Source organism: Cyclobacterium lianum (genome assembly GCF_900143075.1).
GTDB lineage: Bacteria > Bacteroidota > Bacteroidia > Cytophagales > Cyclobacteriaceae > Cyclobacterium > Cyclobacterium lianum.
Genome location: NZ_FRCY01000024.1, coordinates 1 through 44248, shown reverse-complemented (window position 1 = coordinate 44248; position 44248 = coordinate 1). Strand labels below are relative to the sequence as shown.

Annotated in this window: 37 protein-coding genes and 1 tRNA gene; 12 read left to right on the top strand and 26 right to left on the bottom strand. The window is 46.5% G+C overall.

Annotated elements, in window-relative coordinates:
- On the top strand, nt 1-697 hold a 697-nt coding region (locus BUB19_RS23320; protein WP_143156150.1), incomplete at its 5' end, for an IS1595 family transposase.
- Between the two features lie 164 nt (nt 698-861).
- Nucleotides 862-1092, top strand: coding sequence for a hypothetical protein (locus BUB19_RS23315; protein WP_073098252.1), 231 nt, complete (start codon nt 862-864; stop codon nt 1090-1092).
- 45 nt (nt 1093-1137) lie between these two features.
- On the opposite strand, the gene BUB19_RS23310 is transcribed toward BUB19_RS23315, so the two are convergent.
- The 8 genes from BUB19_RS23310 to BUB19_RS23275 all read right to left on the bottom strand — a co-directional run bounded on the left by BUB19_RS23310 (nt 1138) and on the right by BUB19_RS23275 (nt 9689).
- Entirely contained in the window at nt 1138-1377 is a 240-nt protein-coding gene (locus BUB19_RS23310) for a hypothetical protein (RefSeq protein ID WP_073098250.1), read from the bottom strand.
- A 169-nt stretch (nt 1378-1546) separates the two neighbouring features.
- The gene (locus tag BUB19_RS23305; protein WP_073098248.1) at nt 1547-3817 is read right to left on the bottom strand and encodes a xanthine dehydrogenase family protein molybdopterin-binding subunit; all 2271 of its coding nucleotides are present in this window, start codon (nt 3815-3817) and stop codon (nt 1547-1549) included.
- 11 nt (nt 3818-3828) lie between these two features.
- On the bottom strand, nt 3829-4287 hold the full coding sequence (locus tag BUB19_RS23300) for a (2Fe-2S)-binding protein (protein ID WP_073098245.1): 459 nt from the start codon (nt 4285-4287) through the stop codon (nt 3829-3831).
- Between the two features lie 115 nt (nt 4288-4402).
- On the bottom strand, nt 4403-6643 hold the full coding sequence (locus tag BUB19_RS23295; RefSeq protein WP_073098243.1) for a xanthine dehydrogenase family protein molybdopterin-binding subunit: 2241 nt from the start codon (nt 6641-6643) through the stop codon (nt 4403-4405).
- A 388-nt stretch (nt 6644-7031) separates the two neighbouring features.
- Nucleotides 7032-7640 (bottom strand): flavodoxin family protein, encoded by a 609-nt coding sequence (locus BUB19_RS23290; RefSeq protein ID WP_073098241.1) that lies wholly within the window; start codon nt 7638-7640, stop codon nt 7032-7034.
- 13 nt (nt 7641-7653) lie between these two features.
- Nucleotides 7654-8100, bottom strand: coding sequence for a nuclear transport factor 2 family protein (locus BUB19_RS23285; protein ID WP_073098258.1), 447 nt, complete (start codon nt 8098-8100; stop codon nt 7654-7656).
- Nucleotides 8101-8118: 18 nt separating this feature from the next.
- Complete coding sequence (locus tag BUB19_RS23280; protein WP_073098239.1) at nt 8119-8568, bottom strand: nuclear transport factor 2 family protein; 450 nt, start codon at nt 8566-8568, stop codon at nt 8119-8121.
- A 35-nt stretch (nt 8569-8603) separates the two neighbouring features.
- On the bottom strand, nt 8604-9689 hold the full coding sequence (locus BUB19_RS23275) for an alpha/beta hydrolase (protein ID WP_073098237.1): 1086 nt from the start codon (nt 9687-9689) through the stop codon (nt 8604-8606).
- Nucleotides 9690-10003: 314 nt separating this feature from the next.
- On the opposite strand from BUB19_RS23275, the gene BUB19_RS23270 reads away from it, so the two are divergent.
- Together BUB19_RS23270 and BUB19_RS23265 are read left to right on the top strand one after the other, a co-directional pair.
- Nucleotides 10004-11002 (top strand): sensor histidine kinase, encoded by a 999-nt coding sequence (locus BUB19_RS23270; protein WP_073098235.1) that lies wholly within the window; start codon nt 10004-10006, stop codon nt 11000-11002.
- Complete coding sequence (locus BUB19_RS23265) at nt 10999-11706, top strand: LytR/AlgR family response regulator transcription factor (RefSeq protein ID WP_073098233.1); 708 nt, start codon at nt 10999-11001, stop codon at nt 11704-11706. The genes BUB19_RS23270 and BUB19_RS23265 overlap by 4 nt, the downstream gene beginning before the upstream one ends.
- A 98-nt stretch (nt 11707-11804) precedes the next feature.
- Here the strand turns inward: BUB19_RS23265 and BUB19_RS23260 are convergent, their stop codons facing one another.
- The 4 genes from BUB19_RS23260 to BUB19_RS23240 form a co-directional block, all read right to left on the bottom strand.
- Nucleotides 11805-12065, bottom strand: a complete 261-nt coding sequence (locus BUB19_RS23260) for a hypothetical protein (protein WP_073098231.1) — start codon at nt 12063-12065, stop codon at nt 11805-11807.
- A 389-nt stretch (nt 12066-12454) separates the two neighbouring features.
- A complete protein-coding gene (locus BUB19_RS23255) occupies nt 12455-12925 on the bottom strand; it encodes a hypothetical protein (RefSeq protein WP_143156149.1) in 471 nt (156 codons plus the stop codon).
- A 165-nt stretch (nt 12926-13090) separates the two neighbouring features.
- Nucleotides 13091-14278 (bottom strand): DUF4221 family protein, encoded by a 1188-nt coding sequence (locus BUB19_RS23250; RefSeq protein ID WP_084097606.1) that lies wholly within the window; start codon nt 14276-14278, stop codon nt 13091-13093.
- 758 nt (nt 14279-15036) lie between these two features.
- Nucleotides 15037-15110 (bottom strand) — tRNA-Ile (locus BUB19_RS23240).
- 143 nt (nt 15111-15253) lie between these two features.
- Here BUB19_RS23240 and BUB19_RS23235 point away from each other — a divergent pair.
- Nucleotides 15254-15883, top strand: coding sequence for an HAD-IA family hydrolase (locus BUB19_RS23235; protein WP_073098225.1), 630 nt, complete (start codon nt 15254-15256; stop codon nt 15881-15883).
- On the top strand, nt 15876-16985 hold the full coding sequence (locus BUB19_RS23230; protein WP_073098223.1) for a site-2 protease family protein: 1110 nt from the start codon (nt 15876-15878) through the stop codon (nt 16983-16985). The genes BUB19_RS23235 and BUB19_RS23230 overlap by 8 nt, the downstream gene beginning before the upstream one ends.
- Before the next feature lie 148 nt (nt 16986-17133).
- Here the strand turns inward: BUB19_RS23230 and BUB19_RS23225 are convergent, their stop codons facing one another.
- The 6 genes from BUB19_RS23225 to BUB19_RS23200 form a co-directional block, all read right to left on the bottom strand.
- On the bottom strand, nt 17134-17439 hold the full coding sequence (locus tag BUB19_RS23225; protein ID WP_073098221.1) for a rhodanese-like domain-containing protein: 306 nt from the start codon (nt 17437-17439) through the stop codon (nt 17134-17136).
- A 2-nt stretch (nt 17440-17441) separates the two neighbouring features.
- Nucleotides 17442-19280, bottom strand: coding sequence for a T9SS type A sorting domain-containing protein (locus BUB19_RS23220; protein ID WP_073098219.1), 1839 nt, complete (start codon nt 19278-19280; stop codon nt 17442-17444).
- Nucleotides 19280-20053 carry a PASTA domain-containing protein gene (locus tag BUB19_RS23215; RefSeq protein ID WP_073098217.1) on the bottom strand — a complete coding sequence of 258 codons (774 nt, stop codon included), beginning with the start codon at nt 20051-20053 and terminating at the stop codon, nt 19280-19282. Before BUB19_RS23215 ends, BUB19_RS23220 begins: the two co-directional genes overlap by 1 nt.
- A 146-nt stretch (nt 20054-20199) precedes the next feature.
- Nucleotides 20200-23250 (bottom strand): T9SS-dependent choice-of-anchor J family protein, encoded by a 3051-nt coding sequence (locus BUB19_RS23210; protein WP_073098215.1) that lies wholly within the window; start codon nt 23248-23250, stop codon nt 20200-20202.
- Between the two features lie 18 nt (nt 23251-23268).
- Nucleotides 23269-23517 carry a NifU family protein gene (locus BUB19_RS23205; RefSeq protein ID WP_073098214.1) on the bottom strand — a complete coding sequence of 83 codons (249 nt, stop codon included), beginning with the start codon at nt 23515-23517 and terminating at the stop codon, nt 23269-23271.
- 2 nt (nt 23518-23519) lie between these two features.
- Nucleotides 23520-24617, bottom strand: a complete 1098-nt coding sequence (locus tag BUB19_RS23200; RefSeq protein ID WP_073098212.1) for an Mrp/NBP35 family ATP-binding protein — start codon at nt 24615-24617, stop codon at nt 23520-23522.
- Nucleotides 24618-24801: 184 nt separating this feature from the next.
- Here BUB19_RS23200 and dnaG point away from each other — a divergent pair, with 184 nt between their 5' ends.
- From dnaG to surE, 4 genes are all read left to right on the top strand, one after another.
- Nucleotides 24802-26727, top strand: coding sequence for a DNA primase (gene dnaG / locus BUB19_RS23195; RefSeq protein WP_073098210.1), 1926 nt, complete (start codon nt 24802-24804; stop codon nt 26725-26727).
- Nucleotides 26728-26805: 78 nt separating this feature from the next.
- The gene (locus BUB19_RS23190) at nt 26806-28023 is read left to right on the top strand and encodes a bifunctional 3,4-dihydroxy-2-butanone-4-phosphate synthase/GTP cyclohydrolase II (RefSeq protein ID WP_073098208.1); all 1218 of its coding nucleotides are present in this window, start codon (nt 26806-26808) and stop codon (nt 28021-28023) included.
- Between the two features lie 85 nt (nt 28024-28108).
- Complete coding sequence (locus tag BUB19_RS23185) at nt 28109-28762, top strand: hypothetical protein (RefSeq protein ID WP_073098206.1); 654 nt, start codon at nt 28109-28111, stop codon at nt 28760-28762.
- Nucleotides 28762-29553: a 5'/3'-nucleotidase SurE gene (gene surE / locus BUB19_RS23180; RefSeq protein ID WP_073098204.1), complete on the top strand. Its 792-nt coding sequence runs from the start codon at nt 28762-28764 to the stop codon at nt 29551-29553. Before BUB19_RS23185 ends, surE begins: the two co-directional genes overlap by 1 nt.
- 156 nt (nt 29554-29709) lie before the next feature.
- Here surE and BUB19_RS23175 read toward each other — a convergent pair whose 3' ends face one another.
- Entirely contained in the window at nt 29710-31662 is a 1953-nt protein-coding gene (locus tag BUB19_RS23175; protein ID WP_073098202.1) for a heparinase II/III domain-containing protein, read from the bottom strand.
- A gap of 239 nt (nt 31663-31901) precedes the next feature.
- Between BUB19_RS23175 and BUB19_RS23165 the strand changes: the two genes are divergently transcribed.
- Both BUB19_RS23165 and BUB19_RS23160 read left to right on the top strand, forming a co-directional pair.
- Nucleotides 31902-32966 carry a c-type cytochrome gene (locus tag BUB19_RS23165; protein WP_073098199.1) on the top strand — a complete coding sequence of 355 codons (1065 nt, stop codon included), beginning with the start codon at nt 31902-31904 and terminating at the stop codon, nt 32964-32966.
- A complete protein-coding gene (locus tag BUB19_RS23160; RefSeq protein ID WP_073098197.1) occupies nt 32963-34339 on the top strand; it encodes an OprD family outer membrane porin in 1377 nt (458 codons plus the stop codon). Before BUB19_RS23165 ends, BUB19_RS23160 begins: the two co-directional genes overlap by 4 nt.
- A 154-nt stretch (nt 34340-34493) precedes the next feature.
- Here BUB19_RS23160 and BUB19_RS23155 read toward each other — a convergent pair whose 3' ends face one another.
- From BUB19_RS23155 to BUB19_RS24815, 7 genes are all read right to left on the bottom strand, one after another.
- The gene (locus BUB19_RS23155) at nt 34494-35930 is read right to left on the bottom strand and encodes a BNR repeat-containing protein (protein WP_245802938.1); all 1437 of its coding nucleotides are present in this window, start codon (nt 35928-35930) and stop codon (nt 34494-34496) included.
- Nucleotides 35921-37801 (bottom strand): heparinase II/III domain-containing protein, encoded by a 1881-nt coding sequence (locus tag BUB19_RS23150; RefSeq protein WP_073098195.1) that lies wholly within the window; start codon nt 37799-37801, stop codon nt 35921-35923. Before BUB19_RS23150 ends, BUB19_RS23155 begins: the two co-directional genes overlap by 10 nt.
- A 337-nt stretch (nt 37802-38138) precedes the next feature.
- Nucleotides 38139-40037: a heparinase II/III domain-containing protein gene (locus BUB19_RS23145; RefSeq protein WP_073098193.1), complete on the bottom strand. Its 1899-nt coding sequence runs from the start codon at nt 40035-40037 to the stop codon at nt 38139-38141.
- A 19-nt stretch (nt 40038-40056) separates the two neighbouring features.
- The gene (locus BUB19_RS24050) at nt 40057-40368 is read right to left on the bottom strand and encodes a hypothetical protein (RefSeq protein ID WP_143156148.1); all 312 of its coding nucleotides are present in this window, start codon (nt 40366-40368) and stop codon (nt 40057-40059) included.
- Between the two features lie 180 nt (nt 40369-40548).
- On the bottom strand, nt 40549-42342 hold the full coding sequence (locus tag BUB19_RS23135; RefSeq protein WP_073098189.1) for a RagB/SusD family nutrient uptake outer membrane protein: 1794 nt from the start codon (nt 42340-42342) through the stop codon (nt 40549-40551).
- Nucleotides 42343-42362: 20 nt separating this feature from the next.
- Nucleotides 42363-43970 carry a SusC/RagA family TonB-linked outer membrane protein gene (locus BUB19_RS23130; RefSeq protein WP_262485850.1) on the bottom strand — a complete coding sequence of 536 codons (1608 nt, stop codon included), beginning with the start codon at nt 43968-43970 and terminating at the stop codon, nt 42363-42365.
- Nucleotide 43971: 1 nt separating this feature from the next.
- The coding region (locus BUB19_RS24815; RefSeq protein ID WP_394333894.1) for a transposase at nt 43972-44248 on the bottom strand (277 nt) is incomplete at its 5' end.

Genomic DNA, 44248 nt, shown 5'->3' with positions numbered 1-44248 from the left:
CGGGACCCTGTTCCACCGGTGCAAGTTCCCCCTTTTGAAGGCGTTTTACATCGTCTACTACGTGTCTACCAGCAAAAGTGGGATCAGCAGCCCTGAACTTAGCAGGAAGCTGGAACTTAGGCAGAAGACCTGCTGGCTGTTCAAGCAGAAGGTGATGAGGGCGATGTCAAGCAGTGGAAACCACCCAATGGATGGTAAAGTGGACGTAGACGAGACCTATGTGGGTGGCCAGGACGAAAAGGCTGTGGGACGCAATGAAGGTAAGAAACAGATCATGGTGGTGGCCGTGGAGCGCAAAGGAAAGGGAGTTTCCCGCATCTATGGACGTGTAGTCGATACAGCTGCCCGTAAGCATTTAAAGCGTTTTATGATGGACCATATAGCTCCCGGTGCAGCGGTGAGAACTGACCGTTGGAGCGGCTATAGAGGTCTTGAAAGTGAATTTCCCAAGCTAGTCAGGGAGAAATCAGAAAAGAAGGGAAAGAACTTCCCACAGCTACACAGAACTGTGATGCTATTCAAAGCCTGGCTGAGGGGTATCCACCATTCTGTAATCCATCTTCAGCCCTATATTGATGAATATACCTATCGCTTCAACAGGCATAAGATGAAGGAGGGAATCTTTGAAAACCTCATGAAAAGAATGGTCGAAAAACCACCATACCCTTACAAAGAATTTTATTTACCATACGCCTAGTTCAATAAATTTAAATTACTAACTAAACACCACCTGGCACTTTTTGGGTAACACAACTTAAAAACTTGATAATAAGTTGATTATTATAAATATTTTCAACTAAAATACTTTTATTTCAGCCAAAATTTGGTTAAATTAAGGTATTGTCTTTAACTGTTGAAGCCATGAAATTTCTTGTCAAACTAATCCTCGTTTCCTTTATTGGCATGGTTGCCATGTTTGGTGCCTTCGGCAGCGAGAACGAATGGCCTGGTCTGATTGTGGCCGTTACGGTGTGGGTTTGGTTTATCTATTCCCTTTCCAAACCAAAAGTGCGGAACCCTGATCAAACGATTAGGGAGCTGGAGCGCAGAAACGAGGAACTTCTGAGGGAACTAGAACGAAGAGGTCACTGATCATATATAATTTTGCCTTCAAAACTCCAAAAAGCGGCAATACCATCAGAGGTCCAGTTTTAAGCCTTCCATTTCCAATTCCTTGATATGCATGCCGGCCAGAATCAAGTCATCTCCTTTAATGGCTTGCAGGGTCTTTTTTATCAGTTCAATCAGCTTTTTACCTTTTTCCAACCTTTCAAATGGAAAGGGATCCAGGTTTTGGTCTATCAATTGGTTGATTTTTCGATCGATCTGGATTTGCCTGTTTTTTAATTGCATTACGATCAAAGAGATATCTTTCATTGATTATTATGCAAACTTTTTAAAGTTAATAATTTAAACATTTAAATTTAGTTTTCCCTTTTTTCGCCAGCTAGCGCTCCATGATATCAACCGCAGTCTAAACATTACCTCGTACAAAAAATACATTTACCTGCAGCCGGATTCCTTGAAATACAGTTAAAAACACCCGCTACATTCCCAGATTTTCTATTTGCAGGATCTGAGGCTGAAAAGGTTGCTCATAGAGACGTTTGCCTGTAGCCTTGTAAAGTGAATTGCCCAATGCGGCAAAAACCGGGGGGAATAATGGTTCGCCCAATCCAGTTGGATCCTCCTTACTTTCTACGAAATGCACCTCAATTTTCTTTGGTGCCTCGCCGTGCCGGATCATGCGGTATTTGTCAAAATTGGTCTTCGTAGGCACGCCGTTTTCGAACGCCATCTCTCCGTAAAATGCGTTCCCTATGCCGTCCACAATGGCTCCCTCGCCCATGTTTGCGGCAGCGTCGGGATTGACTACTATTCCACAATCGACTGCAGCATAGACGCTTTCAACAACCGGTTTTCTGTCCTTGATACTGACATCTACCACCTCCGCAACATAGGAATTATGGCAGAAGTAAGCAGAAACACCCCTTGAAATACCATCGGGTACATTTGACCAGTCGGATTTATCTCTTACCAGTTCCAGTACTCCGGCATATCTCTTCGGATCATAATCGTTGTTTTCCCCCACGGGGTTGGTTTCGGCCCTCTTGAGTAATCCCAATCGGAATGCGATGGGATCTTTTCCCATTTCCTCTGCCAATTCATCCAGGAAGCTTTGCTCGGCCCCGGCGATAAAATTGGATCTGGGTGCCCGGAAAGCACCAATGGTAATGTTTGATTCTATCTGCCAAGTTTCGGCCAGGTAATTGTCTATGGCACCCGCAGGGAATCGGTTTGCGTGCAGCGGAGATTCCGGGATACCCCCGGCCTTCACATGCAATGCCAGCAAGTTATTGTTTTCGTCTAGAGCAGCCCTGTAGGTGGCTGAGTAAGTGGGTCGATAAACCCCAGCCGACATGTCATCCTCCCGGGTATAGACCATTTTTACAGGTGCCTGGATTTTTTGAGAAATCAATGCTGCTTCTACCATATGGTGACTGTAGGCCCGCCGACCAAAGCCTCCCCCCATCCGGGCAAGGTTGATCTGGATATTTTCTTTCGGAAGTTCCAGGCTGCTGGAAAGCGCGTTCATAATAAAATCCGGCGCCTGGGTTGGACCGTAAATGATGGCCCTATCCCCTTTCACATCAGCGAAACAATTCATCGGCTCCATGGTGTTGTGTGCCAAAAAGGGAGCTGTATACGTTCGTTCAATTACTCTGGCTGCTTTTCTGAAAGCAGCTTCCGGATCTCCGTCTTTTCGCTGAACATTTCCGGGTTTGCGCTGGAATTCCGCCATCTTTTCCTTGTGCGTGCTGGAATTCTCCAATCCTCCGGGCACGCTAATATCTCTGGTTTGACCTCCTCTACCCGCCATGGGAAAAGTGCTTTCCGGAGCTTCTTCCCATTCAGCTTGGAGGCTTTTTTTGGCTTGCAAAACCTCCCAGGTAGAATTACCCACAATGGCGATGATCTCCGGGAATGTAGTGGTATCAAAGAAGTTTCTACCATAATCGTCCTTAAAAATTTTGACTTTAAAGGCATCCTGAATACCCGGCAGGGATGTCACAGAGCTTTTGTCAAAGGATTTGAGCTTCATGCCGAAGGCCGGCGGATGAACAATGGCGGCATATTTCATTGCCTCCACCTTATGGTCCAGCGAAAACATAGGCTTTCCAGTTACAATTTTTTGCAAATCCACATTCTTTTTGGACTGGCCAATGATTTTGAAATCTGCATTATCCTTGAGTTTGATGGTTTCCGGATCCGGTGCATCCAGCGTCCCTGCCAGGGAAGCCATCTCACCATAGCCAGCCTTTTTACCACTGGCTTGATGTTCCACAGTACCCATATTGGTGGTGATTTCAGCCACAGGAACATTCCAGGATTGTGCAGCTGCATTTACTATCAATTGTCGGGCAGTGGCTCCGGCGGTGCGCAGGGGTGTCCAGGCTGCACGCACACTTTGCGAACCTCCCGTAAATTGTCTGTCAAAACGCTCTGGATAAAAATCCGCCTGCTCTACAAACACGTTTTTCCAGTCCACATCCAATTCCTCAGCCAGAATCATGGGGAGCGACGTTTTTACATTTTGACCGAATTCAGGATTAGGATTGAAAAGCGTCACTGCACCATTTTCGCCTATTTTTATGTAACTGTTGATTTCAAACCACTCATCTGGCATGGTCAATACTTCTTCCGGTGTCGGTTTGCAACCGGCCAGCCAACTAAAGCTCAACATCATTCCACCTCCTGCAAGGCCTGACACCTTTAAAAAGGATCTCCTATCTAATTTTTTATTTAGCAATGTCATATTTCAGTGGGTTAAAGTGTTTGGGAAGCCGTTTTAATGGCTGCTTTTATCCGGGTATAGGTACCACAGCGACAGATGTTTCCATTCATTGCCGAAGTTATCTCTTCGTCTGTTGGCTTGGGGTTCCTGGCCAAAAGGGAAGCTGCAGACATGATTTGCCCGGATTGACAATACCCGCATTGCGGCACATCATGTTCTACCCAGGCTTTCTGTACCGGATGATCTCCCTTTTCCGATAGGCCTTCGATGGTCACCACTTTTTTGTCCTCCACGATACTGATCGGATATGAGCAGGACCTTACCGCCTCTCCATCTACATGTACAGTGCAAGCGCCACATTGTGCTATGCCGCAGCCGAATTTGGTACCCACCAGGTCCAAGTGGTCTCTTAGTACCCATAACAGGGGGGTGTTGGGATCTACATCTACCTGAACGGATTTGCCATTGATATTTAAACTAAACTGTGCCATATGATTTGTATTTAATTCTAAGTTAACAATTTACACTTTAACCTGCTTACAAAATTCAAACAATGCGCATTTATATATTGAATTCATTATTGATTTAAAGGTCTTTTCTGCTCAGCTAGCTGTTCGATTGCCTGGAAAAAGGCTGATCGTAAAACCTGTTTCCTGTAGCTTTATAAAGCGCATTTGCCAATGCTGCGAAAACCGGCGGGTAGGCTGGTTCGCCAAGACCCGAGGGATCCTCTCCGTTTTCTACAAAATAGGTTTCGATCGATTTTGGGGCCTCTTTCATCCGGATTTGCCTGTATTGGTCGAAGTTGGATTTGCTGATTACCCCATTTTCAAAGGTCAGTTCTCCATACATGGCCGTACCGATCCCATCTATTACCGCTCCTTCGCAGAGGTTTTTGGCCGCATCAGGGTTTACTACAAGCCCGCAATCAATGGCATTAGTGACTTTATCGATTTGAACCTGCCCATCGACTATTTTCATGTCCAAGACCTGAGCAGCGTAGCTGTTATGGCAGAAATAGGCCGATACTCCTCTGGAAACTCCAGGTGTTGGATTTGCCCAGTTTGCTTTTTCCCTGACCAATTCTAAAACTTTTGCATACCGGTCCGGATCGTAATCGTTGCCTTCACCTACCGGATTTGCTTTTGCTTTTGCCAGCAGTTCTAATCGGAAATCAATGGGGTCTTTGCCAGCTGCCTCCGCAACTTCATCCAGAAACGATTGCTCTACGCAGGCCATGAAATTGGATCTCGGTGCACGGAAGGAGCCTGTAGTGATATTGGAGGGCACTTCCCAGCCCTCGGCCAAATAATTGTCCACAGCTCCTGCCGGAAACCTGTTTGCGTACAATGGGTTTTCAGGAAGACCCCCCGCATTGACATGAAATGCAATCAATTGATTATCTTCATTCAGTGCTGCCCGGTAAGTGGCTTGATAGCGAGAGCGGTATACGCCTCCGGTCATGTCGTCTTCCCTGGTGTAAACCAGCTTGACAGGAGCATTCATTTTTTGGGAAATGACTGCTGCTTCTATCAGCCAATGTGCATAGGACCTACGGCCATAACCTCCACCCAGCCTGGTCATTTCTATCTCAATATTTTCTACCGGAATGCCTAATCGGCTTGAAAGGGCATGCTCAGTCAATTCAGGTTTTTGCAATGGCCCGGCACAAGTCACTGTATCCCCTTCCAAATGGGCGAAAAAATTCATAGGTTCCATGCAGTTGTGCGCCAAAAAAGGACCCGTATAGGTTCTCTCAATCACTTTAGCAGCAGTAGAGAATACCGCTTCCGGATTCCCATCTTTCCGTTGGGTTTGGGATTTTTGAGCGGCTTGTTTCATAGCCATTTCCTGGGCAACCGTATTTTCCAGGCCTTTTGGCACTACTCTGACAGCTTCCCGGCCAAACATGTCACGCTGTTCCTCATAGCCTTCCTGAATTTCCCAGTCCGCTTTTATGGCTTTCTTTGCCTGCAGTACCTGCCAGGTGCTGTCTCCGACGATGGCGATTAAATCGGTGAACTGCACGGTGTCGAAGAAGGTCCTTTTGTAATCGTCCCGTAAGGATTTGAACTGAAAAATATCCCTAATGCCGGGCATGGACCGGGCCTGCGAATCGTCAAATGATTTGAGTCTATTACCAAAAGCCGGAGGATGAATAATCATCGCATACAGCATTCCCTCCTTTTTATAATCCATTCCGAAAAGGGGTTTTCCGGTGACGATTTTATTCAGGTCAACATTCTTTTTGGAGGTGCCGATGATCTTAAAATCCTGGCTTGCTTTTAAATCAACCTCTTCGGGAACCGGCAATGTAGCCGCCAGGCTGGCCATTTCTCCAAAATGTGCCTTTTTGTTACTTGATTGATGAAGGATAAATCCCGGTTCCGTGGTGATTTCTGAAACCGGAACGTTCCAGGTTTGCGCCGCAGCACGCATCAGCATTTGCCGGGCTGTAGCTCCTGCTGTGCGCAAGGGGGTCCAACCGGTTCGGATAGCCTGACTTCCTCCGATAAATTGCCTGGTGAAATTATCTGTATCCAAAGGGGCCTGTTCCACGATGACCTTGGTCCAATCGGCGTCCAACTCCTCAGCCAGAATCATCGGCATGGAAGTTTTGACATTTTGACCGCCTTCCGGATTAGGGGACATCAGGGTGACCAATCCATTATCACCTATACGGATATAGCCATTCATTCTAAACCAGTCCTCTGGCATTCCCAATGCCTCCTCGGTGTTCGGTTTACATCCTGCCAGCCAATTAAAGCTCAGCATCATCCCTCCCCCGGCAAGTGCTGAGTCTTTTAAAAATGACCTTCGATCGAGTTTGGTTGATTGGTTACTCATGGAAAATTAGATTTTATGCTAAATGAATGGTAAATATTCAGATACTCAATTTAATATTTATTTTTAGCGAGTCTTATTCAAATCAAATCGCCTAGCCGGTAAAGCGCACTGACAGGAAATCCATCACTTTTGTTCTTATCTCTTCTACTTTAAATATGGGACCGAAATAAGGAGCCTCTTTGAAGATAATCCATTCACTTTAATATACTGATTTGTAGCAATCTATTTATAAGTTTCATTGATTACATATCCTCAAAACTATTTACCTTATATAAGCATTTGCATAGCACCAATTCAATCACCTCCGGACCTCAGTTAATTTCCATTCCATTTAATTTCACCTGTACAGGTACGTATCCCATCTATACAGGGCAATTATCCTGATTCTTTAAATGCCAAGACCGTTCAACCAATCATCGACCGCTCTTCTTACTTCCTCTTCTTTTTCTCCCTCCATCACAAACAAAACTCCGTCTCGCTCGATCCCGCCTCTGGTGGAGTAACCTTCCAGAATAGTACTTTCAGGACAGAGCTCTTCAACCTTGTCAAAGCTACTTCCGATTCCATACCCCGCATTTGTATTGAAGGGAATTACCATTTTGCCACTGAGGTCATTTTCACTTAGAAATGTCTTCATCGGCGGCGGTAGTTGCATGCCCCAGGTAGGAAATCCGACAAACACTGTCCGATACTGAGATACGTCCACCTCGGTTTCTAACGGAGGAAGAATACCGGTCTCATTTTCTTTGGCTACCTGGGCAACGATGGCATCATAGTCTTCGGGGTAAGGGGTTTCCAGCTCCAGGCTTACAAGCGCTCCTCCCACTTTTTCCTGAATCATCTCTGCCACCGCTTTGGTGTTTTTGGTGCGTGAGAGATAGACAATGAGGATCTCCTCCGAAGCTGTTTCACCCGGAATATCTAAGGCTTCCGATTGGGTTTGGCCGGAGCAGCTTAAAGCAGTGGTCAGGTAAATGAAAAGGAGAAATAATCTCATGGCTGTATCGTTTTTACCGGTCTGCGGGTCCCATTAATTTGGTGAAGGACAGGGAGCCCAACTTCCAGCCCTCCGCTTTTTTAATATATACTTCCGTGACTTCAAATGGATTGGTTACTTCATTGCCGCCCACTTCAGCGATCAAGGTGATGCGGTTCAGCAAAATGGCCGTGTTGTCGATGATTTCCACAGAAACTTCGTGAATGTCTGCGTCTTTATACCAAATGCCACCGCTACGGATGATGTCTACTTCACGCTCCTTTCCCCAGGAACCACCCATATGGACAAAAACCGCTTTGTCGTCAAAGAGATCCGCAAGCTTATCAACGTCTTTCTCAGCCATCCACTGCCATTTGGTTTTAGAAAGTTCAATGATTTCCTGTTGGGCGTTATTCTCCTGGGCAAAGAGAAATGGTGTAATCAGGAAGAGGAGAAGAAATCCAAGAAATGCTTTTTTCATGGTCATACTATTTTAGAGTTAATGTTCGATTTCGTGGGTATCTCTTACGCTGCTAAAAGTGAAAACCAGCATTTTCCAGTCTTCGCCCTGCTTTTGGTAGACCTCAGTTACCGTAAATTCATTTTCCACATCACTGCCTCTGACGTGGGCTGTCAAGGTGATTCGATTCCAGACTACCGCGGTATTTCCAGAAATTTCAACGGCTGTATCATGTACCTCCGCATTTTTGTACCAGATACTTCCCGTTTCGATGATTTCCAGTTCACGGTCTGTTTTCCAGCTGCCACTCATGTGGACAAATTTCGCTTTGTCGTCGAAGAGTTCTTCCAGTTTCGATACGTCCTTATCAGCCATCCATTGCCATTTGTCCATGGAGAGCTTTTTGATTTCCTGCTCCGTAGACGTTTGTGAAAAAGAGTAAGAAGCACTTAGTAGAATAAATGTTAAAAGGAAAAGATGCTTTTTCATGGTTCGTTATTATTAGTTGAGTTTTTACTTAATCTTTATTTATCAAGGCCTTTTTGCTTGAGCCATTCAGACATCAAGTCGGCTATTTGTTTATTGTTTAGATCTGAGAACGGAAAGTGGGTATTTCCTTTTATCCCTATTTCCGGAAGATGTACCAAGGTGACATCGCCTCCATTTTTATTTACAGTCTCAGTCCAGCGTTTCGCCATTTGCAAGGCAGCTCTCCATTGTTCCTGACCCGGGTTTTCTACGGGTTCGGTAGGAATATAATCTCCATAATACATCACAATGGGGATTTGTGTCAGTTTTTTGAATTCATCAATCGGCACCCCTTTTGCTTCCAAGGTTCCACCTACATAATGGATTGGTTCCGGAACATTCCCTTCCGGAAAGACGAAATTGCTTCCCGGCTCATAGGAGATAATTCCTTTGATATGATCTGTTTTTAAAGCAGTAAGCCAACCTTGACCGCCACTATGGGAATGGGTAACCAAAATTCCATCTCCAACTTCGTCAAAAAGGGCAGAAACAGCATCGGTATTTGCATTTAAATCAATAGGGCCTGTATCAGGCGTAATCTGACGGAAAAATTGGTCCAAAGTCTCAGGTTTTTTGTCAAATTGAACTCCCGGATAAAATTCTGTTCCTATACCCAGTCGAAAAATCCCAAACCAAAGTTGATCATCCGGAGCTGCAGAAATGCTACCCGAAACCGTACTTCGTCCAGCTCTTCCCCGTCTTGGTTGGTCGATGAGGTAAATTGAATATTTTTTTCGAAGAAAAATATTTTGAAAACCCTCTCTACCATCGGGGGTTGTTTCCCAGGTTTTGGAAAATTGTCCATAGCCATGCCAAAAGATCAAAGGAAGTTTTTTCGCGTTCACTGGAATTTGGTAAAAGACGTAAGCATGGTCCCCATGAAGCGTTTGACCTGAAGCACTTTGATTGCCAGGATTGAATGCTCCATGGGCAATAGGGTCAAATGTACCCGGAGCTGTGATTACTTTACCTCCCACGGCAAAGCTCCCCTGATCTTCAAGGACGATATGATCTTTCTGACATAGTGCAGTTAAGGACGTGCTAAGAAAAAAGGCGATATATAAAATTTTGATTTTCAGCATCGATAGCGTCCTGTTTGGATTTTTCTAAGCATTTTAAAATTTAGTATATGGTTGATGATTTAAATTTTCCATATGCTAAGAACCTTCTTATACATTACAAATAGACGAAATATTATCCTAAGATTTTATGCAAATCTATAGACAGCAGGGATCTCTCACCCGAACGACAATTTTGATCAACGAATGAAATCAGTCAGTCTCATTTAGCAATTAGCATTTACCACTTATTGGTTAAAAATTGCCTTCTGTAGATCACAACTGTCTGTTGGATGATCCCTTTATTTTCGTGTTGTTTAAAAGGCTAAATTTCCGCCATGAAAAATAATTTTATTTCTCGCCCGGTATTTTATGCATTGCATGTCCTTTTCTGGCTGTGTTACGGGGCGATACTGTATGCTTCCTTAAGCAATTGGATCAATTCCTCCGGTGAAATCTGGGGTGCGGTGATTTCTGATGTCCTGACATCTTCTTCCATTGCCTATTTGAATTATTACCTACTATTACCGAAACTGTATAAAAAAGGAAAGTATACCGGATATATTTTAGCTTCTATCGCTGTGGTAGTTACCATAGTACTTTTGCGGGTTAACCTCCTCGGTATGACGCACCGTTCTGTTACCTATACCTATTTCATCAGATCGGTTCCCGCTTTTGGCTTTTACCTAATCACTACTGTTATCTGGTTTTTTGCCAACATGATTTCGGCGCAACGAAAGGAAATTGAACTTCGAAACAGTCAATTGGCCTCTGAGCTGAAATTTCTGAAGCTTCAACTAAGCCCTCATTTCATGTTCAATACGTTAAATAATATCTATTCGATGGCCTATTTCAAGGAGGACAACACCGCTCCTGCGATCATGAAGCTCTCTGAAATGATGCGCCACATGCTCTATGAGGATCAGGGGCGTTTTGTTTCCCTTGCCAAAGAAATTAAGTTTATGGAAAATTTCATTGAACTCTGGAGGTTAAAGTTGGATGAAAAACCAACCATTGAATTCAGCCATGAGGGCGTAAAAGACAGGCATCGTATCGCTCATCTTATATTTTTGGTTTTCCTTGAGAATGCCTTTAAACATGGCAATACCATGGACGGACGGATTGCGATTAAACTAACCATCGATAAAGAAGATGTGCTATACTTTTACATCAGGAATGATGTACTAAAAGCACGTAAAACAGCTGAAGAAGAAAGTGGTGTCGGCCTTTCGAATGTAAAAAAGAGACTCAACCTGATTTATCCGGGAAAACACGAGCTGGTACTGGATCAAACTACCGGCTCCTTTGAGGTGAACTTAAAAATAGACCTGAAATGAACTACCAAATCCTTATCGTAGACGACGAGCCCCCGGCCAGGAAATTGCTATCGGACTACGTTTCCAAGGTTGGCCATTTAGAATTGGCTGGTGTTTGTAGCAATGGGGAAGAAGCGATGGATTTTCTAAAGATAAATCCTGTAGATATTCTTTTGCTGGACATCCGCATGCCACTGATGACGGGAATAGATTTGCTCAATGAACTCCCGGATAAGCCCCTTACGATTTTTGTGACCGCCTATGAAGAATATGCGGTCAAAGGATATGAGCTGGATGTGATCGATTACCTGATGAAGCCGGTTTCTTTTGAGCGCTTCAGGAAAGCCATCGAAAAGGCCGTGGAATACCTTTCTGTACAAGTGTCTGCTGAAGACACAACTGAGAAACCCGATTACTTTTTTATCAAAACGGATACACGGATCGTCAAATTTTTTTATTCGGAAGTGCAGGCCATAGAGGCACAGAGAGAATATATCAAGATCATCACCCCGACCAGAAAGATCTTGTCGCTACTGTCCCTTACCAGTATAGCCAATGCCTTACCGGGTGAGTTTGTTCGGATTCACAGGTCATTCATTATCAACATGCGGCATATTGACGAAGTCCAATCCAATGAAGTGTTGATTGGAGAAGATCTTTATCCCATCAGCCGAAATTACAGGGATGATTTTTTTAAAAAGCTGGGCGACAGAAAATTGCTATAGGGAATGCTAAATCAAGAAAAAACAAATTCATCTATTTATAAATATACCGTACGATCAAATCAACTTCAAGAACAAAAAAAGCCCCGCAGGGCTTCTTTCTAAGCTTTAGATTTCTTGTTGGCCTTCCCGCCTTTCGGAGCAGCGACCTTTTTGCTGATATAGGCGGTATGAGTTTTACCAAATTGGTCCGGCTCTTTCAGGGAGGCGACTTCAAACACCAGGTATTCTTTGCTGTCGTAATCGACCATATGGTCTTTTAGGATTTCCTCCAGTGTTTCTTTGGAGATGGATATCCGGATGATGTTGAGGTCCTTTACCTGGGTTCCTTTCCCGATGTAGATTTTTTCAAATTGTGACATGACTTTTATTGTTTAAGGTTTGAAATTTGATTATGCCCAAGAGAACGGGGGCTGCCAGGGACACCCAAGCCAAGGGCCGGGCAAAAAAATGGTGGAAGGCTTCCTTTGGAAAACCCTATTTTTTTGAGCTGGCGAAGCGTACCCCTGGCGGGTGGACTGCTGCCCCATCTTTGCATGGAACATAATTCACAACCGGGAACAGGATAGGTTCATGAAACTGGAAAGGCTACGGAGTAATGGGATCAGGTAATGGTCCTTAGCAATGAAAGGGTTTATCCAGCTATTGAAAAAATCCCGAAAACGGAATTGGCCGTACAGAAGGAAATAAACTGCGGTAATGGAATCCAGAAAAGAACCCATACTTGTATTTTAAAATACTACATAAACGCTTAGGCAGACGCACCATTGCCTGAAAATTCCTTCCAGGTAACGATCAATGGCAAGACTATGATCACAAAACTCGGTATGTTTATCAGATAGATATTGTAATACGCGCCATAATAGAGGGATAAACCTGAATCCAATGCAAACCAGGTAACCATCGCCAAAGCGATGGCATTTCTTGCCCATATTTGCTTTTTCCGGAATGCAAAATGTACGATAAATACCATTAAAAGATGAAATCCTGAGATCGTCGCACCTATGATGCCGAATAGCCAATTTTTGAAAGTCAATATTTCAAGAGGAATATTTCTGCCTCCGAAAAATAAATTTCCAGTCCCCTTATTGTGGTATTCAAAAAGGAAACTATTTCCGAAAAAAGCGATCAGCATCCCGATAAAGACGGTAATTGAGTTGACTATCAATAGCCAATTTGTCCAGAAATGAAATTGCTTGTTTGCCACTTGCTCTTTTACCATGAACCCACTTTGCCGTATTGAGTCTTGATTCAGCGTATCGCCCTGAATTTGTGATCAACTGACTGATTTTACCCGCCATTGCAATAGACTACCTGAATATTACTAAGCGTCTGGCAACATATCAGGACTAATGAACGAAATAGAAAAACCAACGCTCTAACAACCTTACAGATCATAAACCAAAAACCCAAGTTCATCTGAAAAATTTTGACAAATCCAGAGCTTCCCGTCCTTTGCAAAATACCTGTAGTTTACTATAAACGGTTCCTTGAGTTCAACCTCGCCTACAAGGTTAAATCCGGCATCAAACACCGACAAAAACACCCTGGCCCTGCGGGCTTCGGCTTCATCAGAACCATCGCCATAGATCCATTGTTCGGACAATCGAAAATAACGCTCATTCAATTTATCCCAAACCGGGGCTCCAAAACTGACTTGTTCTCCCAACTTTCGTCGTTCATTTCTGATTTGCTCACGGGTTCCATTTAAAATTTCGGGCAGTTTTGCCCTTTTGGGTGTCAGTTTGGGCTCATAGTCAACAATTTTTATCAACTCCCCTTTTGAATTAAACAGAATGATTTCATTGGAATATGCGTGGGTGACATATAAATGGTTTTCGTCAGCATTAAGATATACCCATGGGGGACGAAAGTTTGTTCCTGCTTTCATGAAATACCCTGAAAAGGAATTCCTGGTATCTATATCGATATTCTTAACCCGGTTATTCTGGACTGATAAAACTCCCAAAAAAGCCGTCTCTTTCATAAAATCGAGGTTGGTTCCCACTACCCGCCAATCCCCGGTGTCCACGACTAACTCTCTTCTCGGCGGCACCTTACCGAATGGCTCGCCTAAAGAATCCTTTGCTGAAAGCCAATTGACTTTTTGCACCACACGGCCGTTTTTATCAACCACCGAGGAGAAGGGTATGGATTTTAGAAACAACCGCTTATTTTTCAAAGACTGAACGTCAAAAATATACTGGCCTACCCCATTGGGTCCTTCAACCTCCAGGGGAAAGGACCTTACAAAGGCTTTCTGCTCGAGGTCGATTTCGTCAATGGAATGATCATGGCGATTGTACAGGTAGAAGGTCTTGCCATCGGCATTCAAATCAGTACGCTGCAAATACCCGGACAAATCCAGGATTCGGTCTTTGGAGTCTATAATAACCGTATCTAAAGAGTATCCTGTGATTTGATTGCGCTCTTCGGTTCCCGTCTGCTGGCAGGAGCAGGTCATGTAAACAAATACTGTAAATAGTAAAAATCTCCATACCAGAAATTCACAAATTATGGTTAATCGGTATTTATAATTTGAGGGTTGCAAACCCATTGGATTCCGCCTTTTCATCTCGCGTCTATTTAGGTGATTGTTATGGAAAATGCGCTCAGCGTAAATTCGTGGCAATTGAAAGGAATTTTCTTTACATCCTCAGACTGATCCATTTACAAGTCCATCTTTTTCAACCTAAAATATACGGAATCATATTGAAACTAAAAATATTGACTATAAGTATCCTGATCGAACCTTAGTAGAAATCGAAAAGAAATCAACAAATTGTCTGCCTGGATATTCCGGTGATGCTGATCCCTTGATTTGAATAATCCGGAGCATGCTGACCCCCCATGTCGACAATCCAGTTGATCCGGCAAATGATTTTCCATCTCAAATGCAAAGGTAACAGCTCGCCAGAACCCCTCACAGGTCTATTAACGTCCTGCCGCAGGCGCAACACAGGCCGCCCTTGACCGAACCTGTCCAACATGTTGAAGGGCATTTAAGAGCTGATAGACCAAAAACAATGTTTAACTACTGGCTAACCGCAACCCTTGCGGTTATTTCCCTTAAGGCCTGATAAGGAAGCCCCGCTAAATATGGGGAAATTAGCGAAACCTTCAACTAGAATTCTCATTTTCATTGGCAGAACGTTGCCAGGCGTTAGGAAAATTCGAGATGATTCTTTACATTCCCTTTTAACTTTGGGAACGAGCATAAAAAAAGTCCTGCCAACATCAACCGACAGGACAAATTTCCTTTACAATTCCTTTGGTGAATCTGCACCAAATCTGCACCAAATTTTTGTAAATAGCTAATAATCAGCACTATTGTGGGCCCACCTGGGCTCGAACCAGGGACTTTCTGATTATGAGTCAGATACTCTAACCAACTGAGTTATAGGCCCAATTTTAACAATTTACTCCACCAAAATGACAATAGCTCCACCTGTCTGTCAAAACGCATTTAACCGCCATTTTTGCAGGTTTTACCTTGCTTTTCGGACTGCAATGTTACATATTTGATTTTAATTTCACAACATTAATGTTCATGAAAAACCATCCGGAAATCCAATTTTTGATCTTCGATCTGGGAAATGTAATCTATGATATTGACTACCAACGTACTTTTAACAAATTGTATGCCCAACTGCCGGAAGAAAAACACCCCCTGGTCAGGGATTTTATGGTTTCTCCCGTCCATTTTGACCTGGAAACAGGCAAAATAGATGCACCCACCTTTAGAGATGGCGTCAGGGATTACTTCTCGGTCGATTGGGAAGATAACTGGATCGATGAAGCCTGGAATAGCCTTCTGGTCGACATCCCCCAGGAAAGACTGGACCTCTTGCTGAAACTAAAAGAAAAATATCCACTCTACATGCTCAGCAATACCAATTCCATTCATTTTAAGATCGTCGAACAAATTTTTGCCCAAAAGCTGCCTGAGGCTGCCTGGCCAACACTTTTTGACCACCTGTTTCTGAGCCATAAAATGGGATTGCGAAAACCCGGAGAAGATATCTATCGCCAGGTAGTCAATACCATCGGCGCCAAACCAGAAACCTGCCTGTTTTTTGATGACCTGAAAGAAAACCTTTTGGGCGCTGAAAAAGTTGGTATCAAAACCTGTCACATCGACCACCCTAAAGCGCTGATCAACTTTTTCGGGAATGTATAATTCAAAAGACTACCTCAAGCATGGCATATTATTCCTACTAACACTGGTAGCCACCACCCTGGCGGGAGGAGAATGGCTTTATGGGAGAAGTGTGCTTTCCGAAGAAAGACCACTGACCTGGGATTATTTCCTGCGTTCCCTGCAATTTTCCATACCCTTTATCGGCATTTTGCTCGTACACGAACTCGGTCACCTGTTTACCTCCCTCTACCACAAAGTAAAATCTTCGCTTCCTTTTTTTATTCCGGCCTGGCTGGGGTTTATCGGTGCCCCTTCTATCGGAACCTTCGGTGCGGTAATACAAATGAAAAGCCTGGTCAGCAGCCGTAAAAAATTCTTCGATATTGGCATAGCCGGACCCCTGGCAGGTTTTGTGCTGGCACTCGCTGTCCTTGCTTATGGTTTTACCAACCTGCCCGATGCCTCCTACATTTACGAAGTACATCCGGAGTATGCCGATCCTGCCTATGACCAGGATGCAGATGACAATGTCATGGACCTGCAGTTGGGCTACAACCTGTTATTCTGGCTGATGGAAAAAACCCTGGCAGATCCGGAAAAAATGCCGGATATGGCCGAGGTCATCCACTATCCCTACCTGTTTGCCGGCTACCTGGCCCTATTTTTTACCGCATTGAATCTGTTACCTATTGGTCAGTTGGATGGAGGGCATGTGGTGTTTGGCATTTTTCCCAGGCACCACGAAAAATTATCCCTCATCGCATATTCCCTGTTTTTGTTCTTCGCTGGCCTGGGTGTAGTCAATCCGTTTGAAGACCTGAATTACCTGATTTTTGCGCTCCCACTTTACGTCGGCTTTTTGTATATCTGCTACAGAAAATCCGCTCTCTCCAATGTCAACAAATGGATATTTGCGTTGGGGATCGCTGCGGTACAGTATAGCCTGTCTGGCCTCTTTCCCGGGATAGAGGGCTACTCGGGCTGGCTTTTGTTTGCATTCCTGGTCGGAAGGGTTTTGGGCATCAGACACCCCGAGGTACTGGATGGCAGCCCTCTGGATGATAAACGAAAAATTCTCGGCTGGATCGCCATTCTGATTTTCATCCTCTGCTTTATCCCCAAGCCCTTTATAATCGAGTAATTCATGTACATTTAAAATCCTCGAAAAAATCCCTCCCGACAGAGTCGGGACAGGCTCTTACCCCCTTTGGAAAGGGGGATTTGCTGAAATGGGAATTTTCAGCTGAATTTAGCCCATGCAATCTGGCTGGAAATGGAAAGGCTTTTGATTAATCCTCCTCCAGCTCCCTATATGCCAGAATGCCACCCAAAACGTTCCTCACCTTGGGATAGCCTTTGGTTTCCAAAAATTGTTTGGCATTGCCGCTCCTCGCACCTGATCGGCAATGTATGATGATCTCCTCATCCTTGTGAGGCTCGAGCTCGGAGAGCTTGTGGGGCAGTTGGGCAAGTGGGATGTTCCAGGCACCCAGATTATCTTCTTCGTATTCGTAAACTTCCCTCACGTCAATGAAAACAAACTTTTCATTCTTTTCCAATCGCTCTTTTAGCTCGTCTACTTCAATATCTTTCATCGCTATTTGACTATTATTCGCTTGATGACCGGATGCCCTTTATGTATCATTTTGATCAGGTACATCCCTTTTTGACTTCCCGTAAAATTAAGGATTTTGTTGCTTTTTTCTCCCTCTACGGGTATTTTTATCTGCCTGCCCTGAAAATCGTACACCTCGATTTCGCTGACCTCCGCCCTCAGATAAAGCCTGTCCACTACAGGATTGGGATAAAGCAGCATTCCGGTATCTGAATCTACCGGTATCTCTACGGGTGGGTTGGGACTCAAATGCGGCCTGATCATCAGGTTACCAGATACTTCTTCATTTTGCTCCCAGGATCCCAAAACATTAAAAAATATCTTTTCTCCGCTGTTACCACTCTTTTCCAGCCCGACATGAATATAATCATTGGAAAATTGAGTAAAGCCTACATAGAAGGTGTCTTCCACCCTGATGTTGGTATCGAGCGCAAAATAGCTGAAAGAGGTAAGGGCGGTATCCGGTGGAATAACCACCTCTTTCTGATACATGGCCTCATTGCCCAGCGAATCCCAGACCATCAATTCTATGGCATTTCCTCTTTGGGAAGCATTGGTAAAATTGATACTCAATCCGGTAATGTAGGCCGGGCTCAGCGCCTCATATTCCAGGGCGAGCATGCCTCCGCGCTGATTGATTCCTGCCGCATAATCTGCCGTTCCATTGTCATAGGCATAAAAATCCCGGAAAGGGATCAATATACTGCTGCTGTCGTTGAGCCTGAAATCTACATTTTCGTTGTACACCGTGTCTTGTCCGGAAATCGATTCCACCAAAAAATTATCGCCGGCACTCAACGTAGTCGTGACCTCCAGATCAAAGGGCTGATCAGCCATAATGTCCAGGTCTTCCGGCATATTACTGGAAAAGGATCTCCGTTCCTGCGCCTGGGGTACCGGGTTAAACGGCGTACGTTGGTTAGGTACATCAATAAGCCTCCCTGTTGCTGCATCCCTGAGCAGGATGCTGTATTCCATGGCCCGGAAGCGGTTGGCCAGGTTTTTAAATTCTCCGTCTACTGTCCCGCTTACTTGGCTCGGATCGTATTCAAAATGCGGAATGGCCTGGTAGGGGGAAAATGGACTTCCCGGCAGGCGGGTAAGTGCCCGATCTTCGGTGAAGGTATCGGTAGCACTTCTGCCGGTGTTTAAGAAAACATAATCCAGTATCCAGGTATCGAAGGGGCCTGAAAGGCGGCCGCTATGAGCGAATTTGAAACGGAAATTTTCATGCTGAAAGCTCAGGGGTACAGCTAGCAGGACCTGCTCAAAGCTTTGTGAGCTAAACTCCTCTCCTCCCTGCTGTCTCCAGATTTCCTGCCAGCTGTCGTCGCTATCCAGAAAATAAAGGGCGAGGGCATCATTTTCATCAGGCATCTCTCCTTTTCCTCCGGCCTGCCAGTAAAAACTCATATAGAGGGAAGCGGCTTCTGCCGGATCCAAACCAGACAGATCAACAGGTAGCGAGACCAATTCATCTCCTTCACCATTTTCCAGGCGGTTTTGTGCATAGGCACTGCCATTTTCATCCACCCCATCTAAAAACACCACCCCCAATGTAGGGGCTGCGAGGCCTATGGTATTAGAGACAACTGCCCCCCTGGATTCCCACCTGTCTGGCGCAAGCAATCCGGAGGAAAAATCATCCCAAAATGGCAATTGCATAGGGTCCTGCGTAACCCTCATATTGGCAATTGACTCCTTATTTAATGGTATGGCCCGGGATACCGGAAGCTGACGAAATTGCCCATGGCCTTTCTGAGAAAAACAGAAAAACGATAAAAGCAAAAAACTCCATACCGATAGATCCCGCGTAGACATTAAAAATTAATTTCTTCGGACAGCTCAGATACCCATACATCTACCCGCTCCCCGGTCTTCATATCCAGTCCGGCAGGGGGCAATTGCTTGACCACTGTGCCTTTTGGTACCGTGTCTGTTTCCACATAGGTAATGTTGCCCATGCTCAGCCCGGAGCCAAGAATTAAAAATTCGGCTTCCACATCATCCATGCCGATTACGTTTGGCATTTCCAGGATCTGATTGCCCATGCCATCACCTACCACCAGGTCTATCTGCGAGCCTTTCGGGATCTCAAATCCCTCTTTGATATCGCGGCCTCTGTATTTCTGCTCCAGCACCACATTATGGCCGATATCCGGAACATATACGATGTCACCCCGTACCAGACCAAAATTTTGAAGTATTTCCTGGGCATTTTTGAGGGGAGTGTTTACCAGATTGGGCATACGGATCAGGGGTGCATTCCGGGCATTCAGCGTTACATAGATCTTCCTGTCCTCTTTTACCTTGGCTCCGGGTTTTGGATTCTGCTTCAAAACTACCAGCGGATCGGCCTCAGCTACAAATCCGCTGTCAGGTGAGATTTCCAAAGCGAGACCCCTGTCGTTCAGATAGGAACGAACTTCTTCATAGTCAAATCCCTCCAGATCCGGTACCGTCACTGACTCGCCGTGATGGGTATATCCCGGCAAATATATCTTGAAAAAAACCAGCAAGAGACCAAATAAAATACCCAGTATAACCAGGAGATGAATCCCGATTTTTTTTAATCCCGTCTTTAAATCACTCATATTTTTACAAAAGCAAAGCTTACAGACAGCAGGTAAGTCCACCCTGACCTGCACTAAATTTTACAGCAAATTACGGCTATATTTTCAGAAGGCGAATGATATAAAATCATTTTTTCATTAAAACGCACCTACCCCATGATTTGGTATCACTCAATAACCAGTTTTTTGGTTGCCAAAGTACGGCTCCCCGCTATTTCCACAATAAACAAGCCAGAACCCAGAAGTTCTTTGCTAAACGAATAGGTCTGGTTCAATGTATTTGGGAAGTTGACATCATACACCAATTGACCGGTTGTCGTGTAAAACCGGATATCAACATCATCGTAGTCCTCCAGATTAAAGGCAATATTGAAGATATCCGCCGATGGGTTGGGGTAGAGCAATAATTCGTCCGCACCCGGTTCTACGGGATCAGGATTGTCAGAGAGAAACAATTCAATGTCATCCAGATACACAACCGCTTCCGGATCTGTTACATCCGAAACCTGGAAATAGACCCGAACCTCTTCGCTACCGGCAAATTCGTTTAGGTCGATATAGGTCCTTTCAAACTCCTCTTTGTTTTCCGGGAAGATGCCTGGCAGCCCGCTCAACTTTTCAAGTTCGGGTCCATTACTTTCCCAGATTTTCTCTCCGCTATTGCCCCCATCTACGCTCACCCAAACTGAAAACCTTGCCTCACTATCAGGGTTAAAGCCTACTCCTGCCCAGTTAAAAAACAAACTGGCCCGTGAAGTTCCTTCCAGCGAAAATCCCGGCGAGGCTAGCCAATAGGAGTTATCAGGTTGCACCCTTCTCAACCTCAACAGGTTACTTTCCCCATTGAGTTCGCCTATGAATTCCCAGGCAGGTGAATTCGACTCGGGATTGATCCCGGTCCAGAATTCGAGCGGATCGTTATTGTCAAAATCAGCTCGCCACGGACTTCTTACTGTCGTACTATCCAGATAAAAATAGTAATCGAGTTCATCGGCCTGAGGCTGATTCTGATCGAAATTCGGGTCTCTTAAAACATAGTTGATCCGGTTCAGCCCATACCGAAAAACAGTGTCACTCGGTAGCGTGACGTCAGCAGACTCCCCCGCATACAGATTATCGACGATATTCAGCGTATCAACATGGAGCAAATTGCTGGTTCTGAATATTCTAAACCGCTGTATATCCAGGTTGCCCTCATTGATTATACTTAGCCTTTCTCTTTGCGGAGGCCTGCTAACCACCGGAAGAGGTCTTTCAATATTGCTCAGAGAAAATTCGTATTTGAAAATTTCCTCGTCCTCAATCGCTATATTTTTGATAAAAATATTGTTCCCAAATCCATTGATGGAAACAAAGGCGATGCGTACATCAGCATTGCCGGCGTAGGGAGACAGGTTGATGATTTCCTTGCGGAACTGATTCTGGGCCGTTGGGAAAAACTCGCTCAAAGTAACGGGCTGGGTAGCCAGGCTCTCTTCTGATTTGTTATAGGGTGCAGCTAAGAGATCAAAGGTGTTGCCGCAATCAGTAGAAATGGCTACCAGAAGATTTTCCTGATAAACGGGATTATTGTATGGTGCATAGGCCATCTCAAAGGAGAGCTGTGGCGCTGGGATAGCAGTCAGGTCAAATCTTGGACTGATCAGATAATCCAATTCCCCACTTCCATTGTAGTTGAAACTGTTGATGTAAAACAGGTCTTCCTGTTGTCCTTCGACCAGTCGGGTAATGGGTTGCCAGGTTACGGCATTATCGTCATTGACGATATCCCATGCCATATCACTACCATGTCCGGGATAGGTGTAGGGCAGATTATCTTCCTGTACAAAGTCAGGAGAAGCCGAAAGACTGTTGTTAAACGGATTCATATCGGCTGACCCGTTTACGTCCAGAATTTCAATCTCCAAAAAGTTGCTCCCGTTATCAAACATCACGGGATCCAGGGTCAGGTCAGTGGATTGTCCGGTCTCCAGCTCCAAGGCAAAGGGCTGGCTAAACTGAAGGTCTCCATTCAATCTTACCGCCAGGCGCACCTCATCTATGTCCGACATGCCGGTATTGATAAGACGCACCTGGGTGTGGACCTCTGGATCACAGTTAAAGCCTACAGGAGAAAGGATCTGGTCCAACCGCATATCCAGCTCCGGCATCTCAGGCTCTTCCAGGGCCCTGCTGGTCAGCAGGGAATTTCTACGCGGGCTGAAGGCCAGAACCACATTCAACCGCTCTACCTGACCTGCACTGAAGAGACTCATACAAGCGTCCGGAGTATAATCCATGAAGTTCTCTACCATATCTCTGGATCCGCAGGTTTCCCGGGGAAATTCAGCAATACAGGTAGCATTAAATCCATCCTGCAATGGTGTATCTTCCACAAAATCGTCCACTTCACAGCCCCCATCACCCCAAATGTGCCGTAAACCAAAAAAGTGCCCCAGTTCATGGGTTGCGGTCCTTCCGCGGGAGCTTTCTACTACATTTCCGACACTTCCAAAATGAAAGGTATCGATCCCTACACCATCCAGATCCCGGAAAGTAGGAGGATTGCTTAAACCTTCCAGTTCATCGGATATCGGAAAGCTGGCATAACCCAATTGAGGGCTCACCAATGGTAATACCCATATATTGAGGTATTCTTCGGGTGGCCAGGATACCAGATCCGCCACCAGTGCTGCATCGCGTGCACTGTACATGCTTTTGGGACCCTGCACCCGGTTGATCCCATTAGTAGGCAGGCCTTCAGGCCGCTGTTTGGCCAATACAAATTCTATGTTTGCGCTGGCAGCCACTCCCAAAAACTCATTTGGCGTAATCGAAAAGTTTTCATTTCTCTGCTGGAAGTCCTCATTGATGATCCGCATTTGATCCAGCACCTGGGCTTCAGAGATATTCGATCCGGTGCCAACGGGCTCCCCCTGATGAATGATGTGGACGACGACCGGGATCTGCCGGATACCTTCGTTCAATATCCTCCCCCGGGATTGGTCCTCCCTCATTTGTGCTTTTTTTCCTTCAACCCAGCCTTCAAAATACGTTTTGGTACCGAAGTACCCAAACTGATGGGCTTGCTTTTCCTCCAGAAATACCGCACCACACCTCTCGGTGTGGACATGCTGACCGGAATGCCGGACCTGACTGTATAAAGAGATAGGTATAGCTGTAAAAAAGAACAGCACCGGAACAAAAAATTGTACCAGTGCCCGTTTAAATTTTACCATATGAATAAAAAGGATGGTTCAGGCAACTTCAACATTCACCGCTTCTACCTTACTGATCTCAGGAATTGCCTTCTTGATCGCTTCTTCCACTCCTGCTTTCAGGGTCATTGTGGACATGGGACATGAACTGCAGGTCCCTGTCAACTCCAATTGCAATACCATTTCCTCGGTAAGACCGATTACTTTGACATTTCCCCCATCTGCTTCCAGATATGGCCTGATGGTATCGAGGGCCATTTCGATTTGCTCTTTATATTGATCCAACATGTTTATACTTTTACCTGTACGATTTCTGTTTTGCTCATCTCGGCGTTCCTGATCGCCACCTGCCTGGCTACATTTTCAGCAAACAAGGCAAAGGCCCTGGAGATTATACCCTCTTTCATTACGGCGGGGTAGCCACTGTCTCCGCTTTCACGGATACCCTGTACCAGGGGAATTTCTCCCAAAAACGGAACCTTATATTTTTCCGACAGCTTCTTTCCTCCTCCCTGGCCAAATATATAGTACTTATTCTCCGGAAGTTCCTCTGGCGTGAAAAAAGCCATGTTTTCTACCACACCCAGCACGGGCACGTTGATCTGCGCCTGCTTGAACATGGTCAGTGCCTTGGTTGCATCGGCGAGGGCAACTTTTTGGGGCGTCGTCACGATCACCGCTCCCGTCACCGGAAGGGTCTGCACCATGGTCAGATGTATATCAGATGTCCCCGGTGGCAGGTCAATCAACAGATAATCCAGTTCGCCCCATTCCACATCTCCGATAAATTGTTTCAAGGCAGAACTCGCCATTGGACCTCTCCATACCACTGCACTTTCAGCCGGCGTCAGAAATCCTATGGACATGAGTTTGACCCCATACTGTTCTATAGGCTGTATAATGTTCTTTCCATTATCCTGCTTCACCGCCGGCTGTTCTCCTTCCACATTGAACATGGTGGGTACCGAAGGACCAAATATATCGGCATCGATGAGGCCTACTTTGGCTCCTGACCTTGCCAGTGAGACTGCCAGATTCGAGGCGCAGGTACTCTTGCCCACACCGCCTTTTCCGGAAGCCACGGCGATGATATTTTTCACTTCAGGCAACACCGGCGAATCATTCCGAATCGTGGTGACATTGGAGGTCATGTCAATATCCAGTTGAACGTCCGGTCCAAACGCTTTCTTCAAGGCCTCTTCGCAATTCATGCGGATCAACTCCTTTAAGGGACAGGCCGGGGTGGTGAGCACCACCTTAAATTTTATCGTGTCGTCTTCCAGTACATGCAGATCCTGAACCATTCCGAGACTTACCAGATCTTTCTTCAAGTCCGGATCTTCAACTGTGGCAAGTGCCTTCAAAATCTTCTCTTTCGAAATATCCATTCCAACGCTTTAAATTCCCCCGCAATTTAGCCTTAATATGGCATTTATTAAAATTTAATCCTCCTTAAAAGCAGTCTTCAACACAGTGAAACTGTTCAGGAAGCAAATGGTTTACCCAATACAACGCAACAGGCTTTACCATGTTTCAGCGAATACACTTATCTTTGTCTGATCTAGCAATGTTATGGGCTTATCCAATCAGACAACAGAAAAAGTTAAAGATCGGGTCGACATCGAAGAAGTCGTCAACGATTATGTATCCCTGAAGAAAAAAGGACAAAACCTCTGGGCCTGTTGCCCTTTTCATCAGGAAAAAACGCCCTCTTTTTCCGTCTCTCCTTCAAAGCAAATCTACAAATGTTTTGGCTGCGGCAAAGCCGGAGACCCCATACAGTTCATTATGGACATAGAAGGGATTGGTTTTACCGAAGCCATCCGCCATTTGGCCAAAAAATACGGGATCGAAATCGAAGAGGAGCAAAGCCAGGACCCTGCAGATATTCAGGCATACAATGAAAGGGAAAGCCTCTTCATAGCAGTAAACTTTGCCAGGGAATTTTTTCAGCAAAACCTCAAAACCGATGAAGGGCAGTCTATAGGACTTAGTTATTTTAAGGAAAGGGGCTTCGATCTGGCAACCATAGAAAAATTTGACCTGGGCTATGCTTTGAACAGCTGGGATCAGCTACTCCTGGAGGCCAGGAAATCGGGCTTTGAAGTGGATAATCTGCTGAAGGCCGGATTGATACTGGAGCGGGAAAACAGCCCGGGCCATTATTACGATCGCTTTAGGGGCAGGGTCATTTTTCCGGTACATAACCTGAGTGGAAAAGCCATTGCATTTGGGGCGAGGATCCTCACACAGGATAAAAAGCAGCCCAAGTATATCAACTCCCCTGAAACCGCTATCTACCATAAAAGCGATGTGCTATATGGCATCTACCAGGCCAAGCAAGCCATCAGACAGGAAGGGAACTGTTACCTGGTAGAGGGGTATACCGACGTTCTTTCCATGCACATGGCGGGCATAGAAAACGTGGTAGCCTCTTCGGGCACTTCTCTGACCGAATCCCAGATCAAATTGATCAAGCGATTTTCAGATCAGGTCACCGTACTTTATGATGGAGATGAGGCCGGAATTAAAGCCTCGCTGAGAGGTATTGACATGCTGCTGGAAGGCGGGCTCAACGTAAAAGCGGTCGTTTTTCCCAGTGGGGAAGACCCCGACAGCTTTGCCAGAAAGTCAGGAAAACGGGAATTTCAGGATTTCCTTAAGGCAGGACAAAAAGACTTCATCCATTTTAAAATTGACCTTTTTGCCGGTGAAGCGGCCGGAGATCCGATCAAAAAGGCCGAGGCGATCAGACAGGTGGTACTTAGCATAGCAAAAATACCTGATCCTATTGTTCGGTCAGTCTATGCCAAAGAATCTGCCAGACTACTGGCCATGGAAGAGGAAATCCTCCTCACCGAACTCAACCGGCAATTGCTGAAACAGCAATCAAAACCTGCTGCCAGGACAGAAGAAGTGCTGCCTCTGGAAGAAACCCTCCCCACCAGCCCGGAAGAGGAAAAAGACAAACTCCAGCCCAAAACGATCAGGGAGGAGCGGGAGTTGATACGCATTTTGATCAACTATGGCTTTGAAAAGGTATCTGATGAGATGCACGTGTGCGAATACCTGCTCGAAGAGATCAAGGAGCTACAGTTCGACACCCCTGTATTCCAAAAACTGTTGCTGCACTATAAAAAAGCTTTGCTACAGGGAATATTGCCCAAATACGATTACTTTCTTAACACACAAGATGCCGGGGTGAAAAAGGAAGTTATTGACATGATCGCACAGAATCGGGAAATATCCCTCAACTGGGAGATCAAACACCAGATATTTACCAGGAAAGAGTCAGATGATCTTTCGGAAACTTCCTACCGCATATCGTTGAAACTCAAAAGTGCATACCTTAAAAAAATGCGCCTGGAAGTCCAGGAGAAAATTAAGGATGCCACGGAAACAGAGCTGAATGAGCTCTTGCCGGTGTACATGGAAATCACCCAATTAAAAACAAAAATTGACCGGGAATTGGGTAATGTAATCCCTTCCAGGAATTAAACTAATATTTCGAAAAAACAGTTAGACTAATAAATAATCGTAATTTTGCGACTTTATTTAAAGAGATAAGGAAATATAATGGAAGATACTTTTCACCTCAATACCATCGAAGAAGCCATAGAAGCCACCAGAAATGGGGAAATCATCATTGTGGTGGACGATGAAGATCGTGAAAATGAAGGGGATTTTGTTTGTGCAGCAGAGAAAGTAACTCCCGAAATCATCAATTTCATGGCCACTCACGGCCGGGGACTCATATGCGCCCCGCTTATCGAGGACAGGTGCGAAGAGCTGGGCCTGGACTTGATGGTAGGTACCAATACTGCGGCCTTTGAAACACCATTTACGGTATCTGTAGACCTGATTGGCCATGGTTGCACCACAGGCATTTCGGCTAGTGACAGGTCCAAGACGATCAAAGCACTTATTGATCCGGAAATACGTCCGGAAGAGCTGGGAAAACCGGGACACATTTTCCCCTTAAAAGCAAAGAGAGGAGGGGTTTTGAGGCGAACAGGCCATACTGAAGCTGCCATAGATCTGGCCCGCCTGGCAGGTTTACAGCCTGCAGGCGTTCTGGTGGAGATCATGAACGAGGACGGCACCATGGCCCGCTTACCGGATTTGGTGCAGGTGGCCGAAAGGTTTGACCTCAAGCTGATTTCCATCAAAGACCTGATTGCTTACCGCCTCAGAAACGAAAGCCTGATCAAAAGAGAAATCGGTGTGGAAATGCCCACAGAATGGGGCGACTTTGACCTGATTGCTTACAGGCAGACCAATACCGACGAAATCCATATGGCCCTGATCAAGGGTAAATGGGAGGAAGGGGACACCGTGATGGTGCGCGTACATTCTTCCTGCATTACAGGCGATATCTTTGGATCTTGTCGATGCGACTGTGGCCCTCAGCTCCATGAGGCTATGCGAATGGTGGAAGCACATGGCAAGGGCCTGGTGCTCTACATGAACCAGGAAGGCCGGGGCATAGGACTGATCAATAAGCTGAAGGCCTATAAACTACAGGAAGAAGGTATGGATACCGTACAAGCCAACCTTGCACTTGGATTCCCTATGGATAAAAGGGATTATGGGGTAGGCGCGCAGATTCTCCGTGACCTGAACGTGACGAAGATTAACCTGATCACGAACAATCCTACCAAAAGGATCGGGCTGTCGGGCTATGGCCTGGAGATAGTCGGCACGGTGCCCCTGGAAATCAATTCTAACCCCCACAACGAGCGGTACCTGCAGACCAAGAGAGATAAAATGGGACATCAAATCATGCGCAAATAACCTGCTAACGGTTTTTACTCCGGCCTGCTTCAACATAAGCCAATTATTTTACGTATCAGGTGTAGAAGCAAAAAGTAAACATGTCATGAAGAAGTATTTGTTCATATTATCCTCTTTATTCCTATTTGCCACCATTGCAGCAGCCCAGGAGTTTCCTTCTCAGGTTTGGCACGATGGAAAAGTATTCCTCAGCTCTGGTGAAATGCGTGAAGGTAAGGTTAAATATGACCTGGAAGCTAACATTGTGCAGGTGCAATCAAACACCGTTGAAACCTTCAGTTCAGCTTCTATCAGTCATTTCGAAATCTTTGATGAAATATACGGGGGTATCCGTATATTTTATAGCCTGCCGTATGCACTCAACTCCGACTACAAGACGCCCATATTTTTTGAATTGCTAACAGAAGGCCAGGAAATCACCCTGCTGTGCAGGGAGTACATTACCGTTGACAACAGAAATTTCAACACCATGGGTATGCGGGGCATGTACATGAACCCCATGTGGGGAATGCCCATGATGGGAAGAGGCTTTAACCGGCTTGATTTTGACTTTTATTTTCTACAGGATCAAAAAATTTATAAATACAGCCAGAAAAAAAGGGAACTCCTCAACGATTTCATGGACGATAAATCATCGGAAATGAAGCTTTACATGAGAAAAAACAGGCTTTCTCACGATAAGAGAGGAGACCTGCTGCGGATTACCGCTTATTACAACCAGATAAAAAGAAACTCTTAATGTCCAAACCTTTAATTTTAGTATCCAATGATGACGGGATCACTTCCCGGGGTATCCGTGTCCTTGTAGATGTAATGAAAAAATTGGGAGATGTCGTAGTGGTTGCGCCAGACAGTCCCCAATCGGGAATGGGACACGCCATCACCATTGGAAATACACTCCGGCTCTATGAGGAGGAAATTTTTAAAGATGTAAAAGCCTACAAATCCAGCGGAACACCTGCTGATTGCGTAAAACTGGCCAAACATTATGTATTGAAAGACAAAAGGCCTGACCTGATCGTGAGTGGCATCAATCACGGAAGCAACACCTCTATCAGTGTGTTGTATTCAGGCACCATGTCGGCCGCCATCGAAGGGGCCATTGAAGGCTATCCTTCAATAGGTTTCAGCCTTTGCGATTACAGTTCAGATGCCGAATTCTCCCATGTAGAGCCCCACGTGTATCAAATTGCCAAACAAGTGCTGGATTATGGGATTCCGAAAGGGGTAGCGCTCAATGTAAATTTTCCTCCCAAGCGAAATGAGGCCCTGAAAGGTATCAAGATCTGCCGGCAGGCCCGAGCCAAATGGCAGGAAGATTTCGAAGAAAGATATGACCCCAACGGAAGAAAATATTTCTGGATGGCAGGTAATTTTGTCAATTTCGATAAGGGAGAGGACAATGACGAATGGGCCATTGCCAATAACTATGCGGCCGTGGTGCCTTGCCAATTTGACATGACGGCTCACCATGCTATCCCGCAGATCAACAACGATTGGGATTGGGAAAGCATCAAATCAAACTTCTGACAATCCGGGGGAATAAATGCCAGCCTCTCTGAGGGTTAAAATCCGACTGGCAACTACACCGTCATCAGGCTCAATTGGTCTGTTACATCCCGACTCTCCTGATGCCGCTTTTTGATAAGAACTGAGGATATTGGCTGATTTTAACACAGTCCATTCCTATTGTTTTTGAAGGACGAATGAACTTTTACCTTTGTCGGGGATGTGCTGGTAAGTAAAATTGATCCTGTAAATGGTATCTCCCCATTTCTGTTCTATCCCCCTGTCCTCAGGCTCTGTTAAAGGTACCTTTTCTACCGTAGCTACCATTTTCCTCTGATCATAGGTCAATTCAAAAGGAATCTCATTTCCTTCCCCATCGGCAAAAGGGATGATCAATTTTCCCGGTGCCGAGACCCTGGCGGGATATATGGTCATCAGGTGCTGCACCAGACCATCAGATTGCCTCAGATCAAAAACATCATCCACAGTCACCCGTTTGCCCCTCTGCAAGGTAAGGGTCCGGTCCCAGGAGGTGATACTGGCATCCTCAGGATAGGCACCGGAGATATCCAAACGCATCGAACTGGAATTATTCCGGGCATTGTGGCTGACTGTTTTGGCCCTATACTGACTCCCTGGCAATTGTACCGATCCATTTACGGTGGGCAGGTTGTGGTAATCTGAACGATTGTACCAAATGCTGTATCGGTCTTCACTAAAGGTTTTTCTGGTATAGGTCCCCCGGCCAACATCGATCAGCAGTGGATGACCGTTGTAATAGACCACAAAATTTCCGATATCGTTGTGGTTATGGCTTTCATCGTTGTGTCCGCCTTTCCCGGCAAGGAAAAAGCCCGCTGTGCTACCTTCCGCATCTCGGGCCACCATTACCTGTATGTCAGGAAGCCAGACATCTTTGGGAAGCGGAAGGCCCTTTTCGGCATCTTTAAACTCCTCGTGCATGAATACTTCAAAAAAGTTTCTGAAAAAATGGAATCGGGGCAGCGTAAAATCATTTTCACTGCGATAAAAGGCACCAAATTTCATCATTTCCGGGTCCTGAATGGCCTTGCCGTACCGGTAGATCATAGAAGCTGCCATATTAGGCTGTGGATCTGCATCTGCAAAATTCAGGAAATAATCTTCGCTGATCTGCGCCCGGTAGATAAACTTGCCCATATTTTTTACCTTCTCATCTGCATACACGTACTGGAAGGCATTGCCTGTGGCCAGGTCAAGCAGAGAAATGTTGTCGTATAGCGAAGCTGCAGCAGCACCCCAATAGCTGGGACCTTCGTCACAGCCCCCGTCTTCCGGATAGGGATTCAAAAATTCATCCAAAACTTCCATGGCCCGATATACCAGGGCTGCCCTTTTGCTCTGATCCTGCTCCAGTAGAAGTGCACTATTGATCCAGTTGGAGCAAATCCAGGGGTTCCAGTTATTGGGAGGCCTGCCATTTGCGTTGGCAGACATCCAGCCATGGTGCTGGTTCATCAGGGGTTCAAATATGCGCTTTTGCGTCTCATGACGTATTCTCTTGCGGATTTGAGGGGAAATTTCATCAAATTTCTCCCCAAAAAAATAGTCTGCCCAGGCCAGGTAAGTGGCTGTTTCTGCGGCAAACAAATCCACAAAAGGCCGGGTCACATCCATCAATCCGGAGTATTCGTCTGTTTTGGGGAGGTGTGCCGGAACTCCCCAGAAAGACTCTTCACAAATGCTCCAGACGCCATTGATGATAGGGTCGATAAATCTCCCTTCATTTTCATATAGCTCAGCCAAAATCATGCTGCCCAGCATGCGGCGCTTCTCAAACGTGATGGCCTGGTATTCATCCCTATCGCCTGTCCTGTCTATCAATAAGGATTTGGTGGCCGGAATGTAAGGCCAATCATAATCAATATGATCGTTGGCATATTGCAGGTAGGCCTCCATGGCCTTCGGGTCCGCACTTTCCCAGGCAGCCCTGTTTTCCAGAGCAGGAAATGGCTTCCATTCATTCAGGGGAATCAACAATTCAGAAAGCTCCTGCCCTGAATACTTCCCGCTGATAAGGTCCTGCGCAACTGCTACATGTAGAAGGGTAAAATGTATCAGCAGCAACACTATGCTCTTCTGTAGGTTCATAGTCATTTGGGTTTTTGTTTAAAAATGAAACTGCATCGCCCAATGCAGTAAGTTTACATCAGGGATCGCCAACTTTTCTTCTGATCATACCGGTTTCCGGTCCTATACCGGAGCATCCTATGTTCAACCAACCCACAAATTACAAAATTTTTTATTCCGCAGAAGCATTCTGTGTGATAGTAATCACTTCTCCTTTGGCAAAGTAGCCGTAATATTGTTTCAAAAAAACTGGTATAGTAATGAAAGAATCTGACCCATCACCACTATTGCTGGTCAAAGGAATTTTGGGTTTACTGCTGAGCATTCTGGTTCTGAGCCTATTTGGATTAAGCCTGCTCATCATCACGCATTCCAACCTGGAAAATTCCACACCAGCAGCCCCTCAGAGCGAAGTATCAGATCCTCAAAAAAAGGCTGCCGTACAGGTTCAGCCGTTAATATCTCTGAATGATCTCTGGAAGGCACCCGACTGGAATACCGTTTCGGCCGAACCCAATGCAAGGCAAATTGAATACGGAAGGGAGCTGATCGAACATACATCCGAATACCTGGGACCAAAAGGTAAAGTCATGCAAATATCCAACGGCTTAAACTGCCAGAATTGCCATATGCAAGCCGGTACCCTCCCATTGGGCAATAACTTTGGGGCTGTAGCTTCCAGCTATCCCAAAGTGAGGTCCAGATCGGGCCAAATGGAAGATATCCCTAAAAGGATCAATGATTGTTTTGAGAGGAGCCTCAATGGGCAGCCGCTGGAGCGGGAAAGCGAGGAAATGCGGGCCATGGTAGCCTACATGCGCTGGCTGGGGAAGGACGTTCCCAAAGGTATCGTCCCATCAGGAACCGGCATCTATGCGGTACCTTTGATGGATAGGGCAGCAGATCCGCTGCTGGGAAAAACCACCTATGAGCAAAAGTGTGCAAGCTGCCACGGCGCCGAAGGGCAGGGCCTACAACATGCCTCCGGCCTGGCCTATTTCTATCCTCCCCTGTGGGGACCGAATAGCTACAATGATGGAGCCGGACTTTTCAGGATCTCCCGCTTTGCAGGTTTCGTAAAGGCCAATATGCCTCTCGGAGCAAGCCATGAAAGGCCCATGCTCAGCGATGAAGAGGCCTGGGATCTGGCTGCTTACGTCAACTCGATGGACAGGCCTTCGAAAGACAAATCTGCTGACTGGCCGGATATCTCCCGTAAGCCTATGGACCATCCCTTCGGTCCCTATGCAGACTCCTTTTCAGAAACGCAGCACAAATTTGGACCATTTCAACCCATATTGGCTGCAAAAGCCGGGACCCCATGAGAACACTACAACTGATCATATACCTGTCTTTTTTGTGGTTTCCCCTGAATGCCCGGCAGGACAGTACACTCTGGAAAACAAATGTGGAGCTTGGGCTACGCTCCTACCTGATGGGTACAAGCTACCCAGGTGGAGATTTTAAAAATGACCACGCCTGGGGTCAGATGGCCAGGGTTTCCCTGAGCAGCAATCTTCCCCATGGGTTTAAAGTTAATGCTGAATATCTGGGGTTTTTGCGCCTATTAAGTTCTGATCTGACGGCGCTTGACCGGCGGGTACCTAACCTCAACCGCTATGAGGTAGGGCTCTTTGACGTCAATCACCTGGACCGGCGGATTTTTGGGAAAACAGGTAACCTGAACCTTGCCTTCGAAATGGAAAAATTTCAGGCAAAGTTGGGGAGAATGGAAATCAATACCCCGTTCATCAACCCCCAGGATGGCCGGCTGAGTCCGACCTATGTAGAAGGTCTGCAACTGCACTTCCAGCTTCATCCGCAAATTGAGATGCAAAGCAACTTGTTTTGGGCTGTTTCTCCCCGGTCTACCGGCGGCTGGTTTGGTTTGGGCGAAAGTATAGGCATGTACCCTGTCGCCAGAGATGTTGCAGGTAGTCCATCTGCTTACTTTAACAATACCCACGTTGATTTTGCCCATGTCCTGAACGCCAATTTCGCGCTTAAGGATCATGGGAAGCTACAGCTCAACCACACTTTGGTAGACAACATTTACAGCGCCTTTCTGGCCCAATGGGATCAGCACTGGAATATCCCGGAGACAGACCTGAAAGGTATCACCGGGCTGCAGGCAACCTTCCAGCATGGTCTGGGAAATGGAGGGAATGAAGAAATCGACCTACGCTACCGAAATCCGGAGGATTACCACTTAATCCTTAGTGGAAGAATAGGGCTTCAATCCAAACGAAACCTTTGGTACCTCAACTACACAAACATGCAGGGAAAGGGACGCTACCTGAGTCCAAGGGAATGGGGAAGGGATCCCTTTTATACCTTTATCCCAAGGGAAAGAAATGAAGGCCTCGGACAGGTAGATGCACTTAGCACCTACTTTCAGCACAGCTTTATCCCTCACCCGATACAGGCATATAGCTTTGTGGGCATTTACTTCCTTCCGGATGCAGCCGATGCCCGCCGAAACAAGTATGCCGTCCCCAGCTATGCTCAGCTCAACCTGGGAATGCGCTACAATTTGGATGCATTGGTGAGGGGTTTACACCTGCACCTGATCATGATGGGGAAAGTTGCATTGGATCAACAGGAGCTGAAGCCTGCATGGGTGTACAATAAAGTCAATCTGATTCACTTCAATACCATACTCAATTATACCCTCCCCTGGCAGCATGGCAAATTCTGAACCGCAGGATCCGCGGGATTTGTAATCCCCAAACGTTACCGAAATCACCTCGATATCTTGGTTATTATTGACAAGATCCTTAAGCAGGATTGCAAATCCTGCCTTATCTGGGTTCGGGATTTGCAATCCCGAACCCAGATAAGGCGCTCTGCGGCTATTCCAACTCCAGCAAATACAGTTGACTGGGGGCAGGTAGCGGTTCGGGATGGGGACGGTCCCTGTTGCGGGCTAGCGTCTCCCATTTGAGCATATATGTTCTTCCATTCTCCGACTTTCCCAAATCTCCCGCAGATCGAACACCCAGGCCCGGAAAATCATCCTCTGGCTGCAAACCAGCAACATAAGACTCGGGTTTAAGAACCTTCCCGATAGGATTCAGCTCCTTATCGAGCAGGATGGTACCATTCCCATATTCCACATGCTGGTAGCCCAGTTCATAGTTGCCATCATCCCTACGTTCAAATGTGCCAACCCTGACTTCAAAATCAATGCTTCCACGACCGGAAAATTCCCAACGATAATTCCAATCGGTTACTTGTTTGGACGTCCATTTTCCATCTCTTGCTCTCGCTACGTAAAACTGCAGGTTGCCGGCTTCATCATACTTGTGATAGCCCATCAGCGCTTGCTGATTTTCGTCCAGACAGAGTTTGGCCGCCAGGTTAATGATGCCACCGCCCGGGGGAATGGGGTCAACGATTACCGATTGCTGCTCAATGGTCACGGGAACGCGTACCGGCTCTTCAAAAGCGTTGTACCAATTGATCAGGTCCGGGCTTTTGATATAGGACAAATCATGGTTGGTTTCACAATCCGGCGTGTCCCGCCAGACCCAGTACATGTGGTACCAGTCATCTTCCCGGAGAGTAGGTTGGGAAGCATAAGCATTCATTTCACCTCTGCCGTCAGTGAGCGGTGCATCCAAAAGCCTGGACCATTTTCCTGATTCCGTGTCGTAGATATTGTAAATTTCATTCCCGTTGCCGCTTCCACCATCGCGGTAGTGAAATATCAACTCCCCTTCCCTGCTGGTCATGAATTTGGGATAGGTACATCGCTGCTCGTTGCGACCCACCATTTTCATCTCCTGCTTCAGGGAGCTGATATCGTGTGGTTTGGTGGATTTGAAATAGGTAAGAGGATGTACGTGCATGTTGCCCGACAGGTGAATAAATCCTTCCTTATCTACTGCGAGAGTGACGGAATTGTGGCTATCCCAATTCAGTATGGTACTGGTGCCCTCCCCTTCTTCTCTGTCAAACACCGGGAGGGTGAAGCGCTCGAAAGAAGCATCTTCCAAATTGCGCTGTCCTACTGTCATGTGCCGGTCTTCATTGTAATAGGCAATGTACTGCCTGTTTCCATGCGTCAGCAAGGAAAACCCAACCGGATGCCCTGACCAAACCTTGTCTATGGCCATGGTGTTTTTTAAGGACATTCCCTGATCCCGTTCATCAATGATGATGGGGCCATCATCCGCCTTTTCCGAGCAGAAAGACAACGTCAGCATTGCCAACAGGCAACAGGCACCAAACCTGAAGCTCGCCTCCCTCCCTGATTTTATCCATCCGATACGATTCATCATTTCCATTCTGCCAATGTTTTGGTTTGCTCTTTGATCTTAAAAAGAGAAGCTTCCGGAACGAGCAGCACCTGAAAGTCTACCTCTTCTCCAGCCTGGGCCTGGTATTCGAAGCCAAGCATGACTGTACCCGGATTGGGTGCGTCATAGTCGGTCTGGGGCTCGGTACTATAGGTTTTCCATTGCACACCAGACATCCCCTGAACCATCAGGTAAAGCTTTTTGCCTTCCAGTGATAGTACAGCCCGATCCCCTTCCAATGTGACTTCAGCCGGGGTGAGCATGTTCCACCTGATCAGGGAGGCTGAATCATTGTTGCTGATCTCATCCCTGACCACTACATAGGACTGATCGACTATGGCCACACCCCTTTGGAATTTCTCCAGCTGGTTTTTATAAACCGTGGTCAGGTTCGATACAGCAAATGGGAAATTCTCACCGGTACCGTGTCGATCGATTCTGGCATACCCATCGACCCGCTGCAGGGCTCCATCAACAGTCAGGGTATTGTGCACAAAATTATTGAGTCTAAAGACAGTCCATCGCTGTGCATCCTGGGTTCTTCCAAAAAGCTGAATTCCTTTGGATTCCAGCGATTCGTAATTCTGACTTCCAAAATCCATGGCCCAGCGGACACCTTCAGCTTCCATGATAAATGAGCCTATGTCCATATGACCATGGTTAACGGAGGGTGACCCCGCCTTAAAACCCAGGTAGATGGCCTCGGGGTCGGTCCATGAGGTTCTCATCAAGGCTACTGGGTTGGCTCCCTGCCCCACCCAGACCTTGTCCTCAGGAACCGGTATATTTCTGAGGGGGAGATTTCTCCCCCATATCAGGGCAGCAGGAAGAATCCGGTTGCTCGTCAGGCTACTCAAATCAGGCTGGTCCAGATAATCCCGCTCTACCCACAATAACGAAGGTTGATCCTTTCGCTGCGCAAACCAAAACATGGCAGGGGTGAGGTTGCCTTTCCCGCTCCCGGCATCGCCCCAGTTGTACGGATATCCTGTTACTCCGGACATGTGTTCGTAAAATCCGGCAGTCTGGAGAAAACCCGGCGTGTCGGTCAGTCCGAAATCCGTCCCGTAGATTTTCTCCAATACATCCAGAAACAGGACATTGAAGCTGGTGCCGTATCCCCAGTAGCCATAACCTTCCGGGTAGGCTCCATCTGGCTGGTAATCACTCATGGCTTTGCCAATGGTATCCACTGCCCGCTGTATGGTCCGGTGAGCCAGGTCGGGGTGGTCTTCGTATACTGCCAATGCCCCATATATCATACCCGCATTACACACCTGGTTCCAGTTATGCGTCGCATCCAGAAACCAGTTGTATTCCTCATTGTATGATGGCTCCAAACCCATTTGGACAATCGCCGCTCTGATTTTGGTTTTGCTTTCGGGAGATAAGGTATCGAAAAGCCAATCATAGCCAATCGCCAGGGCCATGGTCATTTCTGCCACATCCAGAAAATGGCTGGGATTCCAATCGCTAAATCCGGAAATATTCATCATTTCCGCTGTCGCTCTTTCCGCAAAGCGGGCGGCGCCGGTTAATCTGTAAGCGTAGCCCAGGTGGAATATCCTTCTTAAAGCCTCCCTGGAGACGGAAAGCAGCCTTCGGCCAATCTGCTTTCTTTCCAGCAGGGCTTCGTCAATGATTTGATCTGCTTCGTTGAGGATGGCCTGATGCAGGTTATGCCAACGCTGGTCCTGCCCAATCAGTGCTTTGATTTCACTTTCCTGTCCCTGCAACAACAAAATCCTGGGATGGTGCTCCAGGGGAAGCGCTCTGGGAACCTCCTGCGCCCATAGGTTGGAAATGTCAAGCAGCATTGCGAGAATAAATACCTTACAAACCAAAAGTTTTCTCATCATGTTAATTTGCTTTTTGTTTGATATTTATGTCAAACTGCCACTCCGCGGGATTTTTGATCGCCTTAACGCTCCCCTGATAGCATTGATGGATTCTATTTCTTTAACATCCCGGTTAGCAGGATTGCAAATCCTGCGGTATCTGGGTTCGGGATTGCAAATCCCGAACAGACACTCCGCGGGATTTGTAATCCCGTGGTTCAGATAAAAGGGGATTTGCAATCCCCGTAACGGTCACGAAACGGTCCTTACGTCTTCTCTTTCCTTAACGATCCCGCTGGCAGGATTGCAAATCCTGCGGTATCTGGGTTCGGGATTGCAAATCCCGAACAGTCTCCTATTACAAAGCGGATAATTTGACTTCAATCGTCCCTTTACCATTTTCAAGGATCCAGGCAGGTAACCTGATTTCCAGACGTTTCAATCCTTCAATCTGCCGGTCTAATGCTAATGGGGCTGGATCCAGGGAAATCACAGAAACCCTTAAATCGGGATGGGACAGATTTTCCAACCTTACGGATTTACCATCTTGTGTTAAAATAGCGCCTCCATCGACGATCTCAACATCCGCTTGCGTCATCAGTTGCCAGGTAATCATTTTGGTATTTTCGTTGGCCTCCAATTGATCTTCTATCAATAAGGACCAATTATCCGGCCGGCTAAACCTGCGATGCGCCTTAGCCAGCTTGTCTCCAAATACCGGCGTCAGGTCAAAGAGCGCTTCGGGCTTTGCTCCCTCGGAAAAGTTTTCCAAACTGGCAAAACCTTCGTTGATGTGAAGCGCATCATTGACAGTAAGGGTACTGTGCCCATAGTTGTTTTTGGTAAGTAATGTCCAGCGTTCGCAATCCTGGCACCTTCCCCATAAGTCAAACCCGGTTTGTTCCAGTTCATTGTAGGATTGGTTGCCAGGATCAATGACCCATCTTACCCCATTTAACTCCCAGATAAAGGAACCGGCATCCATATTGCCATGGCTGATGGTGGCTTTACCGCCTTTTCCGCCAAAATAGTAACTGTCGGGGGCATCTGAATCATCCCGGAATATTACAATAGGATTGGACCCGTCTCCTTTCCATGCCGTGGGCAGACCATCTTCAGCGCTGCCTTCGAACTGAGCCAGCCACACCAGGCCAGCACCGGCTATGCGGTGCAGCTTTCCCATATCATTCGGGTCCTGGAGAAACTTCTCCTTTTCGATATATAGCGGATTCCCCGTTTTTGTGCCAAACCAGGCCAGAATAATGTCCCCTGCAGTACCATGCCGGTCCCCGCAATCTGCGTAGTTGTAATACCAGCCGGAGGGGGCAATGCTCAGCTTCCGAAAATCTGCACTGGCTTTAAATGCCGGGTACTCGGCCAAACCGAAATCTGTACCAAAGGCAGATTCCAGCATGGCTGAGGTCAAAACAGAAAAGGCGGTGCCGTAACCCCAATAGGTAGATCCTTCCGGATAGACCCCATCGGGACCATACTCCTCCAGCGCATGTGGCATACCATCCAGGGAGCGGGAGATGGTTTTGGCTGCCAGCTCCGGATCCCGGTCAGCTATCATGATGGATGCTGCGATCATTCCCCCGTTACATACCTGGTTCCAGTTGTTGGTCCCATCGATCCATCCACGATTGCCTTCCCAACTCGGCGTTATCCCCTTTTCTATCAGTGCTGTCTTGACCAGGTCCACCGTAGCCTTTGGAAGGTCTTTGCCTACCCAGTCTATGGCCAAGGCCACTGCAGTGGCCATTTCCGCCACATCCAGAAAATGTGATGGGTTCCAGTCGGAAAAATTGGCTACAGCGAGCAGTTCCTTATTTATTTTGTCAAGCATTCTTTGGTCCTTGTCTATGCGGTAGCTGATCGCCAGCACATTCATCCGGTGAAGCATGTCCCTGGATGTCCCCAAAAGCCTTCGGCCGACCATATTTCTGGTTAGCTCCGGTTCTTCGAGCACTTTTTCGGCATTCGCTTTCACGGCTTCATAGTAATTGGCTACCATGGGGTCATCCTTAATCTTTCTCTTGAGGTTTCTTTCCCAGGCGGGGGTAAGGGCAAGTTTCGGACTACTCTTGCGCAGATTTCGCTTGATGTAATTTACGGTTATAGGGTTTTCCAGTTTGGTTGGATCCTGAGGGTCATCCAGCGCAATGGTATTACCTGGTGCCGTCGCGGATACCTGTAAAGTTCCGGCAAGCATTACTGCCAGGAACACAAGTATTAAAGGTGATTTTGGGTATTTCATGGCTATTAATCGTTAATCATTAGTTCATCAGGGTAAGAAAAGCCCGGACATTTGTACGTAGATTTCCGGAATTGTGGTGATGCGCCACAGTATTTCCGTATAATCCGGGTACTCGATAATCTGTAGATACGTGTTGGTAAGGCCTCAGCCTGGTCTGCGTATAGGCCGAAAGCTTCTGGAAAGCTTTACAAAAGGCTACCTTCAAACCCTTGATCCGGAATCTGGCGCATTGGATTGGCGACGCGGGCTGCATCGGCTGGCTGCTGCCAGAAAGGTGCGGAAAAAGGAATCCGGGCAAGGAAATGCCTGAAAACAGACGCTGTGTTGACATACTGCATTATTTTGGGGCGAAACAGGAACCGTTTCTCTATGTTTCGCTAAAGATAATCAATGTTTACATTTTCAACCCGCTGGTTCACTTCCACTCATGTAAATTACATGAAAAAACCTGCCCTATTAGAGCAGGTTTTCTGATACATCTTTTTGCAATAGATACCACTATGCCGTACGCTTACTGTTCCCAGCCGGGATTTTGTCCCAGGTTAGGGTTCTGCGCCAGATCATTCAACGGAATAGGCCAGAGGTAATCTTTGCTTTCGTCAAATACAGGATCTGCCCAGTCGGTATTCTTATACACATCGATATAGGTTTTGCCATTTTCGGGGTCCACGCTGGTGTGTATAATGGCATTCTCATACCTCGCTTCGGCAGCGGCATTCCACTGTATGCCCATATCGGGGTTTTCCAGCTTTTTACCCTGCTTCCATCTCCTCAGGTCATCATACCGGAAACCTTCGCCAAACAGCTCGATACGTCGCTCTCTTCTGATTTCCACCAGCAGGGAAGAAATACCGTCATCAGCATACCTGGGATCCATAGGCGGATTGATGTCCAGTGGCGGCATGGCTACCCTGTCCCGAAGCAGGTTAATGCTCATGTCCAGATCTGATTGGGTAATCTCGCCCAGCTCTGCCTTGGCTTCTGCAAAATTCAGCAAGGCTTCAGCAAAACGCAGGATAATGGCCGGCGTTTCGGCTGTATTGTAGGCCTTGCCAATCATATCCAGCGCATTGTAGTGCTTGATCACATGGTATCCTGTAGAAGACGTGCGACCGCCCTGCATGCCCTGAATCCTGGGATATTCCCTGCCATCGGCATTGTGATACATGTAATACTCGGAATCATCCGGGTGCAAAATGGTCTGCCTCAATCTGGGATCTCTGTTAACAAACACATCCTCTATGGTGTCGTCTCCCTGATACAGGGGAGATAAGGTAATGGGCAATCCGTCTTCACAAAGGTAATCCTCCACGAAATTACGGGTAGCTCCGCCAGAATAGGAATAATAGTTCTGAACGTGGTTGGTAAGAATTCCCAACTGGTACCTTCTCCAAACCATCACCTCCGGGTTACCGGATACATCCAATATACGGTGGTAAGCATTGTAATCATGCTCAGGGTCACCTGTGTTGTACAACATATAAGGCCCGTTTTCAATCAATTCCTGTGCCGCATCGGCAGCTTCTCTCAGCCACATCTCCGGATTAGAGCCACCATGGTATTTTCTCCAGGTACCTTCGAAAAGGCATACCCTGGATTTCACCAAAAGTGCAGCCCATCGATTAAGCCTGCCAGGCTCATTGCCATCTCCCCAATCGTCTGGTATATGGGTGGTGGCAAAGTTCAAATCCTCTAGTACGTTATCCATCACCTGTTCCCGGGGCATTCTTTCTGCAAAGAGTTCTTCGGAATCTATGTTTAGCTCCCGGTCTACCCAGGGGGCATCGCCAAACATTTTGACGATATGGTGGTAAAACCAACCCCTGAACAAGCGGGCTTCGCCTACATATTTGTTCCGCGCCTCCTCAGAAATGGCCGCCTTAGGATAATTCTCGAGGCCGATATTGATCGCCCTTACGAAATCCCAGCCTCGATAGCCATACCATTGGTTGCCGATCCCGGAAGAGGTGGTAGGTACAATTTGCCGGCCTGCCCTTACCTGTTGAAAAGGACGGTGCCTTTCATGGTTTGGCGCCAGGTTGTCGGCAAATCCATCTACATTTAAATAAGTAGCTAGTTGACTATCAAAACCATTGTGATGTCCCAACATGATGGGAATATTCACATCGTTTTGAGACATGTGATAAAAGGTATTGTTATAGGTAGCCAGATCATTCTCAGTATTCCAGTACGTCTCGTTGCTGACTTCATCCAGAGGATACCTTTCCAGAAACTCGTCGTTACAGGCTCCCAGCATGATTAAACTCACCAGTGCAAGCCTGAAATATATATTATCGTTCTTCATTATTTCTTGCTTTTTAATGTTTAGAAAGTAATCCTGGCACCCAAGGTGTAAATACGCTGCATGGGATATTCAATGGCACCCGCCCAGATGGTTTCAGGATCCAATGGCGGCCTGATCGGGGAGTATTCCCAAAGATTCATGCCTGCAAAGTAGATGTTGGCACTTTGGAAACCGATGGTTTCCATCCACCTGTATGGCAGGTTGTATCCCAGGTTCACGTTTTTCAGGCGGATATATCCTGCATTCTGCAAAAACCTGCTTTGTGTCTGGATATTCTTCTTGTCATTGGTAGAAATGTGTGGGTGTGGGAAGTAAGCATCCCTGTTGTCCTCAGACCAGGAATCTTCGATGAAATAGCGCTCCACATGCCCGGCATTGAAAGGGAAAAACCAGGTCCAGTTGCCGGAAGTAGGCCAGTGATCTCTGCTCCATACCCCCTGGAAAAACAAGTTCAAATTGAAATTTCTCCACTGCAGGTTATTGTTGACACCGAAACTATATCTTGGGGTGGAATTTCCAATCACCCTCCTGTCTCCGGGATTTTCCAGGGTATTGTTACCAGGGGTAATCCTGCCGTCATTATTCAGGTCGGCATATTGGATGTCGCCAGGCCTCCAGTTGGCTCCCAGGGCAGATTGATCGGCCGCATTGTCTACGGCTTCCTGGGTCTGGAATATGCCCACTGTTTCATATCCCCAGATTTCGTTCAGCATCTGTCCTTCGTAATAAATATTACTTGCAGGTAAAGCCCCTGAAGGATTCTCAAACCGGGTAATGGTAGATTGCCAATCGGACAGCGCCAGGGTAACATCATAATTCAGATCTGATGTAAACTGGTTTCTGTAAGTCAATTCCATCTCCCAGCCATAGGTTCTCAGATCTGCTGCATTGGATTGGGGTGCGCCCGTTCCTAAAATAGATGGATATTCCCTTCTCATCAACATGTCTTTGGTATCTCTGGTAAATACATCAAAAGCACCGCTTAATTTACCTCCAAACAGGGCAAAGTCGATCCCCAGGTTTTGGGAAATCACCGTCTCCCAGGTCAAGGTGGGGCTTACCAGGCCTGCGGGCGAAACAAAAGGCGTACGCTGTCCAGCAGTCATCATAAAAGAAGACTGTCCAATCCCCATGGTAGGAATGTAGGGGTAGAAATTGTTGCCCAACAATTGATTGCCCAGGGTACCATAAGAGGCCCTTATTTTCAATTCATCCAGCCAGTTCGATGAACCTGACATCCAGTCTTCGTTGGAAATTCTCCAGCCTGCAGATATGGAGGGAAAGAAACCAAATCGATCTTCAGCAGGAAATCTTGATGTACCGTCATACCGGCCATTCGATTCGATCAGGTAACGGTCGTCAAAGATATAATTAACACGGTAGAATGCGCCACGCAAAGACATGTGGTTGCTGCCACCAAATGTCTGCTGCAAGCCAATGGTAGCATTTAAATCCTGAATCAGAGGCGTGATCAGTGTATTGTTCTGTGCCCGGACAAATTTGTTTTGGCCCCACTCCTGGTTATAACCAATCATGGTATTCAGTTTGTGCTTCTCAGGTAGATCAAATTTGTAATCCGCAACGGCATTGATTACATAGGGTCTGCTGAAAAACTCAAAAAAGACCAGTTTATAAAACCAGGCCAGATAGCTCTCTGGGCTGGTTTTGTATTTTCTGGATCTCCAGAATCTGCCTTATGGCGTTTCTGAGCATGTTTTTTAAATCTTTCCACGCTGAAAAACTCAGACATGGGAGTGCCATCCCGGCCAATTTGACCAGGTTGAGCACTAGGATAATTGAAGCGATCCACGATTGGCTGGTGTTTTTGAGCCTTGCCCTGATCCGGTTCATTCCGTATCCGTTTTTTGCCTGACCAAACTTGCCTTCTATCGGGTTCCTTTCCCCA

Excerpts from the sequence above, each read along its gene's own strand:
- BUB19_RS23265 (WP_073098233.1), top strand. The coding sequence starts at position 10,999 with ATGAACTACCAAATCCTTATCGTAGACGACGAGCCCCCGGCCAGGAAA.
- BUB19_RS23230 (WP_073098223.1), top strand. The coding sequence starts at position 15,876 with ATGTATAATTCAAAAGACTACCTCAAGCATGGCATATTATTCCTACTA.
- BUB19_RS23150 (WP_073098195.1), bottom strand. The coding sequence starts at position 37,801 with ATGATGAGAAAACTTTTGGTTTGTAAGGTATTTATTCTCGCAATGCTG.
- BUB19_RS23300 (WP_073098245.1), bottom strand. The coding sequence starts at position 4,287 with ATGGCACAGTTTAGTTTAAATATCAATGGCAAATCCGTTCAGGTAGAT.
- BUB19_RS23145 (WP_073098193.1), bottom strand. The coding sequence starts at position 40,037 with ATGAAATACCCAAAATCACCTTTAATACTTGTGTTCCTGGCAGTAATG.
- BUB19_RS23160 (WP_073098197.1), top strand. The coding sequence starts at position 32,963 with ATGAGAACACTACAACTGATCATATACCTGTCTTTTTTGTGGTTTCCC.
- BUB19_RS23280 (WP_073098239.1), bottom strand. The coding sequence starts at position 8,568 with ATGAAAAAGCATCTTTTCCTTTTAACATTTATTCTACTAAGTGCTTCT.
- surE (WP_073098204.1), top strand. The coding sequence starts at position 28,762 with ATGTCCAAACCTTTAATTTTAGTATCCAATGATGACGGGATCACTTCC.
- BUB19_RS23295 (WP_073098243.1), bottom strand. The coding sequence starts at position 6,643 with ATGAGTAACCAATCAACCAAACTCGATCGAAGGTCATTTTTAAAAGAC.
- BUB19_RS23255 (WP_143156149.1), bottom strand. The coding sequence starts at position 12,925 with ATGGTAAAAGAGCAAGTGGCAAACAAGCAATTTCATTTCTGGACAAAT.
- BUB19_RS23315 (WP_073098252.1), top strand. The coding sequence starts at position 862 with ATGAAATTTCTTGTCAAACTAATCCTCGTTTCCTTTATTGGCATGGTT.
- dnaG (WP_073098210.1), top strand. The coding sequence starts at position 24,802 with ATGGGCTTATCCAATCAGACAACAGAAAAAGTTAAAGATCGGGTCGAC.
- BUB19_RS23185 (WP_073098206.1), top strand. The coding sequence starts at position 28,109 with ATGAAGAAGTATTTGTTCATATTATCCTCTTTATTCCTATTTGCCACC.
- BUB19_RS23285 (WP_073098258.1), bottom strand. The coding sequence starts at position 8,100 with ATGAAAAAAGCATTTCTTGGATTTCTTCTCCTCTTCCTGATTACACCA.
- BUB19_RS23250 (WP_084097606.1), bottom strand. The coding sequence starts at position 14,278 with ATGAAAAGGCGGAATCCAATGGGTTTGCAACCCTCAAATTATAAATAC.
- BUB19_RS23205 (WP_073098214.1), bottom strand. The coding sequence starts at position 23,517 with ATGTTGGATCAATATAAAGAGCAAATCGAAATGGCCCTCGATACCATC.
- BUB19_RS23190 (WP_073098208.1), top strand. The coding sequence starts at position 26,806 with ATGGAAGATACTTTTCACCTCAATACCATCGAAGAAGCCATAGAAGCC.
- BUB19_RS23235 (WP_073098225.1), top strand. The coding sequence starts at position 15,254 with ATGAAAAACCATCCGGAAATCCAATTTTTGATCTTCGATCTGGGAAAT.
- BUB19_RS23210 (WP_073098215.1), bottom strand. The coding sequence starts at position 23,250 with ATGGTAAAATTTAAACGGGCACTGGTACAATTTTTTGTTCCGGTGCTG.
- BUB19_RS23275 (WP_073098237.1), bottom strand. The coding sequence starts at position 9,689 with ATGCTGAAAATCAAAATTTTATATATCGCCTTTTTTCTTAGCACGTCC.
- BUB19_RS23260 (WP_073098231.1), bottom strand. The coding sequence starts at position 12,065 with ATGTCACAATTTGAAAAAATCTACATCGGGAAAGGAACCCAGGTAAAG.
- BUB19_RS23305 (WP_073098248.1), bottom strand. The coding sequence starts at position 3,817 with ATGACATTGCTAAATAAAAAATTAGATAGGAGATCCTTTTTAAAGGTG.
- BUB19_RS23215 (WP_073098217.1), bottom strand. The coding sequence starts at position 20,053 with ATGAGTGATTTAAAGACGGGATTAAAAAAAATCGGGATTCATCTCCTG.
- BUB19_RS23165 (WP_073098199.1), top strand. The coding sequence starts at position 31,902 with ATGAAAGAATCTGACCCATCACCACTATTGCTGGTCAAAGGAATTTTG.
- BUB19_RS23220 (WP_073098219.1), bottom strand. The coding sequence starts at position 19,280 with ATGTCTACGCGGGATCTATCGGTATGGAGTTTTTTGCTTTTATCGTTT.
- BUB19_RS23155 (WP_245802938.1), bottom strand. The coding sequence starts at position 35,930 with ATGGAAATGATGAATCGTATCGGATGGATAAAATCAGGGAGGGAGGCG.
- BUB19_RS23310 (WP_073098250.1), bottom strand. The coding sequence starts at position 1,377 with ATGAAAGATATCTCTTTGATCGTAATGCAATTAAAAAACAGGCAAATC.
- BUB19_RS23270 (WP_073098235.1), top strand. The coding sequence starts at position 10,004 with ATGAAAAATAATTTTATTTCTCGCCCGGTATTTTATGCATTGCATGTC.
- BUB19_RS23200 (WP_073098212.1), bottom strand. The coding sequence starts at position 24,617 with ATGGATATTTCGAAAGAGAAGATTTTGAAGGCACTTGCCACAGTTGAA.
- BUB19_RS23225 (WP_073098221.1), bottom strand. The coding sequence starts at position 17,439 with ATGAAAGATATTGAAGTAGACGAGCTAAAAGAGCGATTGGAAAAGAAT.
- BUB19_RS23135 (WP_073098189.1), bottom strand. The coding sequence starts at position 42,342 with ATGAAGAACGATAATATATATTTCAGGCTTGCACTGGTGAGTTTAATC.
- BUB19_RS23290 (WP_073098241.1), bottom strand. The coding sequence starts at position 7,640 with ATGAGATTATTTCTCCTTTTCATTTACCTGACCACTGCTTTAAGCTGC.
- BUB19_RS24050 (WP_143156148.1), bottom strand. The coding sequence starts at position 40,368 with ATGTCAACACAGCGTCTGTTTTCAGGCATTTCCTTGCCCGGATTCCTT.
- BUB19_RS23175 (WP_073098202.1), bottom strand. The coding sequence starts at position 31,662 with ATGAACCTACAGAAGAGCATAGTGTTGCTGCTGATACATTTTACCCTT.